At 71.5% G+C, this 56,330-nt stretch carries 52 protein-coding genes and 1 tRNA gene (1 of these 53 cut by a window edge); 24 read left to right on the forward strand and 29 right to left on the reverse strand.

Features of this window, described 5'->3' with window-relative positions; all coding sequences use genetic code 11:
• From MQE23_RS35005 to MQE23_RS35015, 3 genes are all read left to right on the forward strand, one after another.
• On the forward strand, window positions 1–578 hold the 3' portion of the coding sequence (locus MQE23_RS35005) for an acyl-CoA dehydrogenase family protein (RefSeq protein WP_037674401.1). 574 nt of this gene lie to the left of the window's left edge; 578 of the gene's 1,152 nt are visible here — the last part of the coding sequence; the start codon falls outside the window, past its left edge; the stop codon is at window positions 576–578.
• A 59-nt stretch (window positions 579–637) separates the two neighbouring features.
• Window positions 638–883, forward strand: a complete 246-nt coding sequence (locus MQE23_RS35010) for a YiaA/YiaB family inner membrane protein (RefSeq protein WP_020277609.1) — start codon at window positions 638–640, stop codon at window positions 881–883.
• A gap of 70 nt (window positions 884–953) precedes the next feature.
• On the forward strand, window positions 954–1,595 hold the full coding sequence (locus MQE23_RS35015) for a TetR/AcrR family transcriptional regulator (protein WP_037674391.1): 642 nt from the start codon (window positions 954–956) through the stop codon (window positions 1,593–1,595).
• A 10-nt stretch (window positions 1,596–1,605) separates the two neighbouring features.
• Here the strand turns inward: MQE23_RS35015 and MQE23_RS35020 are convergent, their stop codons facing one another.
• Window positions 1,606–2,067, reverse strand: a complete 462-nt coding sequence (locus MQE23_RS35020) for a MaoC family dehydratase (RefSeq protein WP_243381221.1) — start codon at window positions 2,065–2,067, stop codon at window positions 1,606–1,608.
• A 121-nt stretch (window positions 2,068–2,188) separates the two neighbouring features.
• Here MQE23_RS35020 and soxR point away from each other — a divergent pair, with 121 nt between their 5' ends.
• Window positions 2,189–2,653: a redox-sensitive transcriptional activator SoxR gene (gene soxR / locus MQE23_RS35025; RefSeq protein WP_020277612.1), complete on the forward strand. Its 465-nt coding sequence runs from the start codon at window positions 2,189–2,191 to the stop codon at window positions 2,651–2,653.
• Between the two features lie 425 nt (window positions 2,654–3,078).
• Here soxR and MQE23_RS35030 read toward each other — a convergent pair whose 3' ends face one another.
• Window positions 3,079–3,819 carry a 3-keto-5-aminohexanoate cleavage protein gene (locus MQE23_RS35030; RefSeq protein WP_243381223.1) on the reverse strand — a complete coding sequence of 247 codons (741 nt, stop codon included), beginning with the start codon at window positions 3,817–3,819 and terminating at the stop codon, window positions 3,079–3,081.
• A 75-nt stretch (window positions 3,820–3,894) separates the two neighbouring features.
• Window positions 3,895–4,497 carry a hypothetical protein gene (locus MQE23_RS35035; RefSeq protein WP_243381225.1) on the reverse strand — a complete coding sequence of 201 codons (603 nt, stop codon included), beginning with the start codon at window positions 4,495–4,497 and terminating at the stop codon, window positions 3,895–3,897.
• Window positions 4,498–4,760: 263 nt separating this feature from the next.
• On the opposite strand from MQE23_RS35035, the gene MQE23_RS35040 reads away from it, so the two are divergent.
• The gene (locus MQE23_RS35040; RefSeq protein WP_243381226.1) at window positions 4,761–7,559 is read left to right on the forward strand and encodes a penicillin acylase family protein; all 2,799 of its coding nucleotides are present in this window, start codon (window positions 4,761–4,763) and stop codon (window positions 7,557–7,559) included.
• Window positions 7,560–7,578: 19 nt separating this feature from the next.
• Here MQE23_RS35040 and MQE23_RS35045 read toward each other — a convergent pair whose 3' ends face one another.
• Window positions 7,579–8,841, reverse strand: a complete 1,263-nt coding sequence (locus MQE23_RS35045) for a serine-threonine protein kinase (RefSeq protein WP_243381228.1) — start codon at window positions 8,839–8,841, stop codon at window positions 7,579–7,581.
• A gap of 106 nt (window positions 8,842–8,947) precedes the next feature.
• Entirely contained in the window at window positions 8,948–10,183 is a 1,236-nt protein-coding gene (locus MQE23_RS35050) for a DUF1343 domain-containing protein (protein WP_020274175.1), read from the reverse strand.
• A 221-nt stretch (window positions 10,184–10,404) separates the two neighbouring features.
• Between MQE23_RS35050 and MQE23_RS35055 the strand changes: the two genes are divergently transcribed.
• From MQE23_RS35055 to MQE23_RS35065, 3 genes are read left to right on the forward strand one after another with little or no spacing between them, the layout of a single operon-like run.
• A complete protein-coding gene (locus tag MQE23_RS35055) occupies window positions 10,405–11,178 on the forward strand; it encodes an SDR family oxidoreductase (RefSeq protein WP_243381230.1) in 774 nt (257 codons plus the stop codon).
• Window positions 11,175–12,839, forward strand: a complete 1,665-nt coding sequence (locus MQE23_RS35060; RefSeq protein WP_243381231.1) for an AMP-binding protein — start codon at window positions 11,175–11,177, stop codon at window positions 12,837–12,839. The genes MQE23_RS35055 and MQE23_RS35060 overlap by 4 nt, the downstream gene beginning before the upstream one ends.
• 28 nt (window positions 12,840–12,867) lie before the next feature.
• Window positions 12,868–13,461 carry a TetR/AcrR family transcriptional regulator gene (locus MQE23_RS35065; protein WP_020274178.1) on the forward strand — a complete coding sequence of 198 codons (594 nt, stop codon included), beginning with the start codon at window positions 12,868–12,870 and terminating at the stop codon, window positions 13,459–13,461.
• A gap of 108 nt (window positions 13,462–13,569) precedes the next feature.
• Here MQE23_RS35065 and MQE23_RS35070 read toward each other — a convergent pair whose 3' ends face one another.
• Both MQE23_RS35070 and MQE23_RS35075 read right to left on the reverse strand, forming a co-directional pair.
• Entirely contained in the window at window positions 13,570–14,784 is a 1,215-nt protein-coding gene (locus tag MQE23_RS35070) for an acyl-CoA dehydrogenase family protein (protein WP_243381233.1), read from the reverse strand.
• 5 nt (window positions 14,785–14,789) lie between these two features.
• On the reverse strand, window positions 14,790–15,812 hold the full coding sequence (locus MQE23_RS35075; protein ID WP_020274180.1) for a phosphotransferase family protein: 1,023 nt from the start codon (window positions 15,810–15,812) through the stop codon (window positions 14,790–14,792).
• A gap of 198 nt (window positions 15,813–16,010) precedes the next feature.
• Here MQE23_RS35075 and MQE23_RS35080 point away from each other — a divergent pair, with 198 nt between their 5' ends.
• Complete coding sequence (locus MQE23_RS35080) at window positions 16,011–16,955, forward strand: NADP-dependent oxidoreductase (protein WP_020274181.1); 945 nt, start codon at window positions 16,011–16,013, stop codon at window positions 16,953–16,955.
• A 525-nt stretch (window positions 16,956–17,480) separates the two neighbouring features.
• Here MQE23_RS35080 and MQE23_RS35085 read toward each other — a convergent pair.
• The 4 genes from MQE23_RS35085 to MQE23_RS35100 form a co-directional block, all read right to left on the reverse strand.
• Entirely contained in the window at window positions 17,481–17,816 is a 336-nt protein-coding gene (locus tag MQE23_RS35085) for a DUF202 domain-containing protein (RefSeq protein WP_243381235.1), read from the reverse strand.
• A complete protein-coding gene (locus MQE23_RS35090) occupies window positions 17,813–18,205 on the reverse strand; it encodes a DUF202 domain-containing protein (protein ID WP_020276796.1) in 393 nt (130 codons plus the stop codon). The genes MQE23_RS35085 and MQE23_RS35090 overlap by 4 nt, the downstream gene beginning before the upstream one ends.
• A gap of 76 nt (window positions 18,206–18,281) precedes the next feature.
• Window positions 18,282–18,797, reverse strand: a complete 516-nt coding sequence (locus MQE23_RS35095) for an NUDIX domain-containing protein (protein ID WP_243382868.1) — start codon at window positions 18,795–18,797, stop codon at window positions 18,282–18,284.
• 69 nt (window positions 18,798–18,866) lie between these two features.
• Window positions 18,867–19,772 (reverse strand): DMT family transporter, encoded by a 906-nt coding sequence (locus MQE23_RS35100; protein WP_037673382.1) that lies wholly within the window; start codon window positions 19,770–19,772, stop codon window positions 18,867–18,869.
• Window positions 19,773–20,137: 365 nt separating this feature from the next.
• Between MQE23_RS35100 and MQE23_RS35105 the strand changes: the two genes are divergently transcribed.
• The 4 genes from MQE23_RS35105 to MQE23_RS35120 all read left to right on the forward strand — a co-directional run bounded on the left by MQE23_RS35105 (window position 20,138) and on the right by MQE23_RS35120 (window position 24,095).
• Window positions 20,138–21,088, forward strand: coding sequence for a hypothetical protein (locus MQE23_RS35105; protein ID WP_243381236.1), 951 nt, complete (start codon window positions 20,138–20,140; stop codon window positions 21,086–21,088).
• 36 nt (window positions 21,089–21,124) lie between these two features.
• Complete coding sequence (locus MQE23_RS35110) at window positions 21,125–22,660, forward strand: APC family permease (protein WP_020276800.1); 1,536 nt, start codon at window positions 21,125–21,127, stop codon at window positions 22,658–22,660.
• 111 nt (window positions 22,661–22,771) lie between these two features.
• Window positions 22,772–23,497, forward strand: coding sequence for a molybdopterin-dependent oxidoreductase (locus MQE23_RS35115; RefSeq protein ID WP_037673385.1), 726 nt, complete (start codon window positions 22,772–22,774; stop codon window positions 23,495–23,497).
• The gene (locus MQE23_RS35120) at window positions 23,481–24,095 is read left to right on the forward strand and encodes a cytochrome b/b6 domain-containing protein (protein WP_243381237.1); all 615 of its coding nucleotides are present in this window, start codon (window positions 23,481–23,483) and stop codon (window positions 24,093–24,095) included. Before MQE23_RS35115 ends, MQE23_RS35120 begins: the two co-directional genes overlap by 17 nt.
• Window positions 24,096–24,169: 74 nt before the next feature.
• On the opposite strand, the gene MQE23_RS35125 is transcribed toward MQE23_RS35120, so the two are convergent.
• From MQE23_RS35125 to MQE23_RS35140, 4 genes are read right to left on the reverse strand one after another with little or no spacing between them, the layout of a single operon-like run.
• Window positions 24,170–25,201 (reverse strand): L-idonate 5-dehydrogenase, encoded by a 1,032-nt coding sequence (locus MQE23_RS35125; RefSeq protein ID WP_243381238.1) that lies wholly within the window; start codon window positions 25,199–25,201, stop codon window positions 24,170–24,172.
• A gap of 20 nt (window positions 25,202–25,221) precedes the next feature.
• Window positions 25,222–25,986 carry an SDR family oxidoreductase gene (locus tag MQE23_RS35130; RefSeq protein WP_243381239.1) on the reverse strand — a complete coding sequence of 255 codons (765 nt, stop codon included), beginning with the start codon at window positions 25,984–25,986 and terminating at the stop codon, window positions 25,222–25,224.
• A 13-nt stretch (window positions 25,987–25,999) separates the two neighbouring features.
• Entirely contained in the window at window positions 26,000–27,397 is a 1,398-nt protein-coding gene (locus MQE23_RS35135; protein ID WP_243381241.1) for a gluconate:H+ symporter, read from the reverse strand.
• Between the two features lie 51 nt (window positions 27,398–27,448).
• Window positions 27,449–27,967 (reverse strand): gluconokinase, encoded by a 519-nt coding sequence (locus MQE23_RS35140; protein ID WP_243381242.1) that lies wholly within the window; start codon window positions 27,965–27,967, stop codon window positions 27,449–27,451.
• Window positions 27,968–28,104: 137 nt separating this feature from the next.
• On the opposite strand from MQE23_RS35140, the gene MQE23_RS35145 reads away from it, so the two are divergent.
• Window positions 28,105–28,806: a FadR/GntR family transcriptional regulator gene (locus tag MQE23_RS35145; protein WP_020276807.1), complete on the forward strand. Its 702-nt coding sequence runs from the start codon at window positions 28,105–28,107 to the stop codon at window positions 28,804–28,806.
• A gap of 6 nt (window positions 28,807–28,812) precedes the next feature.
• On the opposite strand, the gene MQE23_RS35150 is transcribed toward MQE23_RS35145, so the two are convergent.
• From MQE23_RS35150 to MQE23_RS35165, 4 genes are all read right to left on the reverse strand, one after another.
• The gene (locus MQE23_RS35150; protein WP_128092695.1) at window positions 28,813–29,184 is read right to left on the reverse strand and encodes a YchJ family metal-binding protein; all 372 of its coding nucleotides are present in this window, start codon (window positions 29,182–29,184) and stop codon (window positions 28,813–28,815) included.
• Window positions 29,185–29,197: 13 nt separating this feature from the next.
• Window positions 29,198–30,541 (reverse strand): M1 family metallopeptidase, encoded by a 1,344-nt coding sequence (locus MQE23_RS35155; RefSeq protein ID WP_037673376.1) that lies wholly within the window; start codon window positions 30,539–30,541, stop codon window positions 29,198–29,200.
• A 68-nt stretch (window positions 30,542–30,609) separates the two neighbouring features.
• On the reverse strand, window positions 30,610–34,476 hold the full coding sequence (locus MQE23_RS35160) for a Pls/PosA family non-ribosomal peptide synthetase (protein WP_243381244.1): 3,867 nt from the start codon (window positions 34,474–34,476) through the stop codon (window positions 30,610–30,612).
• A gap of 292 nt (window positions 34,477–34,768) precedes the next feature.
• Window positions 34,769–34,853, reverse strand: a tRNA-Leu gene (locus tag MQE23_RS35165).
• A 194-nt stretch (window positions 34,854–35,047) separates the two neighbouring features.
• Between MQE23_RS35165 and MQE23_RS35170 the strand changes: the two genes are divergently transcribed.
• From MQE23_RS35170 to MQE23_RS35180, 3 genes are all read left to right on the forward strand, one after another.
• Window positions 35,048–36,373: a M20/M25/M40 family metallo-hydrolase gene (locus MQE23_RS35170; protein ID WP_020276812.1), complete on the forward strand. Its 1,326-nt coding sequence runs from the start codon at window positions 35,048–35,050 to the stop codon at window positions 36,371–36,373.
• Window positions 36,374–36,523: 150 nt separating this feature from the next.
• Window positions 36,524–36,757, forward strand: a complete 234-nt coding sequence (gene chpH / locus MQE23_RS35175) for a chaplin ChpH (RefSeq protein WP_010045414.1) — start codon at window positions 36,524–36,526, stop codon at window positions 36,755–36,757.
• Between the two features lie 130 nt (window positions 36,758–36,887).
• Complete coding sequence (locus tag MQE23_RS35180) at window positions 36,888–37,760, forward strand: chaplin (protein WP_020276813.1); 873 nt, start codon at window positions 36,888–36,890, stop codon at window positions 37,758–37,760.
• A 96-nt stretch (window positions 37,761–37,856) separates the two neighbouring features.
• On the opposite strand, the gene MQE23_RS35185 is transcribed toward MQE23_RS35180, so the two are convergent.
• Window positions 37,857–38,045 carry a DUF5703 family protein gene (locus tag MQE23_RS35185; protein WP_020276814.1) on the reverse strand — a complete coding sequence of 63 codons (189 nt, stop codon included), beginning with the start codon at window positions 38,043–38,045 and terminating at the stop codon, window positions 37,857–37,859.
• Between the two features lie 47 nt (window positions 38,046–38,092).
• Here MQE23_RS35185 and MQE23_RS35190 point away from each other — a divergent pair, with 47 nt between their 5' ends.
• Window positions 38,093–38,800 (forward strand): hypothetical protein, encoded by a 708-nt coding sequence (locus tag MQE23_RS35190; RefSeq protein ID WP_020276815.1) that lies wholly within the window; start codon window positions 38,093–38,095, stop codon window positions 38,798–38,800.
• Window positions 38,801–38,860: 60 nt separating this feature from the next.
• Here the strand turns inward: MQE23_RS35190 and MQE23_RS35195 are convergent, their stop codons facing one another.
• Window positions 38,861–41,158, reverse strand: a complete 2,298-nt coding sequence (locus MQE23_RS35195) for an ATP-dependent RecD-like DNA helicase (RefSeq protein WP_243381246.1) — start codon at window positions 41,156–41,158, stop codon at window positions 38,861–38,863.
• On the reverse strand, window positions 41,155–42,141 hold the full coding sequence (locus tag MQE23_RS35200; RefSeq protein WP_243381247.1) for an aldo/keto reductase: 987 nt from the start codon (window positions 42,139–42,141) through the stop codon (window positions 41,155–41,157). Before MQE23_RS35200 ends, MQE23_RS35195 begins: the two co-directional genes overlap by 4 nt.
• 179 nt (window positions 42,142–42,320) lie before the next feature.
• Here MQE23_RS35200 and MQE23_RS35205 point away from each other — a divergent pair, with 179 nt between their 5' ends.
• Window positions 42,321–43,376, forward strand: a complete 1,056-nt coding sequence (locus tag MQE23_RS35205; RefSeq protein ID WP_020276818.1) for an LLM class F420-dependent oxidoreductase — start codon at window positions 42,321–42,323, stop codon at window positions 43,374–43,376.
• 286 nt (window positions 43,377–43,662) lie between these two features.
• A complete protein-coding gene (locus MQE23_RS35210) occupies window positions 43,663–44,451 on the forward strand; it encodes a ferritin-like domain-containing protein (protein ID WP_037673405.1) in 789 nt (262 codons plus the stop codon).
• Window positions 44,452–44,484: 33 nt separating this feature from the next.
• Here the strand turns inward: MQE23_RS35210 and corA are convergent, their stop codons facing one another.
• Entirely contained in the window at window positions 44,485–45,480 is a 996-nt protein-coding gene (corA, locus tag MQE23_RS35215) for a magnesium/cobalt transporter CorA (RefSeq protein WP_020276820.1), read from the reverse strand.
• Window positions 45,481–45,541: 61 nt separating this feature from the next.
• On the opposite strand from corA, the gene MQE23_RS35220 reads away from it, so the two are divergent.
• The 4 genes from MQE23_RS35220 (at window position 45,542) to mshC (ending at window position 49,035) form a co-directional block, all read left to right on the forward strand.
• The gene (locus MQE23_RS35220; protein WP_020276821.1) at window positions 45,542–46,228 is read left to right on the forward strand and encodes a histidine phosphatase family protein; all 687 of its coding nucleotides are present in this window, start codon (window positions 45,542–45,544) and stop codon (window positions 46,226–46,228) included.
• A 78-nt stretch (window positions 46,229–46,306) separates the two neighbouring features.
• Complete coding sequence (locus MQE23_RS35225; protein WP_020276822.1) at window positions 46,307–46,897, forward strand: DUF3090 domain-containing protein; 591 nt, start codon at window positions 46,307–46,309, stop codon at window positions 46,895–46,897.
• The gene (locus MQE23_RS35230) at window positions 46,861–47,688 is read left to right on the forward strand and encodes an SCO1664 family protein (protein WP_037673401.1); all 828 of its coding nucleotides are present in this window, start codon (window positions 46,861–46,863) and stop codon (window positions 47,686–47,688) included. The genes MQE23_RS35225 and MQE23_RS35230 overlap by 37 nt, the downstream gene beginning before the upstream one ends.
• Window positions 47,689–47,805: 117 nt before the next feature.
• Entirely contained in the window at window positions 47,806–49,035 is a 1,230-nt protein-coding gene (gene mshC, locus MQE23_RS35235; protein ID WP_020276824.1) for a cysteine--1-D-myo-inosityl 2-amino-2-deoxy-alpha-D-glucopyranoside ligase, read from the forward strand.
• An 87-nt stretch (window positions 49,036–49,122) separates the two neighbouring features.
• On the opposite strand, the gene MQE23_RS35240 is transcribed toward mshC, so the two are convergent.
• From MQE23_RS35240 to MQE23_RS35265, 6 genes are all read right to left on the reverse strand, one after another.
• Window positions 49,123–50,106: a PAC2 family protein gene (locus MQE23_RS35240; RefSeq protein WP_059419387.1), complete on the reverse strand. Its 984-nt coding sequence runs from the start codon at window positions 50,104–50,106 to the stop codon at window positions 49,123–49,125.
• Between the two features lie 157 nt (window positions 50,107–50,263).
• Window positions 50,264–50,935, reverse strand: a complete 672-nt coding sequence (locus MQE23_RS35245) for a FadR/GntR family transcriptional regulator (RefSeq protein ID WP_020276826.1) — start codon at window positions 50,933–50,935, stop codon at window positions 50,264–50,266.
• Between the two features lie 150 nt (window positions 50,936–51,085).
• The gene (locus MQE23_RS35250) at window positions 51,086–52,702 is read right to left on the reverse strand and encodes a glycerol-3-phosphate dehydrogenase/oxidase (RefSeq protein WP_020276827.1); all 1,617 of its coding nucleotides are present in this window, start codon (window positions 52,700–52,702) and stop codon (window positions 51,086–51,088) included.
• 8 nt (window positions 52,703–52,710) lie between these two features.
• Window positions 52,711–54,249 carry a glycerol kinase GlpK gene (gene glpK, locus MQE23_RS35255; RefSeq protein WP_020276828.1) on the reverse strand — a complete coding sequence of 513 codons (1,539 nt, stop codon included), beginning with the start codon at window positions 54,247–54,249 and terminating at the stop codon, window positions 52,711–52,713.
• A gap of 84 nt (window positions 54,250–54,333) precedes the next feature.
• Window positions 54,334–55,128, reverse strand: coding sequence for an MIP/aquaporin family protein (locus MQE23_RS35260; RefSeq protein WP_020276829.1), 795 nt, complete (start codon window positions 55,126–55,128; stop codon window positions 54,334–54,336).
• A gap of 279 nt (window positions 55,129–55,407) precedes the next feature.
• Window positions 55,408–56,181 carry an IclR family transcriptional regulator gene (locus MQE23_RS35265; protein ID WP_020276830.1) on the reverse strand — a complete coding sequence of 258 codons (774 nt, stop codon included), beginning with the start codon at window positions 56,179–56,181 and terminating at the stop codon, window positions 55,408–55,410.
• Between the last annotated feature and the right edge of the window lie 149 nt (window positions 56,182–56,330).

The raw sequence follows: 56,330 nt of genomic DNA on the forward strand, positions 1-56,330 counted from the left end.
GCCTGACGCGCCGCACGATCCACGGGAAGCTGGGGCTGCGCGGCCAGGCCACGGCCGAACTCGTACTGGAGGACGTGCGTGTGCCCGCCTCGGCGCTGCTGGGGGAGGAGGGCAAGGGCTTCTCGGTCGCCATGTCCGCCCTCGCCAAGGGCCGGATGTCGGTCGCCGCGGGCTGTGTCGGCATAGCCCAGGCCGCTCTGGACGCGGCCGTGCGGTACGCGGGCGAGCGCGAGCAGTTCGGGAAGACCATCGCCCGTCACCAGCTGGTCCAGGAACTGATCAGCGACATCGCCGTGGACGTCGACGCCGCCCGGCTGCTGACCTGGCGGGTCGCCGACCTGATCGACCGCGGCCGGCCGTTCGCCGTCGAGTCGTCCAAGGCCAAGCTGTTCGCCTCGGAGGCGGCCGTCCGCGCCGCGAACAACGCCCTCCAGGTCTTCGGCGGCTACGGCTACATCGACGAGTACCCCGCGGGCAAGCTGCTGCGGGACGCCCGCGTGATGACCCTCTACGAGGGCACGAGCCAGATCCAGAAGCTGGTCATCGGGCGTGCGCTCACGGGCGTTTCGGCGTTCTGAGTACGCCCTGAGTACTTCAGCCGATGTGGCGCGGGCCACGTCCGCCGGAAGCTTGCCCCATGAGTGACACACCGGGCAGCAAGCAGAACACGGCCGCCTTCTACGGCCAGGCCGTCGCTTCCTTCGCCGTCGCCATGGCGGCCACCGCGATCGGCATCTACCAACTGAGCGCCGACGCCTGGGTGCGGGGCTTTCTCGCCATCGCCGTTCTGTACCTGGTCACCTCCTCCTTCACCCTGGCCAAGGTGATCCGGGACCGGCAGGAGGGGGCGGCGCCCTCGTACACCCCCTTCGAGAAGCACTGAGCTGCCGCACTAAGCGCTCGCTCACCTTCGGCGGTATGGTGTTGTCCCTGTCGGTGGAGAGGGGCGAGTGATGAGTACGGCGGAGGATACGGCCGGTGGCGAGGCGCAGGCGTGGGGCGAGGTCACGCCCGACGCGGCGCGACGGCTGCTGATCGCCGCGGTGGAGGCCTTCGCCGAGCGCGGGTACCACGCCACGACGACCCGTGACATCGCGGGTCGCGCCGGAATGAGCCCGGCCGCGCTCTACATCCACTACAAGACCAAGGAAGAGCTGCTGCACCGCATCAGCCGGATCGGGCACGAGAAGGCCCTGGAGATCCTGCGGACGGCGGCCCGGCAGGAGGGCACCGCCCGCGAGCGCCTGGCCGGCGCGGTCAGCTCCTTCGTCCGCTGGCACGCCGGCGGACGCACCACCGCCCGGGTCGTCCAGTACGAGCTGGACTCGCTCGGTCCGGACGCCCGTGAGGAGATCCTCGCGTTGCGGCGGCAGTGCGACGCCGAGGTGCGGGCGATCATCGAGGACGGCGTGGCGGCCGGTGAGTTCGACGTGCTCGACGTGAAGGGCACGACCCTGGCCGTGCTCTCGCTCTGCATCGACGTGGCGCGTTGGTTCAACGTCGACGGGCCGTGGACGCCGGACGAGGTCGGCGCGCTGTACGCCGACCTCGTGCTGCGGATGGTGGGGGACGGCGGAGCGGCGGCCCGCCGGTAGCCCGCCGGGGTCAGAGGTAGTAGCGGGCGATCGACTCGGCGACACAGACGGGCTTGTCGCCGCCCTCGCGTTCCACGGTGAAGGCGACGGTCACCTGGGCGCCGCCGGGCACGTCGTCGACGGCGCTGATGGTCGCGGTGGCGCGCAGCCGGGAGCCGACGGGGACGGGGGAGGGGAAACGGACCTTGTTCGTCCCGTAGTTGACGCCCATCTTCACGCCCTCGACGGAGATCAGCTGCGGTCCGAAGAGGGGGAGCAGCGACAGCGTGAGATAGCCGTGGGCGACGGTGGTGCCGAAGGGCCCCGCTGCGGCCTTCTCCGGGTCGACGTGGATCCACTGGTGGTCGCCGGTGGCCTCCGCGAAGAGGTCGATCCGCTTCTGGTCGATGTCGAGCCAGTCGGTGTACCCCAGTTGCTCGCCCACCGCCGACTTCAGGTCGTCGACGGATGTGAAGATCCTCGGCTGTGCCATGTCCCGGCCTCTCGCGTCAGGAAGTCTGCGTGCGCTTGAATCTCTAAGCGACTGCTTAGCATGGTCGGCTGCGGGGGCCGTGTCAACGGACTCGGTGGGGTCGATCGGTAGGGTTCGAAGGGTGCCCCAGATTTCAGAGAAGATCCACGAGCTCACGGTCGGCCAGCTGGCGGCGCGCAGCGGGGCCGCCGTTTCCGCCCTGCACTTCTACGAGTCGAAGGGCCTGATCAGCAGTCGCCGGACCGCCGGCAATCAGCGCCGCTACTCGCGTGACACGCTGCGCAGGGTCGCCTTCATCCGGGCCGCGCAACGGGTCGGCATCCCGCTGGCGACGATCCGCGAGGCGCTGGCGGAGCTTCCCGAGGAGCGGACGCCGACCCGGGAGGACTGGGCGCATCTGTCGGAGGCCTGGCGCTCGGAACTGGACGAGCGCATCAAGCAGCTGAACCGCCTCCGCGACCACCTCACCGACTGCATCGGCTGCGGCTGCCTCTCCCTCGACACGTGCGTCCTCTCCAACCCCGGCGACGTCTTCGGCGAGCGCCGGGCGGGGTCGCGCCTGATGGTGGACAAGGGGCGCGGGTAGCGCCTGACGCCGGGTGGTGGGTCGGGGCCGCGCCGGGGGGTGTCCCTCCTCGGAACGGCGCGATGGGGTCGGATACCGACTGACTGTCCGTTGACGCGCCAACCGCTGCGGGCGGACACCCCCCCGACACGTCCCCTTCCGTGCGTACGCGGGTGCGGGGCGCGTCGTGCTCCCGCTTCGCGGCGGGGGCTGGCACTCGGCGCTGGGCTGCGGGTGCGTCGTGGCCCAGGTGCCGCAGGCCGGCCGCTACGTGTGCGGGCGCGCGGCGACCTGCTCAGCAGCCGTAGCCCCCGCGCTGCGGACCACCCGTCCTGCTTGGCTGCGGGCCCCGCCGGTCCCGCATAGCTGCGGGCAGGCGTGCCGCTGGGGCGGCACGGGTGGGCGCAGCGGTACCCCGTTCCGCCGGGCTGCGGACCCACCCGGCCTCAGCAACGACGCTGCGCACCCTGCCGACCCGCCTCGTACTCCACCAACCCCGCCGTAACCAGCTCCGCATTGGACCCGGCCGGCCTCCCGTCCGGCAGGACCAGCACATCCTCCACCCCGACCCGCGTGGCCAACCCCAGCTCGCCCGCAAGCCGCAGCACCGGCCACGCACCCCCGTCCTCCCCGTGCAGCAGGACGGGACGCCCGTGCGCGGCCCCAAGCTCGGACAACAACCCCCGCGCAGAAGCCACCGCACTCGAAGGGCCGGTATCCGTCACCTCGGCCAACACCCGCAGCGCCCTCGGCCCCAGCGGCGAGGCAGCGAACCGCTCCGCGCCGTCCGTCCCGGACCAGATGCCGGCCTCCACGCCCACCCCGAGATCCAGGAGCAGGCCGGCAACCTCCTCCGCACCGGGCTCATGCCAGTTGACCGAGGCGTGGTCGGGCAGGTCGGTCCAGCTCCGTATCCGCTCCAGCCGGGCGGCAGGGTCCGGCTCGGCCCATGCCCCCGTGGTCACACCCACCGGCACCCGCACGCGCGAGCGAATCGCCGAGAGCGTCTCCGCAAGCACCCTGGGCGACAACGTGTCCCGCCCGCACGGCGTCTTGGGATGGACATGGATGTCCGTGGCCCCGGCCGCGACGGCGTCCGCGGCGGAGTCGGCCATGGACTCGGGCGTCAGCGGCACCGCCGTACCGTCGGCGGCGGTCCGCGGACCGTTCAGACACACCTGCACCATGTCGACGATGGTGTCAGCCCTCACTGACAGTGGGGGTGCGGCATCCCCGGCGCACCCCCCGCGCACCCGCACTCGTCAAGCCGACACCAACAGCCTCGCCCGCCTGGCGTCCGCCAGGGACTCGGGCGTGAGCACCGGACGCGGTACGAGAATTCCGCAGTCCGTGCAGACCGGACCCGCCGAAGGCTCGTGGTCCAGGTCGTACTTCCAGGCGAGTTGTTCCCCGCCGCACACCGGGCACGTCGAGCCCGGCTCGCGCTCCAGCGCGGCGATCAGCCGGCGCAGCACCTCGGCCAGCGGTTCACGGGGATGGACCGCCGGATCGTCGCACCACGCCACGCCGAAACCGCCCCAGGTCAGCCGGTGCCAGTCGTCCACACTGCCCGGCCGGCGCAGTCCGTCGTGCTTCTCCTTCTTGCGGCGCTCGGCGAACTCGACCTCGTAGGCCAGCCAGACCGCCCGCGCCTCCTCCAGTTCGTCCAGTGCGGCCACGAGCCGCACCGGATCGGGGGACCGGTCCTCGGGACCGAACCCGGCCCGGGAGCAAAGATGGTCCCAGGTCGCCCTGTGCCCGTAAGGGGCGAACCTCTCAAGGCACTTGCGCAGCGAATAGCGCCGCAGTGCCAGATCGCACCGCGGATCGCGGACCTGTCTCGCCAGACTCCGGAAACCGGCCATCGTCCTGCACCTCCGTCACACCTGCACCTAATCCGGTCACTTCGGCGTCGTCGTAAGGACGTCGCCGAATAGACGTATCGACAAGCGAATCGGCTCCATCCGATTTCAAATGGCCTCCATAAGCCGTCCGACGAGGCCTCGAGTCGACTGCCGTGGTCCGTGTGCCTGTTGTGCTGACTCCAAAAAGTGACGCTTGCTCATCTTCAATCGCGGGGATACCGGCGGTAACATCCCGCCCACCCCCGTCGGGAGGAGCCCCCCACATGCCACGGAGTAACCCACGCACCGTTCTCGACAGAATGAGAACTCCCCACGGAATCCCCGGGTTCCTGAAGACCGCATCGGTATGCGCGCTGATCGCGGGTCTTTTGTCGCCGCTGTCACAGGCGGCCGCCTCGGAGACGGGGACCGCGCAGGTCACGGCCGCGGCGAACGACCACTGCGGCAACCAGTGTTCGGACATCCTCCCGCCCGGCCAGAACGGCAACGCCACCCTGGCCCAGGTCCTCCTGAACCAGGCCTTCGGCACCCAGCCCGAGCACGCCGAAGACCAGCTCGGGCCCTATGCCGACCTCGCCAAGGGGTACACCGGCCTCACCAACGACAAGATCAACAGTTTCTTCAACGACGCGTCGTTCGGGGTCCCGGCGGATCAGGTCGCCTCCACCGTCAAGCCGGCCGGGCGCGGTGACGTGACGATCGTCCGGGACAAGAAGACCGGTGTGCCGCACATCACCGGTACCACCCGGTACGGCACGGAGTTCGGGGCCGGCTACGCCGCCGCCCAGGACCGGCTGTGGCTGATGGACGTCTTCCGGCACGTCGGACGTGGACAGGTGACCTCCTTCGCGGGCGGCGCGCCCTCCAACCAGGGCCTGGAACAGCAGTTCTGGCGGCACGCGCCCTACACCGAGGCCGATCTCCAGGCGCAGATCGACAACGCCGTCGCCACCAACGGCGAGCGCGGCAAGCAGGCCCTCGCCGACGCCGACGCCTACCTCGACGGCATCAACGCCTACATCGACGCCTCCGACAGCGGCCGGTACTTCCCCGGTGAGTACGTCCTCACCGGGCACAAGGACTCAGTCACCAACGCCGGGAAGATCGAGCACTTCAAGATCACCGACATGGTCGCGCTGGGCTCCGTCATCGGCGCGCTGTTCGGCTCCGGCGGAGGCGGCGAGGTCAACAACGCGCTCTCCCTGCTCGCCGCCCAGGAGAAGTACGGCGTGGCGGAAGGCACCAAGGTCTGGGAGTCCTTCCGCGAGCGCAACGACCCGGAGGCCGTCCTCACCGTCCACGACGGCAGCTTCCCGTACGCGACCAAGCCGGACGACCCGCAGGGCGCGGCAATGCCGGACGCCGGTTCGGTGAAGCCGGAGCCGCTCGTCTACGACCGCACCGGCAGCGCCGCCACGGCCAGTGCCACCGGCGCGTCCGGCCAGGCGGCCAAGTCGGCCCTGTCCTCCGCCAAGCGCGGCATGTCCAACGCCCTCGTGGTCAGCGGTGAGCACACCGCCAGCGGCCACCCGGTCGCCGTGTTCGGCCCGCAGACCGGCTACTTCGCCCCCCAGCTGCTGCTGCTCCAGGAGCTCCAGGGGCCGGGCATCAGCGCCCGCGGCGCCTCCTTCGCGGGCCTGAGCATGTACGTCGAACTCGGCCGCGGCCAGGACTACTCGTGGAGCGCCACGACCTCCGGCCAGGACATCATCGACACGTTCGCCGTCGAACTGTGCAAGGACGACTACCACTACCTCTACCGCGGCACCTGCACGCCGATGGAGAAGATCGAGCAGAAGAACGCCTGGAAGCCGACGGTCGCCGACGGCACCGCGGCCGGCTCGTACACGATGCGGGTCTGGCGCACGAAGTACGGACCCGTCGAGTACCGCGCCACGGTCGGCGGCAAGAAGGTCGCCTACACCACCCTGCGCTCGTCCTTCATGCACGAGGCCGACTCCATCATCGGCTTCCAGATGCTGAACGACCCGGACTACGTGAAGGGCCCGGAGTCGTTCCAGAAGGCGGTGCAGCACATCAACTACACCTTCAACTGGTTCTACGTCGACTCCGAGCACACCGCCTACTACAACAGCGGCGACAACCCGGTGCGCGCGAACGGCGTCGACGCCGAGTTCCCGGTGTGGGCCCGGCCGGCGTACGAGTGGCGCGGCTGGGACCCGGCGACCAACACGGCCGACTACACCCCGCCCTCCGCCCACCCCAACTCCATCGACCAGGACTACTACATCTCCTGGAACAACAAGCAGGCCAAGGACTACACGACCGCGCCCTGGGGCAACGGCTCCGTGCACCGCGGCAACCTCCTGGAGGACCGGGTGCAGAAGCTGGTCCGGCAGGGCGGGGTGACCAGGGCCTCGCTGGTGAAGGCCATGGCCGACGCGGCCACGGCCGACCTGCGGGCGGAGGATGTCCTGCCCGAGCTGCTGAAGGTCGTGAACAGTTCGCCGGTCACCGACCCCACCGCCGCGGCCGCCGTGAGCAAACTCCAGACGTGGGTCGCCGCGGGCGGCAAGCGCACGGAGACCTCGGCCGGATCCAAGAAGTACGCCGACGCCGACGCGATCCGCATCCTGGACGCCTGGTGGCCGCTCCTGGTGAAGGCCGAGTTCGAACCGGGCCTCGGCAGCAAGCTGTTCGGGGCGATGACCGCCAACCTGCCCGTCGACGAGTCCCCGTCGGCCTCCCACGGCCCGACCGGGTCGCACGCCGGAAGCTCCTTCCAGTACGGCTGGTGGAGCTACGTCGACAAGGACATCCGGGCCGTGCTCGGCGAGCAGGTGCGCGGACCGCTGGCCCGCGAGTACTGCGGCGGCGGAGACCTCGGCGCCTGCCGTGACACCCTCCTCAGCACCCTGAAGGAGGCGGCCGGCAAGACGGCGGCCCAGGTCTACCCCGGTGACGACCAGTGCTCGGCGGGCGACCAGTGGTGCGCCGACTCGGTCATCCACCGCACCCTCGGCGGCATCAAGCACGGCAAGATCAGCTGGCAGAACCGGCCGACCTACCAGCAGGTCGTGGAGTTCACCTCACACCGGTGACCCGGGCTCTGGCGGCGGGTCAGCGAATACGGCCCGCCGCCAGCACCAGCCGGGCCAGTTCCTCGTGCAGGATGTCGATCACGCACCCCGAGCCGGGCGGCTTCGCCCGCAGGGCCTCGGCGAGGGTGTACGCGCGCGTGCCCGGCACCGCCTGCACCCCGTCGTAGCCCATCGCACCCCACTCGGCGCCCAGGGCACGCCCCATGTCGAGGCCGGCGACCGACCGGCTGTCACCCGCCATGCGGGAGGCCAGCGGATACATCGTGCCCAGGGCCGAGTCGTGCCGGGAGTGGCAGCACACGAGAGGACCGTCGACGCGGTTCTGCTGCCCCTGGAGCACCCCTCCGGCACGCGCGTCGTGCGGCAGCCGGGCCGCGAACGCGTAGTGGGAGAACGCCCCTTGGAGCAGCGTCACCGACTTCACGGTACGCACGCCCTCGGGGAGGCCGCGCAGCGCGAACGACACCAGCCGCGCGCCGAAACTGTGCCCGACGAGGTGCACGCGCACGCCCGGCGCCGCCTTCGCGAGCTGCCCGACGACCCGCCCGAGACCCCGCTCGCCGACGGTTCCCGCACGCCGCTTCATCGCGTAGTACGTCGCCTGCCGCAGCAGTTCGTGCGCCCCCTCCCAGGGGTTGGGGAGGCGGAACCCCTGCCGCGCGCCGGACCCGTCGAGCTCCGCCAGCGCCCTCGCGAACTCCTCACAGGCCGACGCCGAGGAGCCGGCCAGCATCGCCGGCTCGCTCTGCGGCACACCCTCCGCCACCGTGTCCGCCGCGAACAGCGCCTGCGGCCCGGGCGCCACCACCTCCACCAGCAGCCGCACCAGCCGCCCGAACTCCTCCAGCTCGGCCCCCTCCGGCGGCTGCTGCTCCAGCAGCCGGGCGATCTGGTCGACCAGGATCGCCCGGCCCGGGAAGGACTCCAGCAGCGCGTGCCGCGTGTCCTTGTCGAGCACCGGTCGCCTGGGGGCCTCGGCCGCCACGGCCCGGGGGAAGTCCGGGATCGGTTCGTCGGAGAACCGCATGGCCGGCCACAGCACGCCGACGTACCCGATCCGGGCCGCCGGGGCCAGCCGCGGAACGGGCGCCAGGAACCGGTCGTAGAGCCGGGTCGCACCCGAAGGGTCGTTGTTCCAGCCGTGCGCGAAGACGACGAGGTCGCGCACCTTCCGTTCGGTCACCCCGGCGAGCAGCCGGTCACGCTGGCGGCCCGCCGGGTCCCCGTCCGCGTCGAAGGCCAGCTCCCAGTAGGGAGTCACACGCATCGCCGGATCCGCCATGACAGGCCCCCTGTTCCCCCGGGTTACGCCACGATGTGGCGCATCGTCCTGCCAACGGGGGAGCTTGGCCATACGTCACGGCCGCATTGGGCGGGTGATGCCGCGCTCAGCGGTAGAGGAGGTACGTCCGCCGCATCCTCCGGAACGCCGCCAGCTCCTCCCGCCACCCCGCCACGACCTCGTCGGTGTCCGCGCCCGCGTCGATCATCGTGCGCACGCGCGCGGAGCCGGTGAGTTTGTCGATCCAGTTGTCGGAGCGCCAGGCGAAGCCGCTCCAGACCTTCCTGGCTGTCACGAGCAGGGCGATCCCCGTCCGTACGGGATCGAAGACGTCCCGGTCGTGCACATGGACCTGCACGCCGCCGATCGTCCTGCCCTGGAACTTCGAGAAGGTCGGCGCGAAGTACGCCTCCCGGAAGCGCACGCCGGGCAGGGCGAGTTCGTTCGCGGCGGCGGCCCAGCGCCGGTCGATGCCCTCGGCGCCGAGCAGCTCGAACGGCCGGGTCGTGCCCCGCCCCTCCGACAGGTTCGTGCCCTCGAACAGGCAGGTCCCCGAGTAGACCAGCGCCGTCTCCGGCGTCGGCATGTTCGGGCTGGGCGGCACCCAGGGCAGCCCGGACGCGTCGTAGAAGTGCGAGCGTCTCCAGCCCGACATGGCCACGGTCTCCAGCTGTACCGGCTCGGTCAGGAACTCCTCGTTGAACAGCCGTGCCAGCTCCGCGACGGTCATCCCGTGGGCCTGGGCGATGGGCTGCCGCCCGACGAACGTGGCGAACTCCTTGTGCAGGACGGGCCCCAGGGCCGCCCGGCCGGTCACCGGGTTGGGCCGGTCCAGGACCACGAACCGCTTGCCGGCGAGCTGCGCCGCCTCCATGCAGTCGTACAGGGTCCAGATGTAGGTGTAGAAGCGGGCGCCGACATCCTGGATGTCGAAGACGACCGTGTCCACGCCGGACGCGGTGAAGATGTCGGCGAGCGGCCGGCCGCTCTTGAGATACGTGTCGTACACGGGCAGGCCGGTCGCCGGGTCGTCGTAGCGGCCCTCGGAGCCGCCGGCCTGGGCGGTGCCGCGGAATCCGTGCTCGGGGCCGAAGACGGCCCTTAAATCCACTCGGGTGTCGGCGTGCATGACGTCGACGATGTGGCGGACCTCGCGGGTGATGCCGGTGGGGTTGGTGACGATGCCGACCTTCTGGCCGTCGAGCAGGGCGTAGCCGTCGTGGGCGAGTCGTTCGAAACCGGTGCGGAGTGTTCTGGGGCGTTGGGCCGCGGCTGCGGTGGGTGTGGCCGAGACGGCTGCTGCCGTCGCCGCCGTGATGACGGCTCGTCTGGAAGGGCGCATGCGGTGACCTCCTTGAGCGGGGACGGTCGGCATGGGCACGGTAAGCGCTCCCGCGGGCTGTGGGGAGGCCGCGGGCCGCCTGTGGTTGCTCGCGCCCACGCGGCGGAGCCGCACATCGGTTCAGCCTCGCGCCCCTTTCAGGGGTGTTGCCGGCACCCCTTCCCTGGTACATACCGACCGGTTAGTCTGGCGCCATTGCCGAGCCGCGTCAGAGGAGACCGATGGTGGGAGCCTTTCAAGGGGCTGGAGTCGTTGTCACGGGGGCAGGTGGCGGAATCGGAGCCGCACTCGCCCGGCGCTTCGCCGCTGAGGGAGCCCGGGTCGTCGTCAACGACCTGGACGCCGAGCGGGCCAAGCACGTCGCGGACGAGGTCGGGGGCGTCGCCGTGCCCGGCGATGCCTCGGCGATCGTCGCCGACGCCCGCGACGCGCTCGACGGGACCGTCGATGTGTACTGCGCCAACGCCGGCGTCGCCTTCGACGGCCTCGATCCAGGTCAGGCGTTGGACGAGAAGGCCTGGGCGACCTCCTGGGACGTGAACGTCATGGCGCATGTCCGGGCCGCTCAGGAGCTGCTGCCCGCCTGGCTGGAGCGGGGCAGCGGCCGGTTCGTCTCCACCGTCTCCGCCGCCGGGCTGCTCACCATGATCGGCGCCGCGCCCTACGCCGTCACCAAGCACGGCGCCCTCGCCTTCGCCGAGTGGCTGTCGCTGACGTACCGGCACCGGGGTGTGAAGGTCCACGCCATCTGCCCGCAGGGCGTCCGCACCGACATGCTGGCCGCCACCGGCAGCGCGGGCGACCTGGTGCTCCAGCCGACCGCGATCGAGCCGGAGGCCGTGGCGGACGCCCTGGTGAAGGGCATCGAGGAGGACCGCTTCCTGATCCTGCCGCACCCCGAGGTCGCCGCGTACCGCCAGGCCCGGGCCGGTGACCCCGACCGGTGGCTGACCGGCATGAACCGCATCCAGCAGCAGTGGGAGGAGAACCGGTGACCGAGTCACGTTACGCGGCCAAGCCCTGGCTGGAGCTGCTCAACGACGCCCAGAAGGGTGCGATAGACCCCGCCGACTCCCTCGTGCACGCCCTGCGCCGGGCCGTGGCCGAGACGCCCGGCAGCGACTTCCTGGCCTATTTCGACGGCCGCCTGACCTACCGGGACGTCGACGAGCTCAGCACTTCCGTCGCCGGGCATCTCGCGGCGCGCGGCCTGGAGCGCGGTGACCGGGTCGCGGTACTGCTCCAGAACTCCCCGCACTTCGTGCTCGCCGTGCTGGGCGCCTGGAAGGCGGGCGCGGTCGTCGTGCCCGCCAACCCGATGTACAAGTCGGGCGAGGTGTCCCACGTCCTGCGCGACGGCGAGGTCGCCGCGCTGATCTGCTCGGACCGGGCGTGGGAGTCGTATCTGCGCGAGACGGCGGCGGACTCGCCCGTGCGGATCGTGCTCACCGGGTGCGAGCTGGACTTCCAGACGCGGGACGACGCGCGCGTGCTGACCTTCGAGCGCCTGCCGCAGGCCCCGGACGCCGACGACCTGGTGACCGTGGCCCGGGCCGGGTACAAGGCACCCGAGGGCCGGGACCCCGAGCCCTCCGACATCGCGCTGATCAGCTACACGTCGGGCACCAGCGGCGCGCCCAAGGGCGCCACCAACACGCACGGCAACATCATGTACAACGCCGAGCGCCAGCGGACCGGCCTGGGACTGCCCGAGCGGCCCGTCTACTTCGCGCTGGCGCCGCTGTTCCACATCACCGGCATGGTCTGCCAGTTCGGCGCCTGCCTGAGCAGCGCCGGCACGCTCGTGCTGGCCTACCGCTTCGAGGCCGGCCTCGTGCTCGACGCGTTCTCCGAGCACCGGCCGCACTACACCGTCGGCCCGTCCACGGCCTTCATGGCGCTGGCCGCCCATCCGTCCGTCACCCGCGAACACTTCTCCTCCTTCCGGGTGATCTCCTCCGGCGGCGCCCCGCTGCCGCCCGCGCTGGTGGAGAAGTTCCGGGCCGGCTTCGGGCCGTACATCCGCAACGGGTACGGACTGACCGAGTGCACCGCGCCGTGCGCCTCCGTGCCGCCCGGTCTTCAGGCGCCCGTCGACCCGGTCTCCGGGACCCTCGCGGTCGGCCTGCCCGGCCCCGACACGGTCGTACGGATCGTCGACGACAACGGCGAAGAGGTGCCGTTCGGCGAGCAGGGCGAGATCGTCGTACGGGGGCCGCAGGTCGTGCCCGGCTACTGGCGGCGCCCCGACGCCACCGCCGAGACGTTCCCCGGCGGCGAACTGCGCACCGGTGACATCGGCTTCATGGACGAGCGGGGCTGGCTGTACGTCGTCGACCGCAAGAAGGACATGATCAACGCGTCCGGCTTCAAGGTGTGGCCGCGCGAGGTCGAGGACGTGCTCTACACGCACCCGGCGGTGCGCGAGGCCGCCGTCGTGGGCGTGCCCGACGGGTATCGCGGGGAGACCGTCAAGGCGTACATCAGCCTGCGTCCGGACGCCGACACGGACCCGGATGCACTCGCTTTCTACTGCAAGGAGAGACTGGCCGCCTACAAATACCCGCGCCAGGTGGAGATCCTGCCGGACTTGCCGAAGACGGCCAGTGGGAAGATCCTCCGTCGGGAACTTCGTTCCCGGACGCAAGGCAACTGACAGCAGTACGGAAAGGCAGGTGGCGGCAGTGCCCAGGACGACGGACTCGGACGGCACCCCCGTACCTCAGCGGCTCCTGGCCGCCGCCACCCGGCTCTTCGCCGAGCAGGGCTACGACCGCACCTCGGTGCAGGAGATCGTCGAGGCGGCCGGGGTCACCAAGGGGGCGCTCTACCACTACTTCGGCTCCAAGGACGACCTTCTGCACGAGGTGTACGCGCGCGTGCTGCGCATCCAGCAGGAGAGACTGGACGCCGTGGCGGACGCCGACGAGCCGGTGGAGAAGCGGCTGCGGGCCGCGGCCGCGGACGTCGTGGTGACGACCATCGACAACCTCGACGACGCGATGATCTTCTGGCGGTCCATGCACCATCTGAGCCCCGAGAAGAACAAGCAGGTCCGCGCCGAGCGCCGCCGCTACCACGAGCGCTTCCGCGCGCTGGTCGAGGAGGGCCAGGAGGCGGGCGTCTTCTCCAAGGCGACGCCGGCGGATCTGGTGGTCGACTACCACTTCGGGTCCGTCCACCACCTGTCGACGTGGTACCGCCCCGAGGGCCCGATGAGCCCCCAGCAGGTCGCCGACCACCTGGCGGACCTGCTGCTGCGAGCCCTGCGCCCGTAGCCGCAACCAGGGGGCTCCGTCCCCTGGCGGGGTCGAAGGGGCGGAGCCCCCTGGGGACGGGACGGGTAGGGGCGGCGGGGGCGAAAACCCTCCCGCCGCCCCGCCGCATCACACGTACCGCTTCAACTCCCGCCGCGCCAGCGACCGCTGATGCACCTCGTCCGGCCCGTCCGCGATCATCAGCGTCCGCGCCCCCGCGTACAGCTCCGCCAACGGGAAGTCCTGGCTCACACCCCCCGCACCGTGCAACTGGATCGCCCGGTCGAGAATGTCCACGACCGCCCGGGGCGTAGCGATCTTGATCGACTGGATCTCGGTGTGCGCCCCCTTGTTGCCCACCGTGTCCATCAGCCACGCGGTCTTCAGCACCAGCAGCCGCAACTGCTCCACGGTCACCCGCGCGTCCGCGATCCAGTTGTGCACCACACCCTGCTGGGCCAGCGTCTTCCCGAAGGCCGTACGGGACACCGCCCGCCGGCACATCAGCTCGATCGCCCGCTCCGCCATCCCGATCAGCCGCATGCAGTGGTGGATCCGCCCGGGACCCAGCCGGGCCTGCGCGATGGCGAAGCCGCCGCCCTCCTCGCCGATGAGGTTCGCCGCCGGCACGCGCGCGTGGTCGAAGATCACCTCGGCATGGCCGCCGTGGTAGTGGTCCTCGTAGCCGAAGACCTGCATCGCGCGCTCGATCGTCACACCCGGCGTGTCACGCGGGACCAGGACCATCGACTGCTGACGGCGGATGTCGGAACCCTCCGGGTCCGTCTTGCCCATCACGATGAAGATCTTGCAGTCCGGGTGCATCGCCCCGGAGATGTACCACTTGCGGCCGGTGATGACGTACTCGTCGCCGTCCCGCTCGATGTGCGTGGTGATGTTCGTGGCGTCCGAGGAGGCCACCTCCGGCTCGGTCATCGCGAACGCCGAGCGGATCTCGCCGGCCAGCAGCGGCTCCAGCCACTGCTTGCGCTGCTGCTCGTCGCCGAACTGGGTGAGCACCTCCATGTTCCCCGTGTCGGGTGCCGCGCAGTTCGTCACCGTCGGGGCCAGCTGCGGGGAGCGTCCCATGATCTCGGCGAGCGGCGCGTACTGGAGGTTGGTGAGCCCGGCGCCGTACTCGGAGTCCGGCAGGAAGAGGTTCCACAGGCCCTGCCTGCGCGCCTCGGCCTTCAGCTCCTCGACCACCGCCAGGGTCTCCCACGGCGAGGCGAGCTGTGCCCGCTGCTCGTGCGCGACGGCCTCGGCCGGATAGACGTACTCGTCCATGAACGCCAGCAGCTTGCCGCGCAGCTCCTCGGTGCGCGCGTCGAACGCGAAGTCCATGTCCGTCAGCCTTCCTGAAGGGTGGTGAGACCGTGCTCGATGAAGACGGGGACCAGGCCGCCGATGCGGTCGAAGCCGCGCCCGACCGTCTGGCCCAGGGTGTAGCGGTAGTGGATGCCCTCCAGGATCACGGCGAGCTTGAACCAGGCGAACGCCGTGTACCAGGAGACCGCGGAGACGTCGCGACCCGAGCGTGCGGCGTACCGCTCGATCAGTTCGGCCGGGTCCGGGTGCCCAGGTGCCTCGGCGGTCGTGGAGACGGGGGAGTCCGCCGCATCGAGCGGGATGCTGTACATCGCCAGCAGGCCCAGGTCGGTGAGCGGGTCGCCCAGAGTGGACATCTCCCAGTCGAGGATCGCCTTGATGCGGTCGTCCTCGCCGATCAGGACGTTGTCCAGCCGGTAGTCGCCATGCACCACCGCCGGGGCGGGGGAGGAGGGCAGCCGCCGGCCGAGCGTGGCGTGCAGCTCGTCGATCCCGGCCAGCTCGCGGTTGCGCGAGGCGTCCAGCTGCTTGCCCCAGCGACGCAGCTGCCGGTCCAGAAAGCCCTCGGGCCGGCCGAAGTCGGCGAGCCCCACCTCGCCAGGGTCCACCGCGTGCAGCTCCACCAGCGCGTCCACCAGGTTCAGCACCGCGCCCCGGGTCCGCTCCGGACCGAGCGGGGCGAGCTGGTCGGCCGTGCGGTACGGGGTGCCCTCGGCGAACTCCATGACGTAGAACGGCGCGCCGAGCACCTCCACGTCCTCGCACAGCAGCACCGGCCGCGGAACCGGCACGGCGGTCGGGTGCAGCGCGCTGATCACCCGGTGCTCGCGCTTCATGTCGTGCGCGGTGGCCAGCACATGGCCGAGCGGGGGCCGTCGTACGACCCACCGGGAGGTGCCGTCGGAGACGGCGTAGGTGAGGTTCGACCGTCCGCCCTCGATCAGCCGACCGGACAGTGCGCCGCTCACCAGGCCGGGCAGCTCACGGTCGAGCAGGCCGCGCAGCCGGTCGAGGTCGAGTCCGGGCGGGTGGTCGGGGCTCATGCGTCGCTCCTACGGGCAGGTGAACAGTTCCCGACTCATGATGCCGACCGGTCGGTATGTCGTCCAGAGTGGGGCCGAAACGTGATCGGAGCCACGATAGGCCGACGACTCCCGCCGTGGGGTGCCGGGGAGGTTTAGGCCGCTTCGTTCAGGCCATCCGGCTTGCGTGCCGCGCGGCGAGCTTGGAGGGTCGGATCCATGAAGGCGATCAGCTACTCACGGTACGGCGGCCCCGAGGTGCTGGCGTTCGGGGAGGTCCGCGATCCCAAGGTCGGCCCGGACTCGGTGCTGGTGAAGGTGCGGGCGGCGTCCGTGAACCCCGTCGACTGGAAGGCCCGCGAGGGCTACCTCGAGGGGCTCTTCGAAGCCGCGTTCCCGGTGGTGCCGGGCTGGGACGTCTCGGGCGTCGTCGTACGGCCCGGCGTGGCGGTCTCGGAGTTCGACGTCGGGGACGAGGTCATCGGGTACGTACGCGAGGACTTCCTCTCCCGAGGCACCTTCGCCGAATACGTGGCCGCGCCCCTGCGCACCCTCGCGCGCAAGCCGCGCAACCTCTCCTTCGAGGAGGCGGCCGGGCTGCCGCTGGTCGGGCTCACCGCCTACCAGGTGCTGCTCAAGGTGCTGCAGGTGAAGCGGGGCGAGACGGTGCTGGTGCACGCCGCGGCCGGCGGGGTCGGCTCGATCGCCGTGCAGCTCGCCGTCCATCTCGGTGCCCGGGTGATCGGCACGGCGAGCGAGCACAACCACGACTTCGTGCGTGGCCTCGGCGGGGAGCCGGTGACGTACGGCGAGGGCCTGGGCGAGCGCGTGCGCGGGCTGGCGCCCGAGGGTGTGGACGCGGTGTTCGACACGGTCGGCGGGGACGCGCTGAAGGTCTCGGCGAACCTGCTGGCCCCCGAGGGCCGCCTGGCGTCGATCGCCGACATCGACGTCGTGAATTACGGCGGCCGCTACTACTTCGTCCGCCCCGACGCGGAGGACCTCCGGCGGCTGTCCGAACTGGCGGAACAGGGCGTGGTGAGCGTGCACGTCTCGGAGACGTTCCCACTGGAACGAGCGGCCGACGCACACCGGCTGAACGAGCAGGGCCGCACACGCGGCAAGATCGTCGTGACGGTGGACTGGGAGCCGGAGGACACGTAGCCGCAGACCCGCGCCTTGGCACCCGACGCGCGGCGCCGGGGGCGATGGCGCCCGCAGCGTGCGGCGTGCGGGGGCGTCCTGAGAACACTGGCGTGCCGCCCGGCGAGCGACGCCCGGACGTGCAGCGCCCCTCGCGTGCGGTGTGTGGTCCCGACGCCGGCGGCTCGCGGCGTCCGACGCCCGGGCGGTCGGTGCTTCCAGTGCGGCCGCCTCGGCGTCCGCCCCCTTGGCGTGCGGGCGTCGTGCGTCCGGGTTCCCCGTTCGGCGCTCGCGGTGTGCGGTACCGGCGCCCGGGGGCGGTATCCGGCAGGCGCCGCTCGCGGCACGCGGTCCCGGCGGTCGGCCGCGGCCCTCGGCGGCAGCCGCCCGTGGTGGTCTGGCGGACGAGTGCCGCCCCGGCTGATCGGGCGCCCGCGGTGTGCGGTATCCGGCGCGCCCGGGTGCGGTCCCCGGCAGGCAGCCGCTCGCCGCCCTGGTGCCCGGCGTCCCGGCCCTCGGCGGTAGCCGCCCGCAGCGCGCCGAGGCCTAGAGGACGAGTGCCGCCCCGCACACCGCCATCGCCAGCGTGCACAGCACCGCGGCCGTGGCGTGTCGGGGGGCGAACGCCGCGGGGCTGGTGGTGGCCGCGAGCGTGCGGATGCGGCGGTGGGCGATGGTCAGGAAGGCCAGCCACAGGACGCCGCACAGCGCGCACGCGACGATCCCGGGCGTCGACGCCCCGCCGTGCAGCGCGGTCTTCACGGCGAGCACGGCGGAGACCGTGCCCGACAGCGTCGTACGCCGCCACGCGAGCCGGGTCCGCTCGGGTTGCAGCCCGGGATCGCGGTCGGGGTCCTCCCGCCGGGCCGCCGGCGCGTTCACCCCTCCCACCCCACGAGCACCACGACGACCATGACGAGGGCCACGATCGCGACGACGAGGCTCAGCACCGCCGGGAACCGGGACACCGGCAGGTCCTCGCCCCGGCGCATGGCCCGTTCGCAGCGCACCCAGTGGTTGACCGCCCGCAGCGCGCACAGCACACCCGCGGCCAGCAGCGCGAGCGCCAGCCCCACCCGCCAGCCCCAGCGCAGGTCCGGCAGGAACTGGTCCACGGCGAAGCCGCCGCCGATCAGCGCGAGGGCGGTGCGCAGCCAGGCCAGGAAGGTGCGTTCGTTCGCCAGCGAGAACCGGTAGTCCGGCGTCTCGCCGTCCCGCCGCACCTCCGCCGGCGCGAACCACAAACGGACGTTCCGTACGAACTCGATCACGTGCGCGACCCTACCGGGGACACCTTCACCGGGTACTGCCGGTGCGCCCCCGGCCTCGCGGCGGCCTCCTCGGCTTTCAGCCCGTCGACCGAAACGCCACGAGCCGCTCGTACGCCGCCAGCCCGTCCGGCACCCACTCCCAGTCGCTCAGCCGCCGCCGCACCTCGTCCTCGGGCAGGAAGTCGTGCCAGGCCACCTCCTCGGCCTGCGGCTGTACCGGAAGGTCGCACCGGACCTCGTACACCGCCGACCACCAGGTCTGTCCGGCGCCGTTGTCGTAGAGGAACTTGAAGAGGTACCGGGGGAGCGGCAGACCCGTCACGCCCAGTTCCTCCTCGGCCTCGCGCAGGGCCGCCGTGTCGTAGGACTCGCCCGCGCCGACCACTCCGCCGACGAACATGTCGTACAGGGAGGGAAAGACCAGCTTGATCGGGGTCCGCCGGTGCACGAAGATCCGGCCTTCGGCGTCCCGGGCCTGGATGAACACACAGCGGTGCCGCAGCCCCCTGGCGTAGGCCTCGCCCCGGGGTGACTGCCCGATGACCCGGTCGTCCTCGTCGACGATGTCGAGGATCTCGTCAGCAGGGCTCATGCCCTCGTCGGCAGCGCTCATGCCCTGGTCCACAGCACTCATGCCCTCATCCAAGCAGGGCGCGAGGCCTCACTGCGCCTGCGGCTGCGGCTGAAGCTGCCCCGCACGCACCCGCTCCGCCGCCCCCGTCGGCATGGCCGGATGCAGACCCAGCAGCACGATGCCGGCCACCACGGCCAGGAGGCCGCCCGCCTCCCAGCTCAGGGCCACCGCGTCGGTCCGCAGCCGGTCGCCCAGGAAGCCGACGCCGCAGATGATCCCCGCGATCGGCTGCGCCGCGGTCAGGGCGGGCAGCGACTTGCGCAGGGACGCCGTCTCGAAGGCGCTCTGCACGAGGACCAGCCCCGTGACGCCCAGCGCGAGGACGGCGTACGGCTGCCAGCCGGTCAGCAGCTCGGCGAAGCCACCCTCGGAGAACTTCTCCCCGCTCACCCGCGTGAGCGCGTCCTGCACGCCGTAGAGGAGCCCGGCGCCCAGGGCCAGCAGCACCGGCCCGGAACTCAGCCGGGAGCGCTTCGCGTGCGCGGTGAACAGCAGGGCGAGCCCGATCATGGCCCCGATGATCAGCCACTGCCGGGTGGGATCGGCCGTCGCGGCGCCGCCCTGTGGCTCGCCCGCCACGATGAACGCGCTCACACCGCCAGCCAGCAACAGCAAGCCCGCCCAGCCCTGGCGGCCGAGCGGCTGCCGGGTCTGCCGGCGGGACAGCGCGAGGGCGAACAGCAGGTTCGTCGCCAGCAGCGGCTCCACCAGCGACAGCTGGCCCTGCCCCAGCGCGGCCGCGCCCAGCGCCATGCCGACCACCATCAGCGCGATGCCGCCGAGCCAGCGCGGCACCTTCACCAGGTCGATCAGCAGCCGGAAGGACAGGAAGTCGTTGAGCGGGGCGCGCTGGGCCGCGTTCTGCTGCAGCACGAAACCGAAGCCAAGACAGCAAGCGGCGCTCACGGCGAGCACCAGTACCAGAACCGACACGCGGTGTACCTCGATCATCAGGTCGGGTCACGATGGCGTAGGGGCCGACTGTACCGGCCGGCTCCGCCCGGCGCGCCCGTACGTCATGCCATGGTGCGCGGTGGTGACCGCCCAGCACTATGACGCACGCCACAAAGGGCGAAACGGAAAAATCGGATGCCTGCCTCATCCGCCTCTGCGGCCTCACTGATCACAAAACCCTCACAAGTGGCAGTAGTTGACGCGTGTAACGCCCTTGCCGCCCTTGACGTCAAGCATTGGCTGGGGGTTGGCTGTGCGTGATCAGTTCATGGCGAAGCGCACACACGCGCTCCATCGACCGCCGTGAGCCGAAACACAAGAAGAGCGCGTGAGGAAGTTCCGCGGTGCCCCCACCCCCGCCTCCCCTCGGCCGTGGCCGCAGACGTGCGTCTCAGGCCTTCGACGAGGCCCTCGACGACGCCGACCTCGTGGCCGCGCGCGCCGCGCTGGCGCAGGGCCGCTGGCAGAACGCCCGCTCCCTGCTGGTGCACACCGGAGACGACTGGGACCGGCGCGGCCACCGCGTCACGGTCCTCGCCCGGGAGCCCTACTGCGCCGCATGGGCCCGTGAGTGGCTGCTCGCCGACCCCGAGTCCGCCGACGCCTCCGTCCTGCTCGCCCTCGCCCAGGTCCGGCGCGCCCTGCACGGCAAGGGCAAGCCGGCCGGGGCCCGCGAGGCCTGCGCGACCGCCGCCGCCCGCGCCCCCGCCGACCCCACCCCCTGGCTCGGCCTGCTCCTGCTGGAGTGCGCGGTCGGCACCGACCAGGACGTGGTCCGCACCTTCGAGCAGGTCCGCGCCCGGTACGCCGACCACCACCACGCCCACCACCTGATGGTCGCCCGGCTCGCCGGACGCCGCACAGAGGCAGGCCCGGACCCGCTGCACGAGGTCTACGACTTCGCCGGCTGGGCCGCCGAACAGGCACCCGCCGACTCCCCGCTCGCGATCCTGCCGGTCATCGCACACGCCGAGCGCTACCGCGCGCTCGCCGCCGCCGGGCACGAATCCGCCGACCCGGCCACCTCGGGCCACTGGACCGGCCGCCGCGCCCGGCAGGTCATGAAGGCCGCCTTCGACTGGTGGCTGGAGTGGGAACTGGAGGGGCACCCGCGCCGGCTGGTCGACCTGAACTTCCTCGCCCACGCCAAGTGCTGCGAGGGGCGGGGCGCCGAGGCCGCCGCCCTGTTCCACCGGATCGGCCGGTACGCCACCCCGGCGCCCTGGTCGTATCCGGACCGCGACCCGCACACCGCCTTCGCCGCCGCCCGCGCCGGCGCGCTCGGCACGGCCTGACACCCCCGGAAATCCAGAAGTGAGGATGCTCTCCCGATGACCACGGACAGTTCGAGCACGAGCACATCCGCCGCCGGCGGCATCAGTACGTTCAAGGGGCAGGAGCGCGCCCTGCGCGCCGACCGGCTCGGCACCGGGGGCCTGCTGCTCTCCGTCCTCGCCGCGACCGCCCCGCTCATGGTGGTCGCCGGTGTCATGCCCACTACATTCGCGGTGATGGGCATCGTCGGGCAGCCGCTGCTCTTCGTCGTCCTGGGCGTCGTCCTGATCCTCTTCAGCATCGGCTACGCCGAGATGAGCCGCCACGTCCACAACGCGGGCGCCTTCTACGCGTACATCTCCCGAGGCCTCGGCGGCACCGCCGGCGCGGGCGCCGCCCTGGTCGCCCTCGTCGCCTACAACGCGCTCCAGATCGGCATCTACGGCATCTTCGGCTTCGAGGTCTCCGGGCTCCTCGCCACCTACGCCGACGTGGAGATCGCCTGGTGGATACCGGCGCTCCTGGCCGCGCTCGCCGTCGGCCTGCTGGGCTGGCTGAAGATCGACGTCAACGCGCGCGTGCTCGGCGTGCTGCTCGTCATCGAGGTGCTGCTGGTCGTGATCTTCGACGTCGCGGCCCTCGCCGACCCCGGCAAGGAAGGCCTCTCGCTGCACGCCTTCAACCCGGACACCCTCACCGGCGCGGGCGTCGGCACCGCACTGTGCTTCTGCATCGCCGCGTTCCTCGGCTTCGAGCAGGCACCCGTGTACGCCGAGGAGACCAGCCGCCCGCACGTCCTGGTGCCGCGCGTGATGTTCCTCGCCGTCGGCGGGGTCGCCGTCTTCTTCGCACTGAGCAGCTGGGCCCTCACCGTCGCCACCGGCCCCGCCGCGATCGTCGGCACCGCCCAGAAGCAGAGCGCCGGACTGCTGTTCTTCCTCACCGAGTCCCGCCTCGGCGGCACCTTCACCGACGTCCTGCACGTCCTGTTCGTCACCGGCATGTTCGCCGCGCTGCTCAGCTTCCACAACGTCGTCGCCCGGTACGCCTTCGCCATGGGCCGCGAGGGCCTGCTGCCCGCCGCGTTCGGCCGCACCAGCGGCACCAGCGGCGCTCCCGGCACCGGGTCGCTGCTCCAGACCGTCGTGGCCGTCGTCGTCGTGGTCGCCTTCGCGATCGCCGACGACAAGCCGGTCGGCGACCCGACCGCACCGGTCCTGCACCTGTTCACCTGGCTCGGCAACATCGGCGCCCTCGGCGTGATCGTGCTGATGGCGGCGGCCTCGCTGTCGGTCGTCGTCTTCTTCGTCCGCCGGGGTGCCGCGGGCGCCCAGGCCTGGCGGCTGGGCACCTCCGCGCTGGCGGGCCTCTCCCTGCTCGTGATCGCCGGCTACACGGTGAAGGACTTCGAGGTCCTCGTCGGCGCCGGCCCGGACTCCTCGCTGAGCTGGATGCTGCCCGGCATCATCGGTCTCGCCCTGGTCGCCGGCCTGGTCCTGGGCCTGGTGCTGCGCGCCCGTGCCCCCGAGAAGCACGCCCGGATCGGCCTCGGCAACGAGGCGTTCCAGCTGGACAAGGCGGCGTCGTCCTGACCCCGGCCACGTAAGGAATGGTTACGGAACTCTGACGAGCACCCGCGATCCCTGTCCTGACGGGACCGCGGGTGTTCGAATGAGAACGTGAACGAGGACGTACATGAGGGCGTGAACGACGAACAACCCCCGCAGCGGGGCACCCCGGTCGGCCGCCGCGTCTTCCTCGGCACCCTCGGTCTGGGCGCCCTCGGCGTGGTCGCCGCACCCCGGCTGCAACGCGGCCTGGAGGACTTCCTCGGCGGCGCCGCCGACAAGGACCCCACCGGCCTGACCGGACTGCTGCCGAACGGCGGCGGCTTCCGCTACTACTCGGTCGCCTCGTCCGTTCCCCGCAAGAACGCCGACAGCTACCGCCTCACGATCGACGGCCTGGTCGACCACCCCACGACCTACACCCTGGCCGACCTCAAGGCCCTGCCGCAGACCCGCCTGGTCCGCGACGTCCAGTGCGTCACCGGCTGGCGCGTCCCCGACACCCCCTTCGAGGGCGTACGCCTCTCCCGCCTCCTCGACACCGCCAAGGTCCACCCCACGGCCAAGGCCATCCGCTTCACCTGCTTCGACGGCACCTACACCGAGAGCCTCACCCTCGACCAGGCCCGCCGCGCGGACGTCCTGGTCGCCCTGCGCATGCAGGACAAGGACCTCGGCCACTCCCACGGCGGCCCGGTCCGCCTCTACGTGGCGCCCATGTACTTCTACAAGTCCGCCAAGTGGCTCTCCGGCATCACCGTCACCGACGAGGTCCGGCCGGGTTACTGGGAGGAGCGCGGCTACGACGTCGACGCCTGGGTGGGCCGCTCGAACGGACGTGACGATGAGCCTACGAGCTGACGCCCCGGCCGGTGTCCGGCGCTTCAGCCCGACCGAGCGCTGGGTGCACCGCACGACGGCCGCGCTCATGGGCGTCTGCGTCCTGACGGCGGCCTGCCTCTACGTCCCCCAGCTCGCCGAACTCGTCGGCCGCCGCGAGTTGGTCGTCCGGATCCACGAGTGGGCCGGCCTCGCCCTGCCCGTCCCCGTCCTGGTCGGCCTCGCCTCCCGCGCTGTCCGCGCCGACCTGGGTCACCTCAACCGCTTCGGCCCGCACGACCGGACCTGGCTGCGCGCCGCCCTGCACCGCGACAAGCGCCCCGCGTCCCGCCCCGCCGGCAAGTTCAACGCCGGCCAGAAGCTCTACGCGTCCTGGATCGCCGGCGCCACCCTCGTCATGCTCGGCACCGGCCTGATGATGTGGTTCACCCACCTCACCCCCCTGATCTGGCGCACCAGCGCGACGTTCGTCCACGACTGGCTGGCCCTCACGATCGGCATAGTCCTGGCCGGCCACATCGGAATGGCCCTGGCCGACCCGGAATCCAGAAAAGGCATGCGCACGGGTTCGGTGAGCAGAGAGTGGGCGGACAGGGAGCATCCTCTATGGCGCCCGTAGCTCTCTGACCCCAGGGGCGCGGGGAACTGCGCGAACAACCGCGACGCACCCGCAGCCCCCCACAACACCAACCCCTACGGCGTCCCGGCGAATTCCAACAGCACCTTGCAAGACCGACTCCGATCAGCGGCCAGGGCGAAAGCCGACTCGGCCTCCCCCACGGGAACCACCGCACTGATCAGCCCGTCGAACGCCGCCTCCCCCGCCAACAACTCCAACGCCTGATCGAACTCCCCGTCGAACCGAAACGCCCCCCGCAACTCGATCTCCCGACTCACCACAAGGCTCCCCGCAAACGCACTGTGCCCCGCCGGCAACATCCCCAACTGCACGACGACCCCACCCCGCCGCACCCGCCGCAGACACGTGTCGAGCCCCGCAGCCACTCCGGACGCCTCGATCGCGACGTCCACGTCGGAAGGCCACCCCGGGTCGTCAGGATCATCGGCCCGTACGAGAGCCCCGGCACCGGCGACCCGCGCGTACTCCAGCGCCTCGGGCAGCAGATCCGTGACGGTCACCTCCGCCGCCCCGGCCGCCTTCGCCGCCGCGACCACCAGACAGCCGATGGGCCCCGCACCGGTCACCAGGACATGTCGCCCGGCCACCTCCCCGGCCCGCCGCACCGCGTGCAGCGCGACGGACAGCGGCTCGGCGAGCGCGGCCCGGCGCAGCTCCAGACCGTCCGGCAAGGCCCGCACCTGCTCACAGGGCACGACCACCCGCGCCGCGAATCCCCCCTGGACGTGCGGAAAGCGCGCCGCACTGCCCAGGTACCGCGTGTCCCGGCAGATGTTCCGCCGCCCCTCCGCGCACTCCGGACACACCCCGCACGGGGTCGCCGGATGCACGGCGACGGCGGTACCCGGTGCCGGCCCCGATGCGCCGGCACCGTACCCGACCACCGTCCCGACGACCTCGTGCCCGAGCACCATCGGCTCCCGGAGCCGGAAGTCACCGACCCCGCCGTGCCGCCAGTAGTGCAGATCGGACCCGCACACCCCGCCGTACCGCACGGCGACCAGCGCCTGCCCCGGCCCGGGCTCGGGAACCGGCAACTCCGCCACACGCAGGTCACCCTGACCGTGGATCACACAACCCAGCATCACAGCCTCCCGGCAGGTGGTCACAGCACGCTCGTCATACCGCCGTCGACATACAGCACCTGCCCGCTGACGAAGTCGGCCGCGGGGGAGGCGAGGAACAGCACCCCGCCCACCAGGTCCTGGGTGCGGCCCCACCGGCCGGCCGGGGTGCGCCGCCGCACCCAGGCACTGAACTCCTCGTCGTCGACCAGCGGCCGCGTCAGTTCGGTCTCGATGTAGCCCGGGCCGAGCCCGTTGACCTGCACACCGCTCGGACCCCAGTCCGCGCACATGCCCTTGGTGAGCATCTTCAGCGCGCCCTTGGTGGCGGCGTACGGCGCGATCCCGGGCCGTACCACCTCGCTCTGCAGGGAGCAGATGTTGATGATCTTGCCGTGGCCGCGTTCCGTCATCCGGCGCGCGGCTTCCCGGCCGACCAGGAAGGCACTGGTCAGGTTGGTGTCCAGGATCCGGTGCCAGTCGGAGTCGGTGAACTCCAGCAGCGGGGCGCGCAGTTGCATGCCCGCGTTGTTGACGAGGATGTCGAGCGGGCCCACCCGCTCCTCGACGTCTGCGATCCCGTCCGCCACGGACGACCCGTCGGTCACGTCGAACGCCGCCGTGTGCACCCGGTCGCCGGGCAGCCCGGCGACGGCCTCGGCGAGCCGGTCCTTGTCGCGTCCGTTCAGGACGACCGTGCAGCCGGCCTCCGCCAGACCACGGGCGAGCGCGAGTCCGATGCCCCGGCTGGAGCCGGTCACCAGCGCCGTACGGCCGCTGATGTCGAAGAGGGGGTGAGCCGTCATGGCCGTGGCACTCCTAGATCACGAGGGACAACAGCAGGACGATGCCGCCGGCGACCACCGAGATGATCGTCTCCATGACGGACCAGGTCTTGATGTTCTGGCCGACACTCAGCCCGAAGTACTCCTTCACCATCCAGAACCCGGCGTCGTTGACATGGCTGAAGAACAGCGAGCCGGCGCCGATGGCCAGGACCAGCAGGGCCGCGTGCGTGGTCGACATGTCGGCCGCGAGCGGGGCGACCAGACCGGCCGCCGAGACCGTCGCCACCGTCGCCGAACCGGTCGCCAGCCGGATCACCACCGCGATCAGCCAGGCCAGCAGCAGCGCGGGGATCGACCAGTCCTTGGAGATGTCCAGGACCATCTGGCCCACCCCGGTGTCGATCAGGGTCTGCTTGAAGCCGCCGCCCGCGCCGACGATCAGCAGGATGCCCGCGATCGGCGCGAGGCTCTTCTCGACGAGCGGCGAGATCCGCTCCTTGGAGAACCCGGCGGGCCGCAGCAGCGTGAAGATGCCGACCAGCACCGAGGCGAGCAGCGCGATCATCGGGGCGCCGATGACGTCGAAGACCCGCTGGACCAGGTTCTCCGGGTCGTCGATGACGATGTCGACGAGCGCCTTGGCCAGCATGAGGATCACCGGCAGCAGGATCGTGAACAGGGTGGCGCCGAAACTGGGACGCTTGTCCAGGTCCTCCGAAGCGCGCTGCGGGATCATCCGGTCGGGGGCGGGCACGTCCACCCAGCGGGCCGCGTACCGCGAGAACAGCGGGCCGGCGATGATCACCGTGGGTATGGCGACGAGGACACCCAGCGCCAGCGTCACGCCCAGGTCGGCCTTGACCGCCTCGATCGCGACGAGCGGGCCGGGGTGCGGCGGCACCAGGCCGTGCATCACGGACAGGCCCGCGAGCGCCGGGATGCCGATCCGCATCAGCGAGTAGTTGCCGCGCTTGGCGACCATCAGCACCACCGGGATCAGCAGCACGATGCCGACCTCGAAGAACAGCGGCAGTCCGATCACCGAGGCGATGAGCACCATCGCCCACGGCATCGACCGCCCGCCCGCCTTCGCGAGGATGGTGTCGACGATCTGGTCGGCGCCCCCGGAGTCGGCGAGCATCTTGCCGAGGATGGCACCGAGGGCGATCAGTACGCCGACACCGGCGACCGTGGTGCCGAGGCCGGTGCTGAAGCTGGTGAGGACCTTGTCCAGCGGTGCCCCGGCGATCGCGCCGAGCGCCAGTGACCCGATGGTCAGCGCCAGGAAGGCGTGCAGCTTGGACTTGGTGATGAGCAGGACGATGACGGCGATGCCCGCCAGGACGGCGATGCCCAGCTGAGCGTGGCCGGCCGAGGTGATCGGCTCGGGTGCGTCCGCTGCCAGCATCTCGACGCTGAGTCTGGTCACGGGGTGGGTTCCCTTGCGTTGGAGGGGAGTAGGAGACGGGACCGTCAGGGGCTACTGGACGGGCTCGGGGAGGTCCTCAAGGGCGAGCGCCGCCCGCTCGGTGATCTCCTCCGGGCTGCCCGAGACGTCCACGTCGACCCCCGCCTCGTCCGCCTCGAGGGGCTGGAGCGTGGCGAACTGGGAGTCGAGCAGCGCCGTGGGCATGAAGTGCCCCTGCCGGTGCGACATCCGGTCCTCGATGAGCGCGCGGTCACCCGTGAGGTGCACGAAGACCACGCCGGGCGCGGCGGCCCGCAGCCGGTCGCGGTACGACCGCTTCAGTGCCGAGCAGCTGACCACCCCGCCGAGCCCGGCCCGCCCGTGCGCCCACGTGCCGATGGCGTCCAGCCAGGGCAGGCGGTCCTCGTCGGTGAGCGGGGTACCGGCCGACATCTTGGCGATGTTGGCCTGCGGGTGGAAGTCGTCGCCCTCGGCGTACGGAACGCCGAGCCGGGCCGCGAGCAGGGGACCGATGGTGGTCTTGCCGGTGCCGGCGACGCCCATGACCACGACGACGTGGGGGGTGTTCATCGCTGCCTCACTGTCTGCTGTCTCCGTCGACACGTGATGTCGACGCAACTGAAACCCATTAGGTACGACGAATTCAAGAGGTCGTGATGAATAAGTCTGACTTTTTGTCTCCGTGATCTACCCCGTACGCTGAGTGCATGAGCACACCGGGCCGGGGGCTGCACGGCCATGTTCTGGACACCCTCGGCCCCGAGATCACGGCGGGCGAGTACCCGCCGGGGAGCGTGCTGCGCACCGACGAGCTCGCCCAACGTTTCGACGTGTCACGCTCGGTGATGCGCGAGGCGGTCCGCGTTCTGGAGTCCATGCACCTGGTCGAGTCCCGCCGCCGCGTGGGCGTGACCGTGCGCCCGAAGTCGGAGTGGAACGTCTACGATCCGCAGGTCATCCGCTGGCGCCTGGCCGGCAAGGACCGCGCTCCCCAGCTGCGCTCCCTCACGGTGCTGCGCTCGGCGATCGAACCGGTCGCCGCGGGCCTGGCCGCCCGGCACGCCACCGCCGAGCAGTGCGCCGAACTCACCCAGTGCGCCCTCGGCATGGTCGCCAACTCACGGGGTCACAAGCTGGAGGAGTACCTCGTCCACGACATGGCCTTCCACCGCGTCATCCTGGACGCCTCCGGCAACGAGATGTTCGCCCGCCTCGGCGATGTCGTCGCCGAGGTCCTGGCCGGCCGTACCCACCACGACGTGATGTTCGAGGACCCCGACCCGGCGGCCGTCACCCTGCACGTCCAGGTCGCCGAGGCGGTCCGCGCCGGCGACGCGGCCCGCGCGGAGGAACTGACCCGCGAGATCACGGTCGGCGCCCTCCAGGAACTGGACATCCTGGCGCCGTAGCACCCGCTACTGCACAAACTCCCCGTCGACGTACACCCAGGCCCCGTCGACCCTCTCGAACCGGCTCCGCTCGTGCAGCGAGCCGCCCCGGTACGACGCCCGGAATTCCACGGTCCCCACGGAGTGGAACGCCGACCCGTCACTCGCGTCCAGGATCTCCAGCCCGGTCCACCGCATCCGCGGATCCAGCTCCAGCGTCCCGGGCCGCGTCCGCGGATGCCAGGTCCGCAGCAGGTACCCGGCGTCCCCCTTCACGAAGGCGCTGTACCGCGACCGCATCAGCGCCTCGGCGGTCGGCGCGGCGGCGCCGGAGTGGTAGCGGCCACAGCAGTCGCCGTAGGCCACGAGGAGGCCACACGGGCAGGAACGCGTACTCATACCGGTCATTGTCCTAGTCAGCCGCACCCGTTCCGGACGAGGGCAGCGGCGGCAGCGCCGTCCCGTACACCCACGCGTCGAACAGCTCGTCCAGCGGCTCGTCCGCGAACCGCGCCACATGCGCGGTGAAGGCCGCCGTGGTCACCGCCCCGCCCCGGTGCAGGCCCGCCCACCCGCGCAACATGCGGAAGAACGCGTCGTCGCCCAGGGCACACCGCACCGCGTGCAGCGTGAGCCCGCCGCGCTGGTAGAGACGGTCGTCGAACATCGACTTCCGCCCTGGATCGGCGAGCCGGAGGTCCTCCGGCAGCGCGGACAGCGACCGGTGTGCCGCGGCGGCCAGTTGCTGGGCACCGCGGCCTCCCGAGCGCTCCGACCACAGCCACTCGGCGTACTTCGCGAACCCCTCGTTCAGCCAGATCTGCCGCCAGTCGGCGATGGACACGCTGTTGCCGAACCACTGGTGCGCCAGCTCGTGCGCGACCAGCCGCTCCGAACCCCGCGCCCCGTCCACATGGTTGGACCCGAACAGCGACAACCCCTGCGCCTCGACGGGGACGTCGAGCTCCTCCTCGGTCACGACGACCGCGTACTCGTCGAACGGGTACGGCCCGAACAACTCCTGGAACAGCTCCATCATCGCGGGCTGCCGAGCGAAGTCCCGGGAGAACCGGGGGAGCAGATGCGCCGGAATGTGCCCGTGCTGCGGCACCCCGCCCGGGCCCGGGTCGCCCAGCAGTACGGTCTGGTACTTCCCGATCGACAGCCCCACCAGGTAGCTGGAGGTCGGCGCCGCCTGCTCGTACACCCAGGTGGTCGTCGAGGCCTTCGTCGTGCGGGTGAGCAGGCGTCCACCGGCCACCACCGCGTAGGCCGACGGCGTCGTGACCGAGATCTGGTACGAGGCCTTGTCGGCGGGCCGGTCGTTGCATGGGTACCACGACGGCGCCCCGACCGGCTGGCTCGCCACCAGCGCCCCGTCCTCCAGCTCCTCCCAGCCGAGGCCGCCCCAGGGGCTGCTCACCGGCCGGGGGTTCCCCGACCACTGCACCTCGACGGTGAACGCGGCACCGGCGCGCAGCGGCTTCGCGGGACGGACGCGCAACTTGCCGCCCCGGTGTGTGTAGTGCGCCGTACGGCCGTCGACCCTCACCCGGCCGACCCGGAAATCCGCGAGGTTCAGCTGGAACTCGGTGAGCTGGCCACGGCCCGCGATGGCGTTGATCCGCGCCGTTCCCGACAGCCGGTTCGGCGCGGGGCGGTAGTCCAGCGTGAGCTCGTACCGATGCACCCGGTACCGGAGGTCACCGTTGCCCGGGAAATACGGGTCCTGACCCACTGACTGCTGAACCGCCACTGTTGCGTCCGCTCCCTGCACTGCGCTCGTACGACGTCCGTCGGCCCTCGGCCCCGCGGGGGTCCCGCCTAGCGACGCCATGCCTCGATCGGGTTGCCCAGCCAGCGCGTGTCGTCGGGCACGGACTCCGCGGCCATCACCAGGGACGCCGGACCCAGCGTGGTGCGGGCCCCGACGGCGCTGCCGGGCAGGACGATTCCGCCCGGGCCCAGAGTGGCGCCCTCACGGAGGACCACAGTATCCGTCCGCAAGATCCGGTCGTGGAAGAGGTGGGTCTGGAGCACACAGCCCCGGTTCACCGTCGCCGCCTCGCCGAGCGTCACCAGGTCGGTCTCCGGCAGCCAGTAGCTCTCCACCCACACGCCCCGGCCGATCCGGGCACCGAGCCCACGCAGCCACAGCGTCATCAGCGGCGTACCGGGCACCCGCCCGGCCAGCCACGGCACCGCCACCACCTCGACGAACGTGTCGGCCAGCTCGTTGCGCCACACGAAGGAGCTCCACAGCGGGTGCTCACCACTGCGGTGCCGCCCCACGAGCAGCCACTTGGCGACCACGGACAGAGCACACCCCGCGGCCCCCGCCGCCAGCAGCACGACCCCGGCCGACGGCCACGCCCAGCCACCCAGTGCACTCAGCGCCGCCACCGTCAGCACGGCCAGCGCGGCCGAGCACAGCACCGGAACGATCCGGCACAACTCCACCAGTCCCCGCGCCCACAGCAGCCGCGCGGGCGGCTCGTACGTCCGGCTCTGGTCGCCGCCGCCCGCGTTGCGCGGCAGCTTCACCGGCGGCAGCCCCAGATACGAGCTGCCCTTCTTCGCCTTCTTCGGCGTCGCCGACAGCACCCCGACCAGCCCGCCGTCCGGCACGCTGCGCCCCGGCGCGGTCATCCCCGAGTTCCCGAGGAACGCCCGGCGCCCGATCTGCGCGCGCCCGATCCGCATCCAGCCGCCGCCCAGCTCGTACGGAGCGGTCAGCGTGTCGTCCGCGAGGAACGCGCCGTCGCCCACCGTGGTCAGGCTGGGCAGCGCGAGCACCGTCGACACCTCGGCGCCCCGCCCGATCCGCATCCCGAGCAGCCGCAGCCACACCGGCGTGACCAGCCCGGCGTACAGCGGGAACAGCATCTCCCGGGACTGGTCCATCAGTTGCGTGATCGTCCAGGCCTGCCAGCCGACCCTGCTGTGCGTCGGGTGCGTGCCCTCGCGCAGCCGGAGGCTCAGCAGCCGTACGGCGACGAGCAGCAGCAGCGCGTACACCGCACCGAAGGCCACGGTCGCCGGAACCAGCGCGAGCGCCGCGCCCCGCAGCGCCTCACCGAGCCCGGCGCCGGGTGCCACGAACAGACTGACGGTGAGGAGCGCGGCGAGTCCGGCGAGAAGGGGCAGAGCACTCAGCCCGAACCCGGAGATGCCGTACATCGCCCGCCAGAACACGCCCTTCTCCGGCCGCTCCTTGGGCCAGTTCCGCTTGGCCTTGCCGAGCTTCACGGCGGGCGCCCCGGCCCAGCGCTGCCCGGTGGGCACCTGCCCGGCGACGGCGGAACCGGGCGCGACCTCGGCCCGCTTGCCCACGCGCGCACCCGGGAACAGCATGCTGCGCGTCCCGACCACCGCACCGGCACCCACCTTGACCGGCCCGATCTCCAGCCGGTCACCGTCCAGCCAGTAGCCCGACAGATCCACCTCGGACTCCACGGCCGCACCCCGCCCGAGCTTGAGCATCCCGGTCACCGGTGGCAGCGAGTGCAGGTCCACGTCGGACCCCACCCGGGCGCCGAGCGCCCGGGCATACCTCTCCAGCCAGGAACCGGTGAGCGAGGCCGCGCCACTGAACTCGGCCAGCCGCTCGGCCGTCCACAGCCGCAGATGCACACTCCCGCCGCGTGCGTAGCGACCCGGCGTCACCCCGCGCAGCAACAGCCGCGCCCCACCGGCGGCGATGGCCAGCCGTCCCGGCGGACTGAAGAACAGCAACGCCCCGGCACCCACGACCCACCAGGGAGCGGTCGGCAGCCAGGCGTACGCCTCCAGCACGTTCCCCAGGGCGGCCAGCGGCACCATCCAGCGCAGCCCGAGCAGCGTGAACAGCGGAAGCAGCAGCAGCAGTTGCAGCACCCCGGCTCGCGCCGGCACCGGCTCGACCACCCGCCGGGAGCCGTCGCCCTGCGCGGACTCCTCCAGGTGCCGGGCCAGCTTGCGCAGCGTCGGATGCTGGTAGAGGTCCAGCACCGCCGCGCTCGGGTAGCGGGTGCGCAGCTTCGTCGTCAGCTGGGCGGCGGCCAGACTGCTTCCGCCGATGGCGAAGAAGTCGTCGGAGGCGCTGCCCACCGGGATGCCGAGCACCTCGCCCCACTTCTCGGCGAGCCACGCCTCGGTCCCGTACAGCTCCTCGGCCGGACCGCCGCTGACCAGGCCCTCCAACGGCCACGGCAGCGCGTTCCGGTCGACCTTGCCGGACGTGCGGGTCGGCAGCTCGTCGACCGGCGCGAGCAGCGGCACGAGAGCGGCGGGCAGTTCGGCACGCAGCCTCTCTACGGCGGCGGGCTGATCCCACCCTTCCTGGATGACGACGTACCCGACGAGGAGCTGATTTCCGCTGCGAGCGGTACGCACGGCGGCGGCCGCACCGGCGACACCGGGAAGCGCCTGCAGGGCGGCGTCCACTTCACCGAGCTCGATCCGCCGCCCCCCGAGCTTGACCTGCTCGTCGGCCCGCCCGAGGAAGACCAGCCCCTCCGGCTCGGCCCGCACCAGGTCACCGCTGCGGTACGCCCGCTCCCAGCCCAGCGACTGAAGCGGCGCGTACTTCTCCGCGTCCCTCTCGGCGTCGAGATACCGGGCGAGTCCGACCCCACCGATCACCAGCTGGCCACTGCCGCCCATCGGCACGGGCTCCCCGGCCTCGTCCACGACTGCCAGCTCCCAGCCGTCCAGCGGCAGCCCGATCCGGATCGGCTCCTCGCCGCTCATCAGCGACGCGCACGCCACGACGGTGGCCTCGGTCGGCCCGTAGGTGTTCCACACCTCCCGCCCCTCGGTCACCAGACGCTGCGCCAGCTCGGGAGGGCACGCCTCCCCGCCGAAGATCAGCAGGCGTACGTCATTGAGCGTCTCCGGCTCCCACAGCGCCGCCAGCGTCGGCACGGTGGACACGACGGTGATCTCCTGCTCGACCAGCCAGGGCCCGAGATCGGCACCGCTCCTGACCTGCGAGCGCGGCACCGGCACCAGACAGGCGCCGTACCGCCATGCCAGCCACATCTCCTCACAGGACGCGTCGAACGCGACGGACAGCCCCGCCATGACGCGGTCACCGGGCCCGATCGGCTCGTCGGTCAGGAACAGGGCGGCCTCTGCGTCCACGAAGGCCGCGGCGCTGCGGTGGCTGACGGCCACGCCCTTGGGCTTCCCTGTGGAGCCGGAGGTGAAGATGATCCACGCGTCGTGCGCGGCCTCGGGACGGGCGGCGGCATGGCCGGCGGGCCCGCCGGCGGTCAGCTCGTGACCGGCCCCGATGACCATCCGCACCCCGGCCTCGCCGAAGACCAGATCGGCCCGCTCGTCGGGGTCCTCGGCGTCCACGGGCACGTACGCGGCACCGACGGCCAGCACCGCGAGGATCGCCACGTACAGGTCGTTGGTGCCCGACGGGACCCGGACACCGACGCGGTCCCCGAGCCCGACGTCCATGGCGGCCAGCCGCTGCCGCAGGTGCTCCACCTCGACCGCCAGCGCGCGGTAGGTGAGCAGCCGGTGGCCGTCGTCGAGCGCGGGCTCGTCGGGGTACGACCGTACGGACGCCTCGAAGATGTCGACCAGGGTGCGGGGGGAGGCCGCGGGACCGGCGGAGAAACGGGCCACGTCGCTCGGAGCTGTGCTGGGCTCCCGGTCCAGCACGGTGAGGTCAGGGCTGTCGTGCAGGGCGGCCATCGGATCCTCGCGTCTCGAACCCGGACCATCCGGGGCGCCGCTGGGCCCGCAGGTCTGCCTGGGGATGTTCCGTTACGGCGCGAACAAGCCCAATACTCTAGTGGTCGGGTGACTTCGCCCTGTCATGTCCGCTACTGGGAGGCGAACGCAAGACCACCCCGGAGGCCCGGCGCCCCGGCTCTCACCTGTGCTTCTGTCGGCCTGGCGAGATGTCGCCCACATTTCCCCCGGCGGGAGTCTTCCTCCCCGGAAACGACGAAAAGCCTCTCGACGAGAGAGGCTTTCCGATCTGTGTCCGAGGGGGGACTTGAACCCCCACGCCCGATAAAGGGCACTAGCACCTCAAGCTAGCGCGTCTGCCATTCCGCCACCCGGACAAGGTGTCTGTCGCGCGGGTTCTCCCCGCGGCGACGACGTAAACATTACCAGGCTCTCAGGGGTGGCCGATCACCCCCGCCCGCACCCTGCCGGGCGTGAACGGCGTGTGACGGGCCGGGAGCGGTCTTGGGGTGCGGGCCGTGGAGAGGGAGGATGAGGAGGACCCACCAGCAGTGACAGCGGGAGGAAGCACGTGAGCGAGACGGACACGGCCAGGAGCGTCACCGGCGAGGACGAGGTCGTGGACCTCTGCCGCGAGCTGATCCAGATCGACACCAGCAACTACGGCGACCACTCGGGTCCGGGCGAGCGCAAGGCGGCGGAGTACGTCGCCGAGAAGCTCGCCGAGGTGGGGCTCGAGCCGCAGATCTTCGAGTCGCACCCGGGCCGCGCCTCCACGGTGGCCCGGATCGAGGGCGAGGACCCGTCCCGGCCCGCGCTCCTCATCCACGGCCACACCGACGTCGTACCGGCCAACGCCGACGACTGGACCCACCACCCCTTCTCCGGCGAGATCGCCGACGGCTGTGTGTGGGGCCGCGGTGCCGTCGACATGAAGGACATGGACGCCATGACCCTCGCGGTCGTCCGGGACCGGATGCGCAGCGGGCGCAAGCCCCCGCGCGACATCGTCCTCGCCTTCCTCGCGGACGAGGAGGCTGGCGGCACGTACGGGGCCCGCCACCTCGTCGACAACCACCCGGACCTCTTCGAGGGCGTCACCGAGGCGATCAGCGAGGTGGGCGGATTCTCCTTCACGGTGAGCGAGGAGCGGCGGCTGTACCTGATCCAGACGGCCGAGAAGGGCATGCACTGGATGAAGCTCACCGTGGCCGGCACGGCAGGGCACGGGTCGATGATCCACCGGGACAACGCGATCACCGAGCTGTCGGAGGCCGTCGCGCGGCTGGGGCGGCACAAGTTCCCGGTGCGGGTCACCAAGACCACCCGCGCCTTCCTCGACGAGCTCGGTGACGCGCTCGGCACCGAGCTCGACCCGGAGGACATGGAGTCGACCCTCGTGAGGCTCGGCGGCATCGCCAAGTTCATCGGTGCGACGCTGAGCAACACGGCCAACCCCACGCAGCTGGGCGCCGGTTACAAGGTCAACGTCATCCCGGGCGAGGCGACCGCCCACGTCGACGGACGGTTCCTGCCCGGGCACGAGGACGAGTTCCTCGCGGACCTCGACCGCATCCTCGGCCCGAAGGTGCGGCGCGAGGACGTCCACGCCGACAAGGCCGTCGAGACCACGTTCGACGGGGCGCTCGTGGAGGCGATGCAGTCCTCGCTGCTGGCCGAGGACCCGACCGCCAAGGCGATCCCCTACATGCTCTCCGGCGGGACGGACGCGAAGTCCTTCGACGACCTGGGCATCCGGGGCTTCGGCTTCGCGCCGCTGAAGCTGCCGCCGGAGCTGGACTTCGCCGGCATGTTCCACGGCGTGGACGAGCGGGTGCCGGTGGAGGGCCTGAAGTTCGGCGCGCGGGTGCTCGACCGGTTCATCGACGCGTCCTGAAACCGGTCATACGAAACACCGTTATTCGGTCGGCTGTACGAGATCGACTGGGAAGGGTGAATGCGACCATAAGCTCGTAGCCTCATTACTCCCTCCTCGTTACAGGTAATGCGATCGCAAGATGGGTCGCTTTGCCAACTAGGAGGAATAATGATCAAGAAGGTCGTCGCTGCTGCGGCTGCCACCGGTGGGCTGGTTCTCGCGGGCGCGGGCCTGGCCGTCGCCGACTCGGGTGCCCAGGGTGCTGCCGTGCACTCCCCGGGCGTCGTGTCCGGCAACGTTGTTCAGGTGCCCGTTCACGTCCCGGTGAACGTCTGCGGCAACACGGTCTCCGTGATCGGGCTGCTGAACCCCGCCTTCGGCAACACCTGCGTCAACAAGTGACGCTCCCCCCTCTTCGAGGGGAGTTCTAAAGCCATCGGTCCCGGAGCGCATGCCATGCGCTCCGGGACCGAACGCTTCTTTCGAGGAATTCGAGAAGAATTCGAGACAGGTCGAAGGCAGGTATTCAGGAATGCGACAGGTCACCCGCAAGGGTCTGATGACCGTGGCGGCCGCGACCGGCGTGATCGCCGCCGCGGGCGGCTCCGCGCACGCCGACTCGGGCGCCCAGGGCGCCGGCTCGGGCTCGCCCGGCGTGCTGTCCGGGAACACGGTGCAGGCGCCGGTGCACGCGCCGGTCAACGTGTGCGGGAACACGGTCAACGTGATCGGCGTCCTCAACCCGTCGGTGGGCAACTCGTGCGCCAACCAGGGTGGTGGATCGTCGTCGGGGGGATACGGCGATTCGGGCGGTCACGGCGGCTCGCACGCCGGCGGCCATGCCAGTGACTCGCCCGGCGTCGGCTCGGGCAACCACGTGCAGGCGCCGATCCACGTGCCCGTGAACGTCTGCGGCAACAGCGTCGACGTCATCGGCGTCGGCAACTCCAGCACGGGCAACGACTGCGCGAACGGCGGCTCCGGCGGGCACCACACCGACCCGCCCGGCGGCGGCCACGAGAACCCGGGACAGCCGGGCGACCCGGGCAATCCCGGAGACCCGGGCGACCCCGGAAACCCGGGCAACCCCGGTGATCCTGGCAACCCCGGGAACCCGGGCGACCCCGGCGATCCGGGTGATCCTGGAAACCCGGGCAACCCCGGTGATCCTGGCAACCCCGGGAACCCGGGCGACCCCGGCACCCCGCCCGGAGCGGACGACGAGACGCCGGGCGGCTCCTCGCGCGGCAACGAACCGGACGGCCAGTTCGTCACCCAGCCCAAGGGCGACTCCCAGCTCGCCAGCACCGGCAGCGACCTGCCGCTCGGCCTCGCTCTGCCGGCCGGCGCGGGCGCGCTGCTCGCGGGCTCGATCCTCTACCGCAAGGCGCGCACCTCGGCCTGACAGCCCCGGGAGGCCTGACACCCGCGGAAACGGAGCGGGCCCCGCCGATGCGGGGCCCGCTCCCGTGTGTGCCTTCTCCCAGTGCCCCGTCTCAGCTCACCACGTGGCCCGCACCTGACGGATGATCCGCCGGCGCAACCGCACCTTGCGGCTGCCGTCGCGCAGCAGGCTCAGACGATCCAACTCCCAGTGTCCGTACTCGGCATGGTCCGTCAGCAGACGCGCCGCTTCCTTGCGGGAGACCCCGCGCGGAACGTACACGTCGACAAATTCGTATTCCGGCATCGCATCTATTGTGCGGGCTGGGGCCTGGTACGGATAGCGTCTGCACTATGTCTGATGCTGCGCAGCCCACCGCTGCCGAGGTACGCGCCGCCGCCGAGGCGGTCAAGACCGCGCTCGACCGCCACCTGGCCGCGGTCGAACGCAGGTCGGGGGAGGACGACCCGGCCGTCTACGAGGCGTTCAACCAGCTGGCCGCGGCCGCAGAGGTGTACGACGAACTGCTCTACGACCGTTACGACGAAGTCACACCCTTCGAGATCCCCGGTACGGAGGACGCGCTGCCCCCGTACACCGGGCCCGAGGAACCGAACGCGCTGAGCGTGCTGATCCGCCGCGACTACGCGGTGGCGGAGCCTCAGCGGCTGCTCGCGCACGCGCAGCGGATCGAGGCCGCGGAGGGCGAGGACGGCCCGGCCGCCTCCGGGACGATCCACGGAGCGCTCGGCCTCCTCTTCGGCGAGTTCGAACCCGACGAGATCGCCTCCCGGCACAAGGAGTTCGGGCTGGAGGAGGGCGACTCCACACTCTGGGTGACGGCGTCGGAGGAACCGGCGGACCCCGGCGAGTGGCTGGAGGCGCCGTTCGAGCAGGTCGATCCGCAGAGTGTCGTCTGCCGCTTCGACGTCAGCGCCGTGTTCGACGACGAGATCGACGACGTCGACGACGATGACGAGGTGGAGGAGCTGGAGGACGACCTCGACACCGATCTGGACGAGGACGAGGACCTGGAGCCGCTCGACGCGGACCGCCGCTGAGCGCACACGGCAGCCACCCGACGGCGGTGGTCACGGGCCGGCCCGTGACCACCGCCGTCGTCAGCTGCTGATCTGCGGGGCGAGCAGCACCGGAAGCCGGGTCGTCCGGGGCTTCGCCGACACCTCGGCCACGGCCCTCGGCAACGCCTGTTCCACGCCGTGCACGACGGACAGATGGCGGTCGGCCCGCCCGAACGCCGTGTACACCCACGGCCGGCTGAGGGCCTGCGCGGCATCGCCGGGCAGCACCACGACCACCGCGGGCCACCGGCTCCCGACCGCCTGGTGCGCGGTGAGCGCCCAGCCGTGCCGCACGGACTGCTCCACCCGCTCCTTCGGCACGACGACGTCCTCGCCCTCGCACGACAGGTGCAGCCCCTGGGCATCCGCCTTGACCACGCGGCCCGGGAGCGCACGGCCCGGCACGGGGGAGTAGACGACCCGGTCACCGGGGTCGAAGCCGCCGAAGCGGCCCGGGCCCGGATTGAGCCGCTCCTTCAACGCAGCGTTGAGCGCACGCGTGCCGACGGCGCCGCCGTGCCCCGGCGTGATCACCTGCGTCTGCTCGGCCGGTACGCCGATCGCCCGCGGCACCGAATCCACGACGAGCTGCACGGCCCGGTGCACGGCCTCGCCGGCGTCCCGCACCGGCACGATCACGACCTCCTTGCCGGGGGCCTCGACCTGGTTCAGCTCACCGATGCCGATACCCGAGACCAGCTCGCCCAGCGGCCCCGGATCCGGCTGCCGCGAGGCGACCTGCGGGCAGACCCGCGCCGCGAGCAGATCCGCGAACACCCGGCCCGGACCCACGGACCACAGCACCGCCGGATCCCCGGCCAGCACCAGCCGCGCCCGGTCCGGCAGCGACTCCGTCAGCAGCGCGGCCGTCTCGACATCCAGCTGCGGCGCGTCGAGCACGACGAGCAGATCGAGATCCAGCGCCCCGTCGGCATCCCGGCCGGGCCCTTCGGCCCCGGAGAGCAGCCCGGCGACGGTGGCCACGGCGGAGGGGGCGCCGGGCGCGGCGTCGGGAGTCCCGGCGGCCTGCCCGGGGAGGGCCGGCGCCGCGGCCGGGCCGGACGGGTGGCCGGACCGGCGCAGCAGGGCGGCGAAGCGCGTGCGGCCGATCGGGCCGTGGGTGGCGGCCCAGGCGCGCAGGCCCAGGGTGTGCGCGGCGGTCAGCAGTGCCGCGGGTTCGGTCAGTGAGGCCGCACCGCCGGTGTGCAGGACCAGGCCGTGCGCGGCGACCGCGCGGAGCAGCTCAGCCGTCGAACCCCGGGCCCCGGCGGCGGCCCGCTCCCAGTCCTCGGCCGAACCGTCCTGCTTGGGCACCGAGTTCACCAGCCGGGCCAGACCGTCGGCCAGGCTCTCCTCCGCGAGCGCGTACCGCTCGAGCCCGACCAGGACGCGGACCGGACGCTCCTCGTCCTCCTCCGTGCCCTCCTCCTCGGCCCGGGCCGGCGCGCCACCGGTCTCCTCCAGCGCGTCCTGGAAGACCAGCGCCTCGCCCTCCGCGATCGCGTCCTGCACGGCACTGTCCGGGTCCGGCACGCCCCGCTGGGCCAGGGCCGCGAGGAGCGCCGGCATCTCCAGCGCGGTGTGCCCGGCCAGCGCGGCCTGCTCCAGCAGCCAGACGGTGACGGCCCGGCCGCGCCGCTCGTCGTCCGGGCCGCACTCGGCGCCGAGCAGGGCCCGGGCGAACCCGTCGGCCTGCTCGGGCCGCACGCCGGCGACGCGCAGCAACTGCCAGGGATCGGCCCGCAGCAGCTCGTCCGCGCCCTCACCGAGTGCGGCCGCCACCTGCGGCGCGAGCACTTCGGGGGCACCGCCCTCGCCGAGCACCTGCCGCACGGCCTGCACCGCCGCCTGCGCGGGAGCCGTCGACGCGGCCACGGTCTCGGCCGCCACCGGCTGCGGCCGCCGTACCGGCTCCGGGGCGGAGCGCCGGGGAGCGGGCTCGGGCTCCGCGAACACCGCGGCGACCGGCTTCTCGCCGCTCTCCACGGCCCGTACGGCCGCGAGCAGATCGGCGGCCTTGCCGCTCAGCTTGGTGCCGGCCTCGATCGGCGCCTTCTTCCCGGCCTTCCGCTGCTCGATCCGCTCCCGCTCCGCGCGCTGGGCCCGCAGCTCGGCCTCGGCCTCCGACACGTCACCGGCATCGGCTGTGTCCCCCTCGGTGCTCCCGCCCCCGGACACCTCACCGGAACCGGCCGCATCCGCCTCGGTCCCGTCGCCCTCGGACACCTCACCGGAACCGGCCGCATCCCCGTGGGTCCCCTCGACCCCCTCGGTCTCCGCACCACCGGTCGGCGTCCCCGGCTCGGCGTCCTCCGTGGTCTCCGGCTCCGTGCTCACAGCGTGCTCCAGTCGTGATCGGGATAGCGGTGCACAGGCGCCGACACGTCGTCGAGCGCCCGGCAGATCTCGTCAGGAAGACTAAGGGTCTCCACTGACAATGCCGCCGTGAGCTGCTGCGCGTTGCGCGCGCCGACGATGGGCGCGGCGACCCCCGGCCGGTCGCGGACCCAGGCCAGCGCCACCTGCAGCGGCGTCACCGCGAGTCCGTCGGCCGCGGTCGTCACGGCGTCCACGATGCGCCTGGCGGTGTCGTCCAGATACGGCGCGACGAACGGCGCGAGGTGCTCCGAGGCACCGCGCGAGTCCGGCGGCGTCGTGTCGCCCCGGTACTTGCCCGTCAGCACCCCACGCCCCAGCGGCGAGGACGGCAGCAGCCCGATGCCCAGGTCCAGCGCGGCCGGCAGCACCTCGCGCTCGATGCCCCGCTGGAGCAGCGAGTACTCCAGCTGCGTGGCCGCCAGCCGGGTCCGGGTGCCGGGGGCCGCCAGCTGCCAGGTGGCGGCCTTGGCCAGCTGCCAGCCGCAGAAGTTGGAGACGGCGGCGTAGCGGGCCCGGCCGCTGGCGACCGCGAGGTCGAGGGCCTGGAGGGTTTCCTCCAGCGGGGTGTCCGGGTCGAAGGCGTGCACGTGCCACAGGTCGACGTAGTCGGTGCCGAGCCGGGAGAGCGAGGCGTCCAGCGCGGAGAGCAAATGGCCGCGGGAGGTGTCGAAGCGGCGGTCGGGATCCGGCACGCTGCCGGCCTTGGTCGAGATGACCAGGTCCCGGCGGGCCACCAGGCCGTCCATGAGCCTGCCGAGCAGGTACTCGGCGTCCCCGTCGCCGTACACGTCCGCGGTGTCGACGAGGGTCCCGCCCGCTTCCCAGAACGTCTTCATCAGGTCCGCGGCGTCGTGCTCGTCCGTGTCCCGTCCCCAGGTCAGGGTGCCGAGCCCGATCCGGGACACACGCAGGCCGGTGCGGCCGAGATGCCTCTGCTCCATGAACGCCGAGATTACTGGCCAGAGCCTTCCCTGTGGTGGGCTGTGGACAGCCGATTTCGCGGGTCCGGCCGCGCGTTGTCCGTGAGTCGTCCGGCACCGCTGCCCGTCGCTAGGCCCCCGCCGAGCCGCGCGCTAAGGTCTCCGCACGTGCACGTTACTGATCGGTAAGGGGATACGGCATGCAGCTCGGTATCAACCTCGGCTACTGGGGTGCCGGAATGGACGCGGACAATCTGGCCGTCGCCCAGGAGGCCGACCGGCTCGGATACGCCGTCTGCTGGGCCGCCGAGGCCTACGGCTCCGACGCCGCCACCGTACTGACCTGGGTCGCGGCCCAGACCGAACGTATCGACGTCGGCTCGGCCATCTTCCAGATCCCGGCCCGCCAGCCCGCGATGACCGCCATGACGGCCGCCACCCTCGACTCCCTCTCCGGCGGCCGCTTCCGCCTCGGCCTCGGCGTCTCCGGCCCGCAGGTCTCCGAAGGCTGGTACGGCGTCAAGTTCGACAAGCCCCTGGCACGCACGCGTGAGTACGTCGAGATCGTCCGCAAGGCCATGACGCGCGAGCGCCTGTCCTACGAGGGGCAGCACTGGACGCTGCCCCTGCCCGGCGGCCCGGGCAAGCCCATCAAGCTGACCGTGCACCCGCAGCGCGAGCACATCCCGCTGTACATCGCCGCGATCGGCCCGAAGAACCTGGAGCAGACCGGCGAGATCGCCGACGGCGCCCTGCTGATCTTCCCCTCCGCCGACCACCTGGAGGAGACGACGATCAAGTACCTGCGCGCCGGCCGCGAGAAGGCCGGCAAGACGCTCGACGGCTTCGACGTCTGCCCGACCGTCCCGCTCGCCGTCGGCGACGACAAGGACGTCGCCGCGCTCGCCGACACCTTCCGCCCCTACACCGCGCTGTATGTCGGCGGCATGGGCAGCCCCAAGCAGAACTTCTACAACCAGCTCGCCCAGCGCATGGGGTACGAGAAGGAGGCCGCCGAGATCCAGGGCAAGTACCTGTCCGGCGACAAGCAGGGCGCCGCGGCCGCCGTGCCGCACGAACTGATCGACAAGACCACGCTGCTGGGGTCCGTCGACCGGATCGCGGACCGCATGAAGGCCTACGCGGCGGCTGGCGTCACCACCCTGAGCCTCGCCCCGGCGGGCTTCACCCTCGACGAGCGGCTCGCGTCCCTCCGCGCCGGCACCGAGGCCCTGGAGCGCGCCGGGCTCGCCTGACACGCCGGAACCCGTCGGAGTTGTCTGCGGCCGTGGTGGGGGCTCGGGGGTCTTCCCCGCCACGGCCGTCACGCAGAACAACGCCCCGCGCCTCCCACGGTTACGCCGGGATCTCGCCGTCCTGTGGCAGAGACCCCCGCGGCCGTGCGGGACTCACCTGTCCCCCGTTTGGCGGAGTTGTCCGTCGTACCTGTTGCAGCGCCTGTCGTCCCGCACTTGACTCGTTCTTTGCGACGAACCTGCGGAATCACGCAGCACGCGCACGCGCGCGGGAGAGGTGCTCACGATGCTTTCGGCCAAGAGTGTGTTCCAGGAGATCCTCGCCAACGACGAGTCCTTCGCCCTGTTCTGCTCCATCGCCGCGAGCGGCGAGTCCCAGGGCGGCTGGGAGAACGCCCGAATCGCCGCGCTCGTCCCCGACAGCGAGCGAGAGCTCGCCCCCAAGATCACCCGGCACGGCGCCGACGAGGACAAGCACGGCCGGATCTTCAACGCCCTGTTGAAGAAGCGCGGCCTCGACCCCGTCCCGGTCCCGCCGGAGACCGACTACACCATGCTCCTGGAGAAGAACGGCATCGGCCTCGCACACGAGCAACTGGGGCGCGACGAGCGGCTCACGGTCCAGGACATCGTCACCTACCTCTCGCACAGCAGGGTCACCGAACAGCGCGCCTCGGAGCAGATGACACTGCTCCGCAAGCATTTCGCCGACGACCCCGACATCGGCCGCGCGGTCAAGCAGATCTCCCACGACGAGGACAACCACCTCGCCTACTGCCACGAGGAACTGCTGCGCTTCGCCTACGCGGGCCACGGCCGGGCCATCCAGCGGACCCTGCGCGCGTGCGCGTTCGCCGAGATCCGGATCTACCGGGACGTCAGCCTCGCGGTCATGGCGCACATGGGCCGCATCCTCGGCTGGTCCAGGGCCAAGTCGGCGGTGCTCGCGGCGGGCATCCACGCGATGTACGCCTACGAACGGCTGGGCGGCTGGCGCCGGATGGTGTCGCTGAAGATGCCCGAGCGCCGCGACGCCCTCGGCGGACCCGCGTCCACGGCACCCGAGTTCGCCTGAGCCGGACCGCTCCGCGACCCGCCCCGGCCCGCTCTACAACCAGCCCCGGCGCTTGAACAGCCGGAACACCAGCACCTCGAGAACGGCCATCACCGCGATCAGTGCCGGATAGGACCACTCCCAGCGCAGCTCGGGCATGTGCTCGAAGTTCATGCCGTAGATCCCCGCGATCATCGTGGGGATCGCGGCCATGGCCGCCCACGCGGAGATCTTCCGCATGTCGTCGTTCTGCCGGACGCTCATCTGCGCCAGATGCGCGTTGAGGATGTCCGACACCAGCCGGTCCAGGTTCTCCACGGACTCGTTCACGCGCGTGAGGTGGTCGCTGACGTCCCGGAAGAACGGCCGGGCCCGGTCGTCCACGAACGGCACGGTCACGCCGGACGGCGCCGTGCCCGCCAGCCGGCTCATCGGCAGGGCCAGCGGCCCGGTCGCCCGGCGGAACTCCAGGACCTGCCGCTTGAAGTTGTAGATCCGGGAGGCGGTGTGCCGCGAGCCCCCGTCGTCCGGTGAGAAGACCTCCGCCTCCAGTCCCTCCAGGTCGGCCTGCAGCTCGGTCGCGACCTCCAGGTAGTGGTCGACGGCGGCGTCGGCGACCGCGTACAGCACGGAGGTGGGGCCGGTGCCCAGCAGGTCCGGCTCCTGCTCCAGCCGGTGCCGTACGGCCTTGAGCGGGGCGCCCTCGCCGTGCCGGACGGTGACGACGAACGCGTCGCCCAGGAAGATCATGATCTCGCCGGTGGAGACGGTGTCGCTCTGCGGCTCGTACGCCACGGGCTTGAGCACCACGAAGAGCGAGTCGTCGTACACCTCCAGCTTGGGCCGCTGGTGGGCCTTGAGGGCGTCCTCGACAGCCAGGGGATGCAGCCCGAACTCCTGGGTCACATGGTCGAATTCGCGCTCCGTCGGCTCGTGCAGCCCGATCCACACGAAACCGCCCGCCCTGCGGGCCTCACCCAGGGCGTCGGAGAAGTCCTCCGGCCCTTCCGACCGGTGTCCCTCGCGGTAGATGGCACAGTCGACGATCACTAAGAGAGTCTCCCGTCACTCGAACGACACCGTACGCGCGCGTGCGCCTACGCTGGACCGCATGCCCACGTTGATCCTGGTCCGGCACGGACGTTCCACCGCCAACACCGAGGGACTGCTCGCCGGCTGGACGCCCGGTGTCGCCCTCGACGAACGCGGCACCGCGCAGGCCGCCGCGCTGCCCGGGCGGCTCGCCGAACTGCCCCTCGCCGAGATCGTCACCAGCCCGCTCCAGCGCTGCCAGGAGACGATCCGGCCCCTCCTCCAGGCCCGGCCGGAACTCACCCCGCACACCGACGAGCGCATCGGCGAGTGCCACTACGGCGACTGGTCGGGGCGCAAGCTCGACGAGCTCAAGGACGAGCCCCTCATGGAGGTCGTGCAGGCGCACCCGTCCGCGGCGGCGTTCCCCGGCGGGGAATCGATGCGGGCCATGCAGACACGCGCCGCCGAGGCCGTACGCGAGTGGAACGCCCGCGTGGAGCGCGACCACGGCGCCGACGCCGTCTACCTCATGTGCTCGCACGGCGACGTCATCAAGTCGCTCGTCGCGGACGCACTCGGACTTCATCTGGACCTCTTCCAGCGGATTTCCGTTGAACCGTGTTCCATCACCGCGATCCGCTACACCCGGTTGCGGCCGTTTCTCGTACGCCTCGGCGACACGGGCGACTTCACGTCACTGGTGCCGCGCGAGGAACCGCCGGGCGACGAGGCCCCCGTCGGGGGTGGTGCGGGCGCACCGTGATCGTCGGCCGCAGTAGGGTGAAGCGGTCGCAGCAGTGCCGTAGTCACACGGTTCCCACGATTCCAATGGAGACAGGACGTGTCCCGTCAGGTGTTCCTCTACGACCATCCGGAGCGTTTCGTGGCCGGTACGGTCGGACTGCCCGGGCGCCGTTCGTTCTTCCTCCAGGCCTCCGCCGGCTCCCGGGTGACCAGCGTGGCCCTGGAGAAGACCCAGGTCGCCGCGCTCGCCGAACGCATGGACGAACTGCTCGACGAGGTCGTACGCCGTAGCGGAGGCAGCGCTTCCGTCCCCGCCGTCGCGCCGTCGGAGATCACCGACACCGCCCCGCTGGACACCCCCATCGAGGAGGAGTTCCGGGTCGGCACGATGGCGCTCGCCTGGGACGGCGAGGAGCAGCTGATGATCGTCGAGGCGCAGGCGCTCGTCGAACTCGACGCCGACACCGAGGAGGACCTCGCCGAGGCCGAGGAGCGGCTGCTCCAGGACGAGGAGAACGGGCCCCCGATGCTGCGGGTCCGGCTCACCGGCGCGCAGGCGAGGGCCTTCGCCAAGCGCGCCCTCGACATCGTCAACGCCGGGCGGCCGCCGTGCCCGCTGTGCAGCCTCCCGCTCGACCCGGAAGGACACGTATGTCCGCGCCAGAACGGATACCGCCGCGGAGCGTGACACCTCCGGACGCCGCCGAACTGCTCGCCCGGGGCGACATCACCGTGCGCGGACGCATCCGTGAGGCGTCCAACGCGGCCCTGTACTGCACGGTCTCGTACGACGGCCAGGACGCGGCCTGCATCTACAAGCCGGTCGCCGGGGAGCGGCCCCTGTGGGACTTCCCCGACGGGACGCTCGCCCAGCGCGAGGTCGCCGCGTACGAGGTCTCCGAGGCGACCGGCTGGGGCCTCGTCCCGCCCACCGTGCTGCGGGACGGCCCCTACGGCGAGGGCATGTGCCAGCTGTGGGTCGAGGCGGTGCCGGAGGCGGAGCTGCTCGCCCTGGTCGACGGGGAGGAACCGGAGCCGGGCTGGAAGGCCATCGGCTTCGCCGAGGTCGGCGAGGGCCGCACCGCGCTGCTCGTGCACGCGGACGACGAGCGGCTGCGGCGGCTCGCGGTGCTGGACGCCGTGGTCAACAATGCCGACCGCAAGGGCGGGCACCTGCTGCCGACCGGCGAGGGGCGGCTGTACGGGATCGACCACGGGGTCACCTTCAACGTCGAGAACAAGTTGCGGACCCTGCTGTGGGGGTGGGCGGGGGAGCCCCTCACCCAGGAGGCCGTCGACGTCCTCGAAGGCCTCAGGAAGGACCTGGCGGACGCCGGTCCCCTCACCGCCCGGCTCCAGCCGCTGATCACCGGCGCGGAGATCGACGCCACCCGCGCGCGGGTCGCCGCGCTGCTCGCCTCGGGGAAGCACCCCGAGCCGAGCGGGGAGTGGCCGGCGATTCCGTGGCCACCCGTGTAAGCGATCCCCGGCCGTCCGGGCGGCAGCACAGCCGCCGAGCTTCCGCAAGAGCGCCTTCTCGGCCGTCCGGCCCGCTCCCATTCGTATAGGGAACTTCAGTCCGGTTAGGCTCATGGCATGCATGCCTGGCCCGCTTCCGAGGTCCCCGCCCTGCCTGGTCAGGGCCGCGACCTGAGGATCCACGACACCGCGACCGGCGGCCTCGTCACCCTCGACCCCGGTCCCGTCGCCCGTATCTACGTCTGTGGCATCACCCCGTACGACGCCACCCACATAGGACACGCGGCGACCTACAACGCGTTCGACCTCGTGCAGCGCGTGTGGCTCGACACCAAGCGGCAGGTTCACTACGTCCAGAACGTCACCGACGTCGACGACCCGCTCCTCGAGCGGGCGCAGCGCGACGGCCTCGACTGGGCCGCGCTCGCCGAGCGGGAGACGGCCCTCTTCCGCGAGGACATGACGGCCCTGCGGATGCTGCCGCCGCGACAGTACATAGGCGCCGTCGAGGCGATACCCGGGATCGTCCCGCTCGTCGAGCGCCTGCGGGACATGGGCGCGGCCTACGAACTCGAAGGCGACGTCTACTTCTCCGTCGAAGCCGACCCGCACTTCGGCAAGGTCTCCGGGCTCGACGCCGCGGCGATGCGGCTGCTGTCCGCCGAGCGCGGCGGCGACCCGGACCGGCCGGGCAAGAAGAACCCGCTCGACCCGATGCTCTGGATGGCGGCCCGGGAGGGCGAGCCCAGCTGGGACGGCGGATCGCTCGGGCGCGGACGGCCCGGCTGGCACATCGAGTGCGTGGCCATCGCCCTCGACCACCTCGGCATGGGCTTCGACATCCAGGGCGGCGGCTCCGACCTGGCCTTCCCGCACCACGAGATGGGCGCCTCGCACGCCCAGGCCCTCACCGGCGAGTTCCCCATGGCCAAGGCGTACGTACACGCCGGCATGGTCGCCCTCGACGGCGAGAAGATGTCCAAGTCCAAGGGCAACCTGGTCTTCGTCTCCAAGCTCCGGCGCGACGGCGTCGATCCGGCCGCCATCCGGCTCGCGCTGCTCGCCCACCACTACCGCGCCGACTGGGAGTGGACCGACCAGGTCCTCCAGGACGCCGTCGGACGGCTCGACCGCTGGCGGGCCGCCGTGTCCCGGCCCGACGGGCCGTCGGCGGAGGCGCTCGTGGAGGAGATCCGCGAGGCCCTGGCGAACGACCTGGACGCCCCGGCTGCGCTCACCGCGGTCGACCGCTGGGCCGCGCTCCAGGAGCAGAGCGGCGGCACGGACGAGGGCGCCCCCGGGGTGGTCTCCCGGGCGGTGGACGCCCTGCTGGGCGTGGCGCTGTAGCCGTACGGCACGCGAAGGGGCGCCTCCCGGCCGGGAGGCGCCCCTTCTGCTGTCCTTCTGCTGTCCTTCTGCTGTGCTCGGTCCCGCTCAGTCCTCCGACGACTCCTCGTCGTCCGTGCCCGGCTTGGGCGGCTTCGGCGGGCGCGTACGGCCGCTGGGGTTGTCCCGCAGGTACGACGTGCTGTCGCTGCCGTCCGCCGTGGCGTGCCCGCCGGAGGCGGTCGGTCCGCCGCCGTCCCGGCGCCGCAGATAGCGCTCGAACTCGCGGGCGATCGCCTCACCCGACGCCTCCGGCAGCTCGGCGGTGTCCCGGGCCTCCTCCAGCGACTGGACGTACTCGGCGACCTCGCTGTCCTCGGCGGCCAGCTGGTCCACGCCGACCTGCCAGGCGCGCGCGTCCTCGGGCAGCTCGCCCAGCGGGATGCGCACGTCGATCAGGTCCTCCAGCCGGTTCAGCAGGGCCAGGGTGGCCTTCGGGTTCGGCGGCTGCGACACGTAGTGCGGCACCGCCGCCCACAGCGAGACGGCCGGCACGCCCGCGTGCGTGCAGGCCTCCTGGAGGACGCCGACGATGCCCGTGGGCCCCTCGTACTTCGTCTCCTCCAGGTCCATGCGGCGGGCCAGGTCCGGGTCGGACGTCGTCCCGCTGATCGGAACCGGGCGGGTGTGCGGGGTGTCACCGAGCAGGGCGCCCAGGACGACCACCAGTTCCACGCCGAGTTCGTGCGCGAAGCCGAGCAGTTCGTTGCAGAACGAACGCCATCGCATGGACGGTTCGATACCCCGGACGAGGACGAGATCGCGTGGCTTGTCCCCGCCGACCCGGACGACCGACAGCCTGGTGGTGGGCCATGTGATCTTGCGGACGCCCGCTTCCAGGAACACCGTGGGGCGGTTGACCTGGAAGTCGTAGTAGTCCTCGGCGTCCAGCGCCGCGAAGACCTCGCCCTTCCACTCCCTGTCCAGATGCGCGACCGCGGTGGAGGCGGCGTCGCCGGCATCGTTCCAGCCCTCGAACGCGGCCACCATGACCGGGTCGATCAGCTCGGGAACCCCCTCGAGCTCGATCACCCAGCGCCTCCTTCCGACGTGCCCTCGCGTACCCCCCAACCTTACGGCGTGCCAAGGGGGCGCCCGCAGCCCCCTCGCAGGGGGAGTGAACCCATCACTGCCCCGCGATCCACCCCTGAACACCCCGGATTGATCCGAGCTGTCGGTGAGGCCCTGGTCACAGCGTGGAGCGCAGCCACTGCTCCACGCTCGCGATGTGCACCGTCGCCCAGGAGCGCGCCGCCTCGGCGTCCCGGTCCCGCAGGGCCGCGAGGATCGCCCGGTGCTCGCGCAGGGTCCGGCTGACCGCGTCCTCCTGGGTCAGACCGCGCCAGATCCGGGCCCGGGTGGTGGGGCCCGACAGCCCGTCGAGCAGTGAGCACAGCACCGAGTTGCCCGAGCTCTGCACGATGCCCCGGTGGAACTCCAGGTCGCAGGCGACCAGATCCTCCACGGAGGGGGCGTCGCCGAGCTTGTCCAGCTGGGCCGTGAGCGCGTCCAGTTGCTGTTCGCTGATCCGCAGCGCCGCCATGGCCGTCGCGGCCGGTTCCAGGATGCGGCGCACGGCCAGGAACTCCAGGACCGTGTCGTCGCGGTGGAAGTCCACGACGAAGCTCAGCGCCTCCAGCAGGAGTTGCGGGTCGAGACTGGTGACGTAGGTGCCGTCGCCCTGCCGGACGTCCAGGATCCGGATGAGGGACAGCGCGCGCACGGCCTCCCGCAGGGAGTTGCGGGACAGGCCGAGGTCGGCGGCGAGTTCGCTCTCCTTGGGCAGCCGGTCGCCCGGCCGCAGCGCGCCGGAGACGATCATGCCCTTGATCTTCTCGATCGCCTCGTCGGTGACTGCCATGGCCGGCCTCCCTGTCGCTCAAGACCTCCGACGTATCAGGTCATTATGGGGGTCGGGAACGCGGAAGGGGCGGCTCCGTCGGCGTGGAACCGCCCCTTCCGGCAACGGGAGCCCCCGGTCCCGGTAACGGGACCCTCTCCCGGGTCGTGCCTACTTCTTGTCGAGCAGGTCCTGGACCTTGGCGCGGACGTCGTCGGTGGCCAGGCCGCGGATCGTCAGCGTCGTGCGGCGGCGCAGCACGTCGTCCTGCGTCTCGGCCCACTCGTGGTCCCGGGCCCAGACGACCTGCGCCCAGATCTCCGGGGCGTCCGGGTGGACGCGCTCGGCGAGCTCGGGGCTTTCGTTGGCCAGGCGGGCGATGTCGAACGCGAGCGAGCCGTAGTGCGTGGCCAGGTGCCTGGCGGTGTCGGCCGCCATGCGCGGGCCGGGCGCCGGGCGGTCGGTCAGCAGCCGGTGGGCGACCGCGCGCGGGTTGGCGATGCCGGGCAGCGGCAGCTTCTTCGGCAGCGAGCTGATGGGCTCGAAGTCGTCACCCAGCGGGTGACCCGGCAGCGACTCCAGCTTCTGCATGATGGTCCGGCCGATGTGGCGGAAGGTGGTCCACTTGCCGCCCGCGACGGACAGCATGCCGCCCTTGCCCTCGGTCACCACCGTCTCGCGCTTGGCCTTCGCGGTGTCGCCGGGGCCGCCCGGCAGCACCCGCAGACCGGCGAAGGCGTACGTGATGAGGTCGCGGCTCAGCTGCTGGTCGCGGACCGAGAAGGCGGCCTCGTCGAGGATCTGGGATATGTCCTTCTCGGTGACAGCGACGTCCGCCGGGTCACCCTCGAACTCCTCGTCGGTGGTGCCGAGGAGCAGCATGTCCTCCCAGGGGAGGGCGAAGGTGATGCGGTACTTGTCGATCGGGGTCGCGAGCGCGGCCTTCCAGTGGGAGGTGCGCTTCAGGACCAGGTGCGCCCCCTTCGACAGGCGGATGGAGGGCGCGGCGTTCGGGTCCTCCATCTTCCGCAGGTGGTCGACCCACGGTCCGGTCGCGTTCAGCACCAGCCGGGCGTTGACTCCGAACTCGTCGCCGGAGAGACGGTCCCTGAGCTCGGCGCCGGTGACACGGCCCTGGGTGAAGCGCAGGCCCGTCACCTCGGCGTGGTTGAGGACGACCGCGCCCGCCTCGACGGCGCCGCGGACCGTCATCAGCGCCATGCGCGCGTCGTTCATCTGGTCGTCGCCGTACACGGCCACGGCCTTGAGGTTCTCGGTGCGCAGCTCGGGCACGTCCTGCGCCGCCTTGGCGGGGGAGAGCAGGTGCCCGACGCCGTCACCGAAAGCGGAGAGCGCGGAGTAGGCGAAGACGCCCGCCCCGAGCTTCGCCGCGCCGTGCGGCCCGCCCTTGTACACGGGCAGGTAGAAGGTGAGCGGGTTCGCCAGGTGGGGGGCCACCTGGCGGGAGACCGCACGGCGCTCGAAGTGGTTCTCCGCCACCAGCTTCACCGCGCCGGTCTGCAGGTAGCGCAGACCGCCGTGGAGCAGCTTGGAGGAGGCGGAGGACGTGGCACCGGCGAAGTCGCCGGCGTCGACCAGAGCCACCCTGAGGCCGGACTGCGCGGCGTGCCAGGCGGTGGAGATGCCCAGGATGCCGCCGCCGATCACGAGGAGGTCGTACGACGCCTTGGCGAGCTGCTCCCTGGTCTCGGCTCGGCTCGGGTTCGAGCCGGAGGCCGGGTGCGTTCCCAGGGCAGGCACGGACTGCAGGGTGGACTGACTGGTCATGCGGTTTCTTACTCCTCGTCCTCGAGCCAGCCCATGGTCCGCTCGACGGCCTTGAGCCAGTTCTTGTACTCACGGGCGCGGGTGTCCGCGTCCATGCGGGGGGTCCACTCGGCGGCCCGGCGCCAGTTGGCGCGCAGGTCGTCGGTGCTGTTCCAGAAGCCGACGGCGAGGCCGGCGGCGTAGGCGGCGCCGAGGCAGGTGGTCTCGGCGACCATCGGGCGCACCACGGGGGCGTCCACGAAGTCGGCGAGGGTCTGCATCAGCAGGTTGTTGGAGGTCATGCCGCCGTCGACCTTCAGGGCGGCCAGCTCGACGCCGGAGTCCTTCGTCATGGCGTCGGCGATCTCGCGGGTCTGCCAGGCGGTGGCCTCCAGGACGGCACGCGCGAGGTGCGCCTTGGTGACGTACCGGGTCAGACCGGCGATCACACCGCGGGCGTCGGAGCGCCAGTACGGGGCGAACAGGCCGGAGAAGGCCGGCACGAAGTAGGCACCGCCGTTGTCCTCCACCGACAGCGCGAGCGTCTCGATCTCGGCGGCCGTGGAGATCAGGCCCATCTGGTCGCGCATCCACTGCACCAGCGAGCCGGTGACGGCGATCGAGCCCTCCAGGGCGTAGACCGTGTCCTGGTCGCCGATCTTGTAGCCGACGGTGGTCAGCAGCCCGCTGTAGGAGTTGATGATCTTGTCGCCGGTGTTCATCACCATGAAGGTGCCGGTGCCGTACGTCGACTTCGTCTCGCCCTCGGCGAAACAGGTCTGGCCGAACAGGGCGGCCTGCTGGTCGCCGAGCGCGGAGGCGACCGGGATGCCGCCGAGCAGGTCGCCCAGCTTGCCGCCCGTGATCTCGCCGTAGACCTCGGCGGAGGAGCGGATCTCGGGAAGGATCTGCTTCGGGACGCCGATCGACTCGCAGATCTTGTCGTCCCACTCCATGGTGTGCAGGTTCATCAGCATCGTGCGGGACGCGTTGGTGACGTCCGTGACGTGCTTGCCGCCGTCGACACCGCCGGTCAGGTTCCAGATGACCCAGGTGTCCATGGTGCCGAAGAGGATGTCGCCCGCCTCGGCGCGCTCCTTCAGCCCGTCGACGTTGTCGAGCAGCCAGCGGGCCTTCGGACCGGCGAAGTAGGAGGCGAGGGGGAGGCCCGTCTCGCGGCGGAAGCGGTCCTGGCCGACGTTGCGGCCGAGCTCGCGGCAGAGGGCGTCGGTGCGGGTGTCCTGCCAGACGATGGCGTTGTGGACGGGCTCACCGGTGTTCTTGTCCCACAGCACGGTCGTCTCGCGCTGGTTGGTGATGCCGATGGCCTTGATGTCGTCGCGGGTGATGCCGGCCTTCTCGATGGCCCCGGCGACGACCTCCTGGACGTTGGTCCAGATCTCGGTGGCGTTGTGCTCGACCCAGCCCGGCTTCGGGAAGATCTGCTCGTGCTCCTTCTGGTCGACGGAGACGATCCGGCCGTCGCGGTCGAAGACGATGCAGCGGGAAGAGGTGGTGCCCTGGTCGATGGCGGCGATGAAGGGGCCGGCGGTGTGCGCGTCGGTCACTGTGTGCTCCTGATAATTCCGGTTTAAGGGGCTTTACGTACGGCGCGTGCTGGAAGTTTCGCGAACGGGCGCGAGGATTGCTTCTTAAGCGAATGCGACGTTGTAGATGCCTGCCGCGATGGCGCCGCCGATCAGCGGACCCACCACGGGGACCCAGGCGTAGCCCCAGTCGGAGCCGCCCTTGTTGGGCAGCGGCAGCAGGGCGTGCACGATGCGCGGACCGAGGTCACGGGCCGGGTTGATCGCGTACCCCGTCGGGCCGCCGAGGGACAGGCCGATGGAGACCACGACCAGCGCGGTGATCAGGGCGCCCAGGGTGCCCAGGCCGTTGCCCTTGTCGTTCAGGCCCTGGGTGAGCACGGCGAGCACCAGCACGACGGTGCCGATGATCTCCGTGGCGACGTTCTGCCAGGCGACCCGGACCTCGGGCCCGGTGGAGAAGACGCCCAGCACGGGGCCGGCGCCCTTCTCCTGGGCCTCGACGGCCTTGGCCGCGGTGTCCTGCGCACCCGGACCGCCGACGATCTCCCGGTCGGTGAGGTGGGCGTGGAACTGGCCGTAGTAGGCGATCCAGACCAGGGCGGCACCGATCATGGCGCCGAGGATCTGTCCGGCCCAGTAGACCGGGACGTTCTTCCAGTCGCCGTCCTTGATCGCGAGAGCGAGGGTGACGGCCGGGTTCAGATGGGCGCCGGACAGCGGCACCGTCGTGTAGACCGCCGTGAGCACCGCGAAGCCCCACCCGAAGGTGATGGCGAGCCAGCCGGCGTTGCGGGCCTTGGAAGCCTTCAGTGTGACGGCGGCGCAGACTCCGCCGCCGAGGAGGATGAGTATGGCGGTACCGATGGTCTCGCCGATGAAGATGTCGGAGCTGGACACCCGCGACTCCTTTGTCCTTCGTCCAGGGGTGAAGTTCTATACCGGCCTGGCGTTGTCACACTCTAGCGCGTATTGCCGGTAGCTGTTCGACAATGTCGACCGATGGACGGGAGTCTTGCTTCGGCGTTACGAGCACGTCAAGGGCTGTGTTGTCGAAAACACGATCGTTACTGATCGCCACGGCCTCGTGGATCTCCAGTGCGGATCGCCGGCGGCCGCTGAGTGCGGGCATGCCGACGACCGGAACGCCCTGTGGCGCCCCGGTCCTTGCGTGTCCCGTCAGAACCGTCCGGCGCCCAGGTCCCGCGACACCGCGCGGGCGCAGTCCCGGACCGCCGCGATCAGCTCGGGGCGCAGCGCTCGCTCCTCGTCGGGCCGGCACAGCCGCTCCACGGCGCCCGTGATGCCGACCGCGCCGACCGGCATGCGCCGCCGGTCGTGGATGGGCGCGGCGAGGGAGGCGACGCCCTCCCAGGTCTCCTCGACGTCCGCCGCGTAACCACGCGCGCGGGTGACGTCGAGGATGTGCTCGAAGTCCTCCGGCTCGCACACGGTCCGGTCGGTGAACGCCTTGCGGTCGGCCTCCAGGGCCTCGCTGTGCGCCACCGGGTCGTAGGCGGAGAGCACCTTGCCCAGCGCCGTCGAGTGCAGCGGCTGCATGGCGCCGATCTCCAGGACCTGCCGGCTGTCGTCGGGCCGGAAGACGTGGTGCACGATCAGGACGCCCTGCTGGTGCAGGACGCCCAGGTAGACGCTCTCGCCGCTGGAGCGGGCCAGGTCGTCGGTCCACACCAGAGCGCGCGCCCGCAGCTCGTGCACATCGAGGTAGGTGGTGCCCAGGCGCAGCAGCTCCGCGCCGAGCTGGTAGCGCCCGGAGGTGTCGTCCTGCTCCACGAAGCCCTCCTGCTGGAGGGTGCGCAGGATGCCGTGGGCGGTGCCCTTGGCCAGGCCCAGCGACGAGGCGATGTCCGACAGGCCGAGCCGCCGCTCGCCGCCCGCGAGCAGCCGCAGCATCGCGGCCGCCCGTTCGAGCGACTGGATGTTCCGTGCCATCGCCGTACTGCCTCCGTCCCCTTCGACCGCCGACCAGCGGCGCCCGCAGCCTTTGTTCGGCAATGCCGAACACTACCGGTCGATGCCGACCTCTCGCTAATGGCGGGTCACCATTTGTTGCGCCAGCGGGTCGCCCTGTGTCGCACCGG

Source organism: Streptomyces sp. HP-A2021 (assembly GCF_022807935.1).
GTDB classification, from domain to species: Bacteria; Actinomycetota; Actinomycetes; order Streptomycetales; family Streptomycetaceae; genus Streptomyces; species Streptomyces afghaniensis.

What these genes read in the sequence shown, in the direction of transcription:
- MQE23_RS35010 (WP_020277609.1), top strand. Translation starts at nt 638, where the DNA reads ATGAGTGACACACCGGGCAGCAAGCAGAACACGGCCGCCTTCTACGGC.
- MQE23_RS35015 (WP_037674391.1), top strand. Translation starts at nt 954, where the DNA reads ATGAGTACGGCGGAGGATACGGCCGGTGGCGAGGCGCAGGCGTGGGGC.
- MQE23_RS35020 (WP_243381221.1), bottom strand. Translation starts at nt 2,067, where the DNA reads ATGGCACAGCCGAGGATCTTCACATCCGTCGACGACCTGAAGTCGGCG.
- MQE23_RS35030 (WP_243381223.1), bottom strand. Translation starts at nt 3,819, where the DNA reads ATGGTGCAGGTGTGTCTGAACGGTCCGCGGACCGCCGCCGACGGTACG.
- MQE23_RS35035 (WP_243381225.1), bottom strand. Translation starts at nt 4,497, where the DNA reads ATGGCCGGTTTCCGGAGTCTGGCGAGACAGGTCCGCGATCCGCGGTGC.
- MQE23_RS35040 (WP_243381226.1), top strand. Translation starts at nt 4,761, where the DNA reads ATGCCACGGAGTAACCCACGCACCGTTCTCGACAGAATGAGAACTCCC.
- MQE23_RS35045 (WP_243381228.1), bottom strand. Translation starts at nt 8,841, where the DNA reads ATGGCGGATCCGGCGATGCGTGTGACTCCCTACTGGGAGCTGGCCTTC.
- MQE23_RS35050 (WP_020274175.1), bottom strand. Translation starts at nt 10,183, where the DNA reads ATGCGCCCTTCCAGACGAGCCGTCATCACGGCGGCGACGGCAGCAGCC.
- MQE23_RS35055 (WP_243381230.1), top strand. Translation starts at nt 10,405, where the DNA reads ATGGTGGGAGCCTTTCAAGGGGCTGGAGTCGTTGTCACGGGGGCAGGT.
- MQE23_RS35070 (WP_243381233.1), bottom strand. Translation starts at nt 14,784, where the DNA reads ATGGACTTCGCGTTCGACGCGCGCACCGAGGAGCTGCGCGGCAAGCTG.
- MQE23_RS35075 (WP_020274180.1), bottom strand. Translation starts at nt 15,812, where the DNA reads ATGAGCCCCGACCACCCGCCCGGACTCGACCTCGACCGGCTGCGCGGC.
- MQE23_RS35080 (WP_020274181.1), top strand. Translation starts at nt 16,011, where the DNA reads ATGAAGGCGATCAGCTACTCACGGTACGGCGGCCCCGAGGTGCTGGCG.
- MQE23_RS35095 (WP_243382868.1), bottom strand. Translation starts at nt 18,797, where the DNA reads ATGAGCCCTGCTGACGAGATCCTCGACATCGTCGACGAGGACGACCGG.
- MQE23_RS35110 (WP_020276800.1), top strand. Translation starts at nt 21,125, where the DNA reads ATGACCACGGACAGTTCGAGCACGAGCACATCCGCCGCCGGCGGCATC.
- MQE23_RS35120 (WP_243381237.1), top strand. Translation starts at nt 23,481, where the DNA reads ATGAGCCTACGAGCTGACGCCCCGGCCGGTGTCCGGCGCTTCAGCCCG.
- MQE23_RS35125 (WP_243381238.1), bottom strand. Translation starts at nt 25,201, where the DNA reads ATGCTGGGTTGTGTGATCCACGGTCAGGGTGACCTGCGTGTGGCGGAG.
- MQE23_RS35130 (WP_243381239.1), bottom strand. Translation starts at nt 25,986, where the DNA reads ATGACGGCTCACCCCCTCTTCGACATCAGCGGCCGTACGGCGCTGGTG.
- MQE23_RS35140 (WP_243381242.1), bottom strand. Translation starts at nt 27,967, where the DNA reads ATGAACACCCCCCACGTCGTCGTGGTCATGGGCGTCGCCGGCACCGGC.
- MQE23_RS35145 (WP_020276807.1), top strand. Translation starts at nt 28,105, where the DNA reads ATGAGCACACCGGGCCGGGGGCTGCACGGCCATGTTCTGGACACCCTC.
- MQE23_RS35150 (WP_128092695.1), bottom strand. Translation starts at nt 29,184, where the DNA reads ATGAGTACGCGTTCCTGCCCGTGTGGCCTCCTCGTGGCCTACGGCGAC.
- MQE23_RS35160 (WP_243381244.1), bottom strand. Translation starts at nt 34,476, where the DNA reads ATGGCCGCCCTGCACGACAGCCCTGACCTCACCGTGCTGGACCGGGAG.
- chpH (WP_010045414.1), top strand. Translation starts at nt 36,524, where the DNA reads ATGATCAAGAAGGTCGTCGCTGCTGCGGCTGCCACCGGTGGGCTGGTT.
- MQE23_RS35180 (WP_020276813.1), top strand. Translation starts at nt 36,888, where the DNA reads ATGCGACAGGTCACCCGCAAGGGTCTGATGACCGTGGCGGCCGCGACC.
- MQE23_RS35185 (WP_020276814.1), bottom strand. Translation starts at nt 38,045, where the DNA reads ATGCCGGAATACGAATTTGTCGACGTGTACGTTCCGCGCGGGGTCTCC.
- MQE23_RS35190 (WP_020276815.1), top strand. Translation starts at nt 38,093, where the DNA reads ATGTCTGATGCTGCGCAGCCCACCGCTGCCGAGGTACGCGCCGCCGCC.
- MQE23_RS35200 (WP_243381247.1), bottom strand. Translation starts at nt 42,141, where the DNA reads ATGGAGCAGAGGCATCTCGGCCGCACCGGCCTGCGTGTGTCCCGGATC.
- MQE23_RS35205 (WP_020276818.1), top strand. Translation starts at nt 42,321, where the DNA reads ATGCAGCTCGGTATCAACCTCGGCTACTGGGGTGCCGGAATGGACGCG.
- MQE23_RS35210 (WP_037673405.1), top strand. Translation starts at nt 43,663, where the DNA reads ATGCTTTCGGCCAAGAGTGTGTTCCAGGAGATCCTCGCCAACGACGAG.
- MQE23_RS35220 (WP_020276821.1), top strand. Translation starts at nt 45,542, where the DNA reads ATGCCCACGTTGATCCTGGTCCGGCACGGACGTTCCACCGCCAACACC.
- MQE23_RS35230 (WP_037673401.1), top strand. Translation starts at nt 46,861, where the DNA reads ATGTCCGCGCCAGAACGGATACCGCCGCGGAGCGTGACACCTCCGGAC.
- mshC (WP_020276824.1), top strand. Translation starts at nt 47,806, where the DNA reads ATGCATGCCTGGCCCGCTTCCGAGGTCCCCGCCCTGCCTGGTCAGGGC.
- MQE23_RS35245 (WP_020276826.1), bottom strand. Translation starts at nt 50,935, where the DNA reads ATGGCAGTCACCGACGAGGCGATCGAGAAGATCAAGGGCATGATCGTC.
- MQE23_RS35250 (WP_020276827.1), bottom strand. Translation starts at nt 52,702, where the DNA reads ATGACCAGTCAGTCCACCCTGCAGTCCGTGCCTGCCCTGGGAACGCAC.
- MQE23_RS35265 (WP_020276830.1), bottom strand. Translation starts at nt 56,181, where the DNA reads ATGGCACGGAACATCCAGTCGCTCGAACGGGCGGCCGCGATGCTGCGG.